Below are 57,671 nucleotides of genomic sequence, written 5' to 3' on the forward strand. Positions count from 1 at the left end.
TATATTCTCCTAAACCTTTAAATATCTTTTTAACCTCTATGCCTTCCTCTTTGAGTCTTAGATACCAAGATTCCTCTTCCTCAGAAAATATATCATTTTTAGCATGGTCTCCTGCTACCAAAAGGAATGGTGTTAAATTTATTTCTTTAACATTATATTTTTTTAAAGTCTTAATTACCCCTTCTATAGATGGATAACCTTCAACAGTTCCTACAAATGCATTATCATAATCTAGTTCTCTAAACCTATTTTGAAGACAACCATAACAGGAGCTTGCTGGATGATTGGTTCCGTGTCCTACTAATAGAACATTCTCTCCCTTTGGCATAACTTTTTTAAGCTCATCAATTAAATCATCGTAATCTAAATTAACTTCTTCTGATTGGAAGTATAACAAAGGTCGTCCTATAATCAAATTCTTAAAGCTCTCTTTATAGCTATTTACAACTCTCTTTATATAGTCATATTCTTCTCCTGGAATTATATGAAGCGGTTGTACAACAACTTCATCATATCCACATAACTTGAGACTCTTTAAGGCTTCTTCTGGTGTCATTACATTCATATCATATTTATCTTTTAAACTTTTTATTATCATATGTGAGGTAAACGCCCTAAAAATATCATATTCATTTCTATATTTTTCCTCTACTTCTTTTTCAATAACCACTATGGTTTTATCTAAGGTATCTAAGTGGGATGTTCCAAAACTTGTAATTAAGATTGCTTTTTTCATTACTTCAACTCCTATAAAAAAACCTCTATCCATTTGGATAGAGGTAAAAGTGCAAGACAAATATAATGGTAATATAATTCCACCTATTCTTATATCACTTTCCTTCCCTCCGAAGGATTAGCTATAAAAAATTAGGCAGGTCTCCTGACTTAGGGTTCATCCTCCTTCTTCCTTCCCAGTAAAACCAGTGGATCATTAGAATTCGTCACCCTTTACAGTAGCGGGGGCTGTAGAGGCTTTTAACCTCTTTCCCTTTTAAATTTATTTCCCAGGAAATAAATACCATAACTTCTCTTGTTATTCTGTTAATGAAATTATATCTCAAAAAGCAAACTTATACAAATACTTTCCTACACTAAAAATTTATTTAACACTTGCTTAAATTCATCTTCACTTTCTGTAATAAAGGCTTCAAATTCTGCTCCATTAAGCTTAACAGCCTTATCTAATTCTAATAAAAATTCCGGTACCTTATCTTGAAGTATGTCACCATAATAGTCACCTATTCTAGTTTTACCTTCACCTAGATCACCTTTAATATGAAGTTCAAAAACATTTTTAGGTCCATCTCCAACTCTTTTCATCTTTCCGCAAAAACCTATATTCCCAACTTCATGAACCCCACAAGAATTAGGGCATCCTGAAATATGTACTCTTGGAAGTAAATCTTCCTTTACACCCTCAGCCCTAAACATCTCTATCATCTCATTTAAAGTTTTTTGTCCATTTAAAACTCCCATTTGGCAGATAGGTGTACCAATGCAAGCAACAGATTGTTCTAATCTTGTTTCTCCACCTAACCCCTCTGTAAGACTAACTATTTTTTCTGCTTCTTCCCCATTTAAGTTTCTTATATATAAACCTTCCTCCATAGTAAGTCTTATTTCAACATCATCCATATTTTCTATTTCATCTATAAGAGTTTTTAACACAGATAATTTTAGTTGTCCTCCTACTGGATGGAAGTATACGCTATATAAGCCTTTTTGTTTTTGAGCTATAATTCTCTTATTATTTATTGTAATTTCCTTACCTTCTTTTGTTAAATCTTTTATCTCCAAGTCTAAAGGCAAGTTCTCAGCTTTCTTAACTTCTTCTAAATGTTTTTTATAACATTTTATAAAATCATCTTTACCCATTCTGTCTAAAATATATCTGACACGGGCTTTTCCATGATTTTTATAATCTCCTTCAGCCATAAATAAATTAGTTATAGCCTCAACATGATATAAAATATCTTTTGGTTCTATTAGTTCTCCAAGTTCTACTCCAAGCTTTGGATTTCTTCCTAATCCTCCACCTATATACACCTTAAAATATTCCTTACCATCTACTTTAACTGCCAAAAACCCTTGATCTGTCACAGTTGCATGTGAGGCATCTTTATCATTGCTTGAAAAAGCAACCTTAAGCTTTCTAGGCAATTTATAGCTAGTAATCTTCTTCATAAAATGTTTATTAACAGCCATAGCATAAGGCGTTACATCAAAAGCCTCGTCTATATCTACCCCAGATAAAGGAGAAATAGCTACATTTCTTGGAAAACTTCCCCCAGCTCCTCTTGTATAAATTCCATTCTTTAAAGCCTCAACCATTACTTCACATATACCATCTATATCAAGTCCATGTAATTGTATAGCTTGCCTAGTTGTAAGGTGAATCCCTTCTAAATCATATTTGTTTGCAAAATCATAAACTAACTTAAGCTGCTCTTTAGAGGCTATCCCCGACATAATTCTAAGCCTAATCATAAATTCCTTTCCACTTCTATGGGCGTAAACCCCCATACCACCTGAAGCCTTTTTAAAATCTGCTTTATTCATTTCTCCATTTAAAAACTTATATCCTAACTCTTTAAAAACCTTAATCTCTTCTAATAAATCACTATTTAAATTATCCATATAATCCACCTCTTAATACTGTTTACAATACAAACAAAGTATACTCTTTACCCTTTTATAAGTAAAATAGGATTTATTAATGATGTGGATAAAAATTTCTAATGCTTATTGTCCTCTTCTATTTTCATCACAATCTTTTCACATATCTCATGAGTTATTAACGAATCTTGTATAGATGGACTCGGGATCTTATTATTTTTCACACAATCTATAAAATGAGCTGCTATTTGATAAAATCCTCTTTTATATAACGTTGGTTCCCAATCACCAAATTTAGATAGGCTTTTATTCTTATCATGTAAATGCCAAGTCTCTACAAAATTATCTACTATATATTTATTCCCAGCAGTCATGTATTCTACTATTTCTTCAGTAATTCCATTGTTTCTATTCATTATTCCGATAGCTGTACATCCATCTCCAATCAATTGAATTACTACATTGTGAAGCATTCCTTCTTTCTTTAAATATCTAACCTCTAGTTCCTTAACTTCTCTATCTAATAAAAACCTTAAGGTATCCACAACGTGAACAAAATCCTCCACAATAAATCTTCTAGTATTATCAGGAAGACAAAACCTATTTTTTTGAATTATTATTATATCTGCTTTGCCGTGTTCCTTTAACTTACTAAACATAGGAGAAAATCTTCTATTAAAGCCTACCATAGCTATAACTCTATTTTTCTCGGCTAACTTAGCTATCTCCTCTGTTTCTTTAAAATTTAAAGAAATAGGTTTATCTATATAAACATTTATTCCATTTTCAATAAGCTTTTTAGCTACTTCAAAATGAGCTTCCGTAGCAGTGCTAACAAAAACAGCTTGAACTTTTTTATTTATAAGTTCATCAACTGTCTGTACATACTCATTTATTCTATATTTAGTTGAAAGATTTTCTAAAGTATCTTTATTTCTAGTACAAAGAACTAGTTCTATATCCTCTTTTTCACTAAGCACTGGTAGATACGCTTTTTTAGCTATATCTCCTAATCCAACAATTCCAATCCTCATAAACTTTCTCTCCTTACAATACAGATTTAGTTTTCTTCATAAACCTAGATATAAATTCACCTGCTAAAATAACCAATAATATATACATCTCGTATCTATATCTAGTTTGAGTTTCTATAAAAATATGCACTGATGTAAATCCAATAAATAAAAGACATATAATATCTATTTCTTTATTATTTCTTTTAAATTTACCTAAAAGAGCTCCAAGTGTACCTATTATCAGAAATAAATATTGTAGATTACCTATTTCTGAAAGCCTAAAGGTATTATCAGTAATTTTTTCTTCAGAGAGAGAAAAAGAATACTGATTGTCCCTCTTTCCTAAGAAGTCATACATTTTAGTTTTTATGAATGGAAAAGTTTCTTTATAATTTGTTATAGAATTTTTTATTACCTTAAGACATTCCTTATTATAAGCATCATAATCAAAATTTAATCTCTCTAAATCAAAGTAAACTTGTGTTTTCCTAGCACTTTCTGTAGGGATTTTATATACACCTTCATCTGTAAGCCCTAATACAAATTTAAAATACTTTGCATTACTTTGACTTATAGCCTTTGGTGCTATCTCTGTCTTAACAAAAGCAAAATCAACTAATTTAACCACCATAGTAAAACAAAGTATATAGATTACCAAAATACCTAGTATTTCTAAATACATAGTTTTACTAAATACTTTGCATACATAGGTAATAGCCACTCCAATGATAATAATTATAGCTATAGGCCTAAATATCTGCATTAATCCTAAAAATACTCCTCCAATTGCTGCTGACTTTTTATCATTTTTTAGAATAAAATATAAAGATGTTACCATTAATGCGCCACTTATATGCTGGTTGTTTATAACCGAAGACCCCATTATATTAGGAAGATATAATGAATATAGTGTAGCCGCTATAGCTCCAATATCTTTTGTATATCTATCTTCGCAAATCTTATAAATCATTATGGAAGTTACTATAAGATATATCCATTCTAATATTTTAAAAAATATAAGTTTGCCTCCAAATATTTTGGTTATTAATGCAAGATAGGAAGTATATCCAATTTGAAAATTATAAAAATAAAAATAATTGGTTTTATCGAAACTTTCCTGTTTAAAAGTTCCATCAATAATCTTATTTGCACCTTCCAAAAGTATTTGATAATCACTAATAGGAGTAGTCTTTGCATAGAAGTTCCAAAGTGCATAAATAATTAATGAAATTACTGACAAACCTATCAAAAAGTATTTTGTGTTTTTTCTATTTACTCTAACAGCTGTTATAACAGAAGCTAAAGTTATAAATAATATAATTACTGTTGTATTAATGCTTAACTTTTCTTTAGTTAATTCGTAATATGCATGTCCTGATATTAGGAGTATTATTATACCCAAAATCGCAAATAAAAAGTTTAATTTACTTACCATAGATTTTATCTTCATCTTAAATCTTCTCCTATAAAAAATTCAGAGTCCAAGGAGATACTTTTTCTATGTTTCTAACTAAATCCTTATGGTCTAATCCATCAAAAATTTTAAATTTAATATTATTCTCTTTAATAGCTTTTTCATTTTTCTCTAGATTTTCTAAAACTCTTGGATTATCATTACTTCCTGAGTAAATAGCCAGAGCTGTTTTTCCCTCATTTGGATCAACCTTAGTCCAACTATTCCAAGCCTTAAGTTGAGCAAGTATTAAATTTATGTCAGTTTTTTTAATCCATTCCCTATCATCTTCTGATAAATCTTCTACCTCATTATTCTCTTTTTTATGGGATAATTCTTTATATTCTATAATCCATTCAGGAACTACCTGTTTAAAAAACTCATCCCCAAATGTAGTCCCTCCACAAATAACCTTTCTTATATTACTATCATATTTCCAAAGTTGTAGTCCTATAGTTGCTCCATAAGAATGTCCAAAATAGTTATATTCACTAAATCCACACTGGCTAACTACAGATTTAATATCATTTAAAATGTTTTTTAAGGAGTAAAACTCTGGTTCATATGATTTATCACTTTCTCCATTACCTCTTAGGTCTATGCAAATAGTAGTAAACTTATCTTGTAAGACATCTACCCATCCATATTCCTTCCACATTTCTTTTTTAGCACCCATTCCATGAGCTAAAACAAGAGCTGGTCCATTTCCATAAATACTATATGCTATTTTAGCTCCATCATTTGAAGTAATATATTTCACTACCTAGTCCCCCTTATCCTAAATTATTGCTGTTATTATGTTAATTTGATATATACATTATATATTAATTTCAATTTAATTCCAATTTATAAAAGAACCCTCTCAATTTATTTTTGAGATGGCTCTATATTAATTATTTTAATTTCTCTGAATTACCTAAGCTCACACTGAAAGTTTCACCATTTTTCATTAATATGTGACCTGAACTGTAAGGTTTATCTTCTATAGTTATATAAACTTTATCTACTCCATAATATGCTCCTAAAGTATTGGTTATCCCTTGAAGTATATTTAGTTCATAACTTGACCCTGCATTCATTTCTTTAACAAGATTTTCTGAAAAATCAACATAAACAACTCCATTATTTAAATATAAGCTCTTTATATTTACATTTGGGCCTAGTAAACTGCCTACGTTATCTTTAGGTACTTCTTTAAACAGTTTTTCTAAAGTTAATCTTGTTATATCATTTGTTTTAAAGCTTAATTGTTTCTCCACATAATAAAGCTTCATTTCATCTCCACTAGGATAATATATTCTAACATTTTGAACTAATGGAGTATCCTTTTTAATCTCATCTAAAGTTGAAGTTACTTCCGAACCTTGCGAAGTATATACAGTTTTAACTAATCCATTTTTAGCTGCATAATAATCTAACTTCTTATAGTTTTTACCTTCAGTTGTTACTTCCAATGCTTTAAATTTACCTACATTAGTTGTTATCTCAACTTCTGTATTAGATATATATCTCTTACTTCCATCTGGTGCTGTCCAAGAGGTCCCTTTAACTAAAGGTTCTTTTAAGAAAATCTCCTCTACTTTGCCTTGTTTTGTTGTAAAGTTTTCTCTAAAATAAGTTTCTTCTCGAGATAATACTGATCTAAGCTCTCCATCTTTATTTTCTAATACAGTTACAAGCTCTGTCCCTCCATTATTTTTTCTGATTTGAGCTCTATTATTGTCTATATAATCTACCCATATTGTATATTTAGCATATTCATTTCCGCTTCCTGCATACTCATATACTACATTATCATTAAAAGGATATATATCCTTTATGCTATAAGCAGTACCCCCATTGTCCTTTGTTTCTTCATTATCGGGATTCTCAGTATCAGGTTTAACAGTGTCATTTTTGCTACTATTATCTTTATCAGCTGAACTTATGTTATTACATCCAAACATAAATAATACAGAAAGAGATAACATAATGGCACAAATAATCTTTTTCATCTTTCATCCCTCTTTTCTTTAATTTATAGTAAATTACTCTATACTATAATATTAATATATAGGGGGATTTTGGTCAAATTTCCTCAGTAATCATTTACACAAAAACAGGCCATAACCATCTAGTTATGACATATCAATACTTCTTTTAAATTCTGTAGTTTTTTTAGATTTTCTATTCTGTATTCAACTTTTTCTATATTCCCAAAACCGTATTCTGCATAAATGAAGGGTATTTTATTCTTTTTAGCAGCCTCATAATCACCTAAGATATCACCTACGTAAACTGGATTTTTTAAGGAGTTTCTTTGTATTACTAATTTTATATTTTCAGCTTTAGATTTACCTGTGGCTCCTGAACACTCAAAATCTAAAAATAAATCTTTTAAGTTATGATACTCAAGAAAGGCTTCTATATATCCAGCCTGGCAGTTGCTAACTATAAATAACTTATACTCATCTTTAAGTTTATTTATAGTTTCTTCTAAATCCTCATATAGAGCCCCACCTTGTTTTGCTATTAATTTTATTTCCTCTTTATAACATAACTCTATGACTTCTTCTCTCTGTTCTTTTGATAAATAAGGAAATAATTTTTCTCCTATTAAATCGTGCTGTAACCCAAATACTCCTCTTAAATCTTCAGCTGTTATTGGCTCTTTAATATACTCAAAAGCATTTAAAGCTTCTTCCCAAGCCACTAAACAAGTTTCTAGTGAATCCCATAAAGTACCATCTAAATCAAAAATAATGCTATCAACCTTTAACAAAAATAATCACCTCCTAATTTTGTATATATTATATTATAAAATATATCTTTAGTGAACTTCTCACATATTAATTTATATATTATCAAATAGTTAGAACCTGCATAATTATTTAAGATAAATTAAAGAGCCGTTAAAAACAGCTCTTTAATTTATCTAGTAAGTTTTTTTACATCTGTCTCTTTATCCTTCTTAAATATATCATTAATTAGTAAGCCCCAGTCTGATACTCCACTAAATAATGCAAAAACTATTATAAATGGAACAGATAAAATCATTAATAACTTAGACCACACACTTCTTTTCATAAAATCTCTCCCTTTTGCATAAATCACACTTCTTTTTACTTATTATACCATCTCATGCAGTATTAAATACTATTATTTGGGAGATTTAATAATATTTTAAGATTATTCTGCACTCTTTAAGGATTCTACCATGTCTATCTTCTTTAGTCTTCTGTACATTACTATGTTTACTAGTCCTGAAAATACTATTGTTAGTATGGCTGAGTAAACAAAATCTATAGCTTTAATTGTACGGACAAACATTACCATATCTATCTCTGCCGTTACTACAACATACCTATGTAGACCTATTCCTAAAAACAATCCTAAGATTGTTCCTATTACAGATAAAACCACATTTTCTCTATAAACGTAAGTAGCTACCTCACTATCATAAAATCCTAAAACCTTTATGGTTGCTAATTCTCTTATTCTTTCGCTTATGTTTATATTAGTTAAATTATACATAACTACAAATGCTAATGCAGCAGCGGATACTATTAAAACCACCACCACTGAATCTATGCTTCCCATAGTCTGCTTAAAATGTTCACTGGTGTTTGTAATGAAATTAACAGAACCTATATCAGTATTCTTCATAAGGTCTTTAGATAAAAAATCTTCTCCATCTTTACTCTTATCTGTAGTGGTTCCTACAAATCCATTATATTTAACTGGGACATCAAATAGCTCCTTATAATATTCTGGAGACATGTATATATAGTTCATTACATAGTGCTCCGTAATCCCACTTATCTTTACTTTAACTTTTTTATTATTTAAATTTATCTCAATATTATCTCCTTTAGACACTTCTAAAAGTTTAGAGAGCTTTTCAGTAATTACTACTCCGTCTGAGGGAAGTTCAATGTCTTCATTATTATGAGCTAACTTAATGAAGTTCTTAATTTCACTCTTATTTTCTGGTATAAATAAATAACTGTCTACTTCCTTATCTTTCTCATTAGTTGTTTCAATATTCTTTTGGAAAATCATCAAAGTATTATCTATGGTTTTATAATCCTTTAAGTCTTCTTTAAAATCAAGAAATTTACTTTCCTCAATCTCCGATTTTAACTGGACAATCATGTCATATTTATATATATCATTAAATTGTTTGTCTGTTATTGACATAATTGAATTTTTAAGTCCAAAACCTGTTACTAATAATGCAGTACATCCTGATATGCCTATTATTGTCATAAAAAATCTTTTCTTATATCTAAGTATATTTCTCGCTGTAACCTTACTGGTGAAAGACATTCTTCCCCATATAAAACCTACTCGCTCTAATAGTATTCTCTTCCCAGCCTTAGGAGTTCTAGGTCTCATAAGTACTGCTGGAACTGCTATTAACTCCTTGGCACAGGCAAAAATAGCCGCAAGTGTAGTACATAAAACTGCAACTATTGTAGAAGTAACAGCTAACTCTACATTAAAAGGTGATATAATGTCAGGAATCTCATACATAATTCTATAAGCATTAAAAATTACATTAGGAAAAAGTCTAAATCCTACTAATACTCCTAAAACACTCCCTCCTATACTTGCTAGAAAAGAATATATGAAGTAATGAAAGATTATAGATCCCTTTCCATAACCTAATGCCTTAAATGTTCCTATTTGGGTTCTTTGCTCCTCAACCATTCTAGTCATACTAGTTAAACAGACAAGGGTTGCAACTAAAAAGAAAATTAATGGGAATACATTACCTATTGCTCCTATTCTTTCTGAATCATCGCTAAACCCTCTTATTCCTATATTGGTATCTCTTCCAAGTACGTGCCAATCCTTATTTATATCCTTAATTTTTTCTTTTACCGGATTAACTATATTATTATATTTATCTGTAAAATAGTTTTCATCTTTAGCATCTTTAACTATTACTGATAATTCATTATATATTTTTTCTACTTCTAATCCATGAATGTTAGGCCTCTTAGGAATAGCTAATTCATAGGCTGACTCTTCACCAATCTGAAAAAAAGCTTTAGTAGTTCCATTTCCTAAAGAATTATTTCCCCTTTGACTCTTATTCATATACAAAGATGAATTAACAGTCCCTACTATTTTAAATTTCTTAACTTCATTTTTTGTTTTAAGTTCTATTGAACTTCCTATTTCTAAACCTTCTTTTTCAAGAAATCTTTTCTCTGTTACTGCTTCCTCATTATTCTCTGGAAGTTTTCCATCTACTAATATAGGATTATTTACAGTTTCCTCTCCTATCTTTAAGGAATGTACTTTTATAGGTATTTCACTTTCCCCATTAACAGCTAAAGCATCAAAAGTATAACCTGCAAAAACCTTCTCAACTCCATCTGTATTTTCTACCTTCTCTATGTCAGACTTCTTGAAACCAGTAGCCGAATAAATATCTAAATCTGATGCATTGCTATCATCTAAATACTTATCTGCAGTAATTTTCATGTCAGGGCTAGTTGCTCTAACCCCTGCAAAAAAGGACACCCCTATAGCTACAATAATGAATATAGATAAAAATCTTGATTTACTCGTAGTTATATCCTTTAATATATTTTTTCTATATGCTCTTTTCATTCCTACCATTCAATCCTTTCTACAGGTATTGGATTGTCATTTGTTGTTACGCTATGAACTTTTCCATTTCTCACCTTTATTACTTTATCAGCCATTGGTGCAATAGCTGAGTTATGAGTAATAACAATAACAGTCATTCCATGATTCCTACAAGTATCTTGAAGAAGTTTTAATATAGATTTTCCAGTATTATAATCTAATGCTCCTGTAGGCTCATCACATAACAAAAGTTTAGGATTTTTAGCTAATGCCCTAGCTATAGCAACTCTTTGCTGCTCTCCACCTGATAATTGAGCCGGAAAATTAAATTTTCTCTCCTTAAGCCCCACTTGATCTAATACTTTTTCTGGATCTAATGGATTTTTACATATTTGAGAAGCTAATTCCACATTTTCAATAGCTGTAAGATTTTGAACTAAGTTATAAAATTGAAACACAAAACCTATATCATGTCTTCTATAGGTAGTTAACTGCCTAGAATTATATCTTTCTATTTCACTACCATCTACAGTTATTTCTCCACTTGTTGGGAAATCCATTCCCCCTAAAATATTAAGTACAGTTGTCTTCCCTGCTCCACTTGGCCCTACAACTATTACAAATTCACCTTTATCTATAGAAAAGTTAACACCGTCAACTGCTTTTATCTCTACTTCTCCCATTTTATAGCTTTTCTTAACATCTTTTAATTCTATATACTTTTCCAATTTTACTCCTCCCATAAGACAGATATTAATAAACACGTAATCACTTTATTCATATTATACTCTTAAGCAAACATATTAGCCGCTAATTTAATACAAATTTAATAAAATAAAGGGGCAGCTATTTAAAGCTAACCCTCATATTAAAACATATACTCTTAATTATTTATTACATCGGTTCTTATGATGTTCCTAACCTATTTCTTTTAATAAATTAGCCATCTCAATTGCTGAAACTGCTGAATCATATCCCTTGTTTCCAGCCTTAGTTCCTGCTCTCTCTATAGCTTGTTCTATACTATCTGTTGTAAGCACTCCAAATATTACAGGAATACCTGAGTTTAAAGAAACATTGGCTATTCCTTTAGAAGTTTCTGCACATACATAATCAAAATGTGGTGTAGCTCCTCTTATTACAGCTCCTAAACATATAACTCCATCATATTTATTTTTTTCAACCATCTTTTTAGCTACTAATGGTATTTCAAAAGCTCCTGGAACCCAAGCTATTTCAATATCTTCCTCTTTTACACCATGTCTTTTAAGTCCATCTATAGCTCCACCTAAAAGTTTAGATACTATAAACTCATTAAATCTTCCTACAACTATACTAAATTTTAATCCCTCTGCTACTAAATTTCCTTCATAATTTATCATTTTTATTCTCTCCTTATATTTAAATATTTAATAAGTGACCCATTTTTTCTTTTTTTGTTTCTAAGTAATATTTATTTTTTTCATTATGGTTCATTTGAATTGGTACTCTCTCAACTACCTCTAAGTCATAGCCGTTAAGTGCTGATATTTTTCTTGGGTTGTTAGTCATTAATCTTAACTTTGTTGCTCCAAGTTCTTTAAGTATTTGAGCTCCTATACCATAGTCCCTCATATCTTCAGGAAATCCTAATGCTAAGTTTGCCTCTACTGTATCTAATCCTTCATCTTGAAGCTTGTACGCTTTTAATTTATTAATAAGTCCTATCCCTCTTCCTTCTTGTCTCATATAAAGAAGAATTCCCTTACCTTCCTCAGATATTTTTTTCATTGCAGCATCATATTGCTCCCCACAGTCACATCTTTTTGAACCTAAGGCATCTCCTGTTAAACACTCAGAATGAACCCTAACCAAAATAGGCTCACCTTCTTTTACGTCTCCCATAACTAGTGCTACATGGTGTTCCCCATTTAACTTATTTATAAATCCTACTATCTTAAAATCTCCATACTTTGTAGGCATTGAAGTTTCCACAACCTTATCTATAAGGTTGTCTCTATGTCTTCTATACTCTACTAAATCAGCAATGGTTATTATCTTTAGATTATGCTTTGAGGAGAACTCCATTAAGTCTGGAACCCTTGCCATGGTTCCGTCATCCTTCATTATTTCACATATAACCCCAGCGCCTTTAAATCCTGCTAACTTTGCTAAATCCACCGCTGCCTCTGTATGTCCTATTCTTTTTAGAACTCCACCTTTTTTTGATATCAATGGAAATATGTGTCCAGGTCTTCTGAAATCCTCTGCCTTTGATTCTTTATTTAATAAATGTTTTATAGTATCTGCTCTTTCAAATGCAGAAATACCAGTTGTTGTATCTTTATGGTCTATTGAAACCGTAAAAGCAGTTTCATGATTATCAGTATTTTTTTCAACCATCTCATTAATATCTAATTTTCTTAATAAAGCTTCTTCTGCTGGCACACATATAAGTCCTTTTCCAAAGGTTGCCATAAAATTAATATGCTCACCTTCTACTTTTTCAGCAGCCATAAGTAAGTCCCCTTCATTTTCTCTATCTTCATCATCAACAACTATTATTATCTTACCCTCTTTAATATCCTGTATTGCTTCTTCAATAGTATTAAATTTGTACATATATAACCCTCCCTTAGAATCCATTATTTATTAGAAAATCCATGGTTATAGATTTCTTTTCATCATTCTTTTTGTTAAATCCAAGTAACTTTTCTACATACTTTCCTATAACATCACACTCAAGATTTACTTCTTCACCTATTTTCTTTTTAAGTAAAGTAGTCTCTTCGCTTGTATGAGGTATTATAGATACCTTAAACTTCTTTTCATCAACATAGGCTACAGTTAAACTTATTCCGTCTATTGCTATCGAACCTTTCTCAACAATATATTTTAAAACTTCTTTCCCCGTATCTATAGTAATCCAAACAGCATTTCCTTCTTTCTCATAGGATGTTATCTTTCCTTTTCCATCTATATGCCCACTTACTATGTGTCCTCCAAACCTGCTATTTGCAGCCATGGCTCTTTCAAGATTAACTTTATCTCCTTTTTTAAGAGTTCCTAAATTACTTCTTCTAACAGTTTCACCCATAACATCTGCATAAAAATGATTTTTTCCTATGCCTGTAACAGTGAGACAAACCCCATTAGTACTTATACTATCGCCTAAATAAGTTTCCTCAAGTACCTTGGATGCTTGTACTTTTATTCTCAAAATATTCTGTGAGGCTTCAAAATCTACAACAGTTCCTATTTCTTCAACTATTCCTGTAAACATACCTTCACCCCCTTAAATATCCCTCAATCAATAAATCTTCGCCTAAAAACTTTGTTGATATATTCTTAATATTAAAAGCTTCACTTAAGGCTCCAATTCCAACCCCTTCAACCGGTGTTTTAGCCTTGTCTCCACCTATTATTTTAGGAGCTATATAAAACTCTACCTTGTCTACTAATCCTGCTTCTAGAAAGGAAAAGTTTAATGTTCCTCCCCCCTCCAACAAAACACCATCTATTTTTAATCTTCCAAGCTCTTCTATAAGTTTCCTTATATCAACTTGCTCATCTTTATCCTGTAATATTAATACCTCTATTCCTCTATCTTTTAATTGTTTTATTTTATCTTTTGGAGCTTTTTCTGTAGTTGCTATCAAACATCTGGATTCATTACTAATATCTAAAACCCTACTATCTAGTGGAATTCTAAGCTTACTATCAACTATTATTCTTATTGGATTTCTACCATTAGGCACTCTACATGTTAGTGAAGGATTATCTTTAATAACTGTATTTACTCCAACCATAATGGCTGAATATTTATTTCTAAGTTTATGCACATTTTCTCTTGCAATTTCTCCAGTTATCCACATAGATTCCCCAGAAGTTGTGGCTATCTTTCCATCTAAACTCATAGCTGCTTTAAGTAGCACATAAGGCTCATTACTTAAAATGTATTTATTAAACACCTCATTAAGTTTTATGCATTCCTCTTGTAAAACCCCAACCTTAACCTCTATTCCAGCTTTCTTAAGCTTTTCTATACTTTTTCCTGCAACTAATGGATTAGGATCCATTTGTCCTATAACAACTTTAGAAAATCCATGTTCTATAATGGAATCAACACATGGAGGTGTCTTGCCGTAGTGATGACAAGGCTCTAATGTTACGTATATAGTTGTACCTTTAAGGGATTCCTTAGAATCTTTTATTGCATTTATCTCTGCGTGATTTCCACCATAAAACTCATGGTATCCTTCTCCAATTACTTTGTTATTCTTTACTATTACTGCACCAACTTGAGGATTAGGATTTACCTTTCCTTCTCCTTCCTTAGCTAACTCTAGTGCTCTTTTCATAAACTTTTCATCCATAACATTCCTCCTAACAAAAATCTCAAGGCAAGTAATGATTCAGACAATAAAAAATACCCCAAGCAAACGCTCAGGGCACAACAAACCAAAAGTAAATAAAGCCTATTACAACAAATAAAAAAGCTCTGAAATCCTAAAATTTCAGAGCTTATAAATGCGAAATAGCCATATTATTAAGTAAGCTTAATAATACCTTTTACTCATCTTCTTCCATCCAGACTTTACTGTCGGCCTCGGAATTTCACCGAATCATGCTAAAAATTAGCTCGTGGGCTTTACCACCGGTAGGGAATTTCACCCTGCCCTGAAGACCTTATATAATTATGAGTAAATTATATAGTTAAAGTTTTATCATGTCAACCTTTTAAAAGTTAGGAGTAAATCCACAATATCCCACTTCATCACACTTTTCCTTCATATTTGTCCATCTTGCTTCATCTTTTATTGCTTCTAAAGCTGATGGATATAATATATAATTTTCTTTAAATATATGATCTCTTAAGTTAAATATAATGTATTTAGCTGTTTCATCTAAATCTGCTTTAAATGCCTCAAAATTAATATACTTTATATTTTCTCCTAAAGATTTTAACCTTCTCTTTTTAGCTCTTAAATCCTCATGTTCCATCTTCATAATTCTAGTAGGTCCAGTTATGCCTTCCTTCTCCATCTCTAAAAACAATACATTTTCTTCTCTTTGATGGTGATTTTCTGCATCTAATATATTATCTGCTAAAGTTATAATTTTTGAGAATTCTTCCTTAGTAGAATCATAGTCCTTAAACCCTTGTATGACTTTATTTAAGTCTTCTAATTCTGTTAAAAATCCTAATATAACATCATGTTCTTCCACCATAGTATTAACTACGTGTCCTGGATATATTTTTGTTTTTAACTTCTCAAGTTCATCCTTTAACACTTCCATGTGAATCTCACATAGTCCTCTTAAATCCTCTGGTTTCATTCCTTCTTCAATTAAGTTTTGTTCTGCTACAGATAATTCCATAGGAGTGATTTCTTTTACTATTTTTAAAGCTTCCCCTCTAACTTCTTCTGTGGCACCTTCTGTATTTAATCGCTTTAATATATGCGATAAGTTTTCTACCCTCTCTTTATTCATCTCAAACCCCTCCTAATTAAATCATTTCAAATAAAACACTGTTTTCTTTGTAGATATGCATAAACAAGTTTTTTTCTAATTCATGTAACTTATGATATGCAAGTTTAAAAGTTGTGCAAGCACCTGCTGGTGGAGTAAAGTCTCTTGTAAGCTCTTCCATTTCCTTAAGAATGTCCCCAGCTCCATCATGTTCTGATTCTGTTTCCTCAATATATTTAATTAATTCTGCTTTTTTAACTTCATCTTTACTGTAAAAATACTCTTCCATAAGTGGAAATAAATTTTCTTCCTCTTTAATTAAATGTTCCTCTAGCTCAGTTTTTAAACTTCCAAATAGTTTGTGAAGTTTTAGAAGTTCTTCTCCATTATGGTTAAAATGTACTTTTAAAATTTTCAATAATAGTCCATCAATTTCTTTTATTTCTCTATAAGTATATTGATGATGTGTATCTACTATATGCTTTATTAAGTCTAATGGCTTTTCTTTTCTCCAATCCTTATACTCTTTATTGCTTTCTAAAAATTTCTCATATTCATCATTTAACTTATCAACAAACAAATCAACATTTAGTCCTTTATCTTTAAGTGCAGCACCTAAACTATCATGTCCTCCGCAGCAATAATCTATCTTTACTTCGTTAAATATCTTACTAGAATCAGGAAATATTGAAACAACCTCTCCAAGTTTTTGATTCGCATTTATAACTCTACTCATTTTTAACACCCTCCAAAAATTCTTGTTTTCTATGAACTAATAATAACTTGTATTAAAATATTAAAATATGATTCAAGTCACACTTTTAAAAAAGCTACAAAATTTAAATTCTTTTGCTCTTTTGCGCAATTGCGCAATTGATGTTTTGATGTTTTGCGCAATTGCGCAATTATACACCTCTGACCTGTAGGAGCTTCTTCCCAAGCTCCATTAAATTCCTTTTAACTTTATTACTGTAGAGACCTCTCCTCAAATCTCACTAAATCCTTTTAACTCCATTGATTAAACTGTGGCTAAAAAACGCGTCTACCGCAACAATGTGCACTTCTATTCTGTAGGAGCGTTCTTCAGCTCCATTAAATTTCTTTTAGCTTTATTCCCTGTAGAAACTCTTCTTCTCAAGAGTTTCATTAGAATCATAAAAAAAATAACCAGCAAATTTTGCTGGTTACTTAAATTTAGAATTTATTTTATTCAATTACTTTATATACACCCGTTGTTTCTTCGATGGTTACTTTACTTTCAGCTATAACTTTATCATTTTTCTTTGCTTTTAAAGTAACTTCAACTAAACTTGATTTTTCTTTTTTTGTATCTAAAGTAGGACTCCATAATACGGGTTCGCCTGTATTAGTTATTTCTTTTTGAGATTCATTTTTTATTGTATTTATAAACCCACCTTCTGTGGTACTCCAGGTGTATTCTATATCTTTAATTTATTTTTTTGCTTCTAGTTCTGGAGTCATTGTAATTCCCTGTACTGAAGATAATTCTAACATGTAGGTTTTTATGTCCGTTTTTATAGATAATTTAGGTTCTTTTGAGCTGCATGAAGTCAAAATTAAAGGTATTATTAAAACAATTAATAAATAAAACCCTCTCTTCACTGTTCTCCTCCTTAATAATTATTCTACGTAATCCCTAAGTCCTTCTTCATCCTTTATAAAGATTATTTTGTTTCCAACCATCTTAATTACTTCTAATTCCTCAAGCTTAGATAGCTTTCTACTTATAGTTTCTCTTGTAAGTCCTGTATAGTTAGCCATCTCTTCTCTATTTATCGGAAGTCTTATTTCTATACCATCTTCTTTTTTTACTCCATAGTCTTTAGAAAATTCCAGAAGCATATGAGCTATTCTTATCTCAGCATCATTTGTAGCTAAGGTTTGAGCTAAATTTTCTGTCTGAGCTAGCTTTTTTGTAACCTCAGTAAGGATTTTTAAAGAAATCTCAGGATTCTTCAGTATAATTTGGTGCATATCTTCTTTAGTTAAGGTACATATTTTCACCTTACTTATAGCAAATGCAGAGAAGTTATGGGTTTCTCCTTCATTAAAAAGGCTTAATTCACCAAAGAAGTCTCCACTAGATAAAATATGTATTATCTGCTCTTTACCATCTTTAGTTATTTTAGAAAGTTTGACTTTTCCGTCATTTATTATAAATAAAGTTTCTGATTTTTCACCTTCATGACAAAGAGCTTCACCATTTTTATATTCTCTATGTCCTGTCAAATTTTTTATGGCAAGTAGTTCCTCATCTGAAAGAAATGAAAATATAGGAACCTTCCTTACGCATAATTCATTTTTACAATTTCCACAATTACATTCTCTCATTGTAGTCACCTCAAATTTTTACTATGATATAATTAGATTATATATTTTATGGGAGGTATTTTCTATGGAAATAAACACGGAAATTTTAAAAGGATTTATAGGAACATATACTAAAGGTGATAGCAAGGGTATTTATAATTTTTCTTTTAATGCAAATTTAGGAGAAGTAAATAATATAAATGTAGCTGGAGAGCTTAGTAATCCAACTTATATAGCTATATCATCAAACAAAAAATATTTATATTCAGTAATGAAAGATGGAGATATGGGTGGAGTTGCTGCTTATTTAATAAATAAAGATGATTTAAGCCTATCTCTTCTAAACTATAAACTTTTCCCTGGATCTTCCCCTTGTCATCTAATTACTAATAAAGATGATTCTTATTTATTTTCTGCTAATTATCACACTGGTGAGATAAACTGCTATCCATTAAATGAGGATGGTTCTTTATGTGATCCTTCATCTAGAGTTTTTCATGAAGGAACTGGTCCAAACAAGGATAGACAAGAGAAAGCTCATGCTCATTTTGTAGGTCTTACTCCTAATGAAGAAAAACTTCTTGCCATAGATTTAGGTATTGATAAAATGGTAGTTTATGATTATAAAGATGGGAATCTTGTTGAGGATTCTTCTCTTACTGTAAAGTTTGAAGGTGGCTCTGGCCCAAGACACATGACCTTCCATCCTAATAAAAACTTTGCTTTTTTACTTAGTGAGCTAACTTCTGAAGTATTTGTACTAAAGTATAATCCTTCTAATAATGTTTTTGAAATTGTTCAAAAGATATCTGCTTTACCTGAAAACTTTAATGGTAAAAGCAAAGCATCTGCTATACATATTTCATCTGACGGAAGATTTTTATATACTTCCAATCGTGGATATGATTCTATAGCTGTATTTGCTGTAGATTCTGAAACTTCTCTTTTATCTTTAGTAGAAATAACAGAAACTAAAGGTAAATACCCTAGAGATTTCGTCATAGATCCTACAGGAAATTATGTTATTGTTCCTCATGAAGGTAGCGATAATATGACTATATTCTCTAGAGACAAAAATACTGGAAAAATGACTAAACTTGATCAAGAATACACTGTTCCAAGTGGTGTTTGCATAAAATTTCTTTAATGGAGGTATCATATGTCAAAATTATTTAACTCAATACAAATAGGTTCTTTAAATTTAAACAGTAGATTAGTTATGCCACCTATGGCAACTGGAAAAGCTCCGGACGGAAATGTTACTGAAGATATATTAAAATACTATGATGATAAATCTCAAGGAGGTTATATAGGCCTAATTGTAATAGAACATAGCTATATTAGCCCTGAAGGAAAAGCTCACAAAAATCAACTTTCGGTAAGTGAAGGCGTTGATATAGATAAACTAAAAGCCTTAGCTGATATCATCCATAAAAATGGTTCAAAGGCTGTTATGCAGATTAACCATGCAGGAATTCAAGCCTCAGAGGAAGTTACTGGCTTCCCTTCAGTAGGGCCTTCTTCTGTTGCTAACTCTAAAGGTGTTGTAGCTAAAGAGCTTTCTGTAGATGAAATAAAAGGTATAGTTAAAGCTTTTGGAGAAGCTGCTTCTAGAGTAAAAGCGGCTGGATTCGATGGGGTAGAAATTCATGCAGCTCATGGATATTTACTACATCAATTCTTTACACCATTAACTAATAAAAGAACTGATTCTTATGGTGGAGATGTAAAAAATAGAATAAGAATTCATCTTGAAGTTATTGAGGCTGTTAGAAAAGCTGTGGGGGAAAACTTCCCTATATTATTAAGATTAGGTGCTTCGGACTATACAGAAGGTGGAGTTACTATTGAAGACAGCTTAGTAGCTGGAGTTGAGTTTGAAAAGGCAGGAATAAACATTCTAGATGTTTCAGGTGGAGTTAGAGGATTTGTTGTTCCTGGAGCTAATGAAGAAGGTTATTTCTGGCCACTTACTGAAGCTCTTAAAGAAGCATTATCTATTCCAGTAGTTCTTACAGGTGGTATAGTTACCCCTGAAGCAGCAGAGAAACTTTTACAAGAAGAGAAAGCTGATCTTATTGGTGTGGGAAGAGCTATATATAAAGACTCTGAATGGGCTAAAAAGGCCGCTGAAAGCTTAAAATAGAAAACTTTGCATTAGTAGTTTAAAGCTGCTGATGCAAAGCTTTTTTTACATACTTTTAAATTAGATAACTTATGACTACAATTAATATTCCTCCAAGTGGAATAGTTAGTCCATTAAAGGTAGTACTAATAATACCCTGCTTAGTAAAGTTCTCATAAAATTTAGTTGTACTTCGTTCTTTTTCTGTAGCTCTTAAGTTCATATAGGATGAGTATTGAGATCCTTGAGATCCTAAGGATGTCATGTCTAATCCTGAGGAGTTACCTCCCATAACTAAGAAAAAGCCTATTACAGTTACTATTAATCCTTCTATTAAAAGAACATCTTGTATCCTATAAGGATATCTTGATGAAATACCCATTGCAACTAATATTCCTACGGTCATTAATATAAAACCTAACCCAAAGGATGCTATTAACTTTCTTATATTAAGTTTTAAATCATGATGTCTGCCTTGAGGATTAATCCTTTTATAAGATTCAGGATGAAGATGAGTACTTATAGCATTTTTTAATATATCAAATATTAGAGCTATATTTATATTTCCTGACTCTTTAATTACGTCCTTAATCTCCTCTCCATACCTCTCTCTCCATTCCTTAGGATAAAGAAGAATTAAGAGGTCTATAAGCCTCATGTTAACCTCAATCTACTTTTTCCAGTAGATATTATCTTATTTATATGCTCTAGCTGAAAGCTTAAAAGCTTCTTTCCTTCTTCGGTTATTGTATAAGGAATTTTCCTATCCTCGGTTATCACAGGCTTTATAAGATTATTTTTTTCTAATCTTGATATAGCTCCATATAATGTCCCTGCCCCTAGCTCGATAGAGAAATTATTTTTTAGATCTTCCATAATGGCATAACCATGCTTATCCTCTTCTGCTAGGCTAATTAGTATTAATAAAGAAATATCCTTGAACTTACCCATTTCTTCTAAATTCATAAATCCACCACCCTATTACGTTATACTTTATATCGTATAACGTAATAGTAACAGTTTATTATTTGTATGTCAATATTATCCACTAAAATTCTATATTTTTCTCTATATCTCTAAAATGATAGCGGTGCATATTTTTTATTGCTAATATGTCTATTAATTTACTCGAATAGAAATCTATCTTATAATTACACACTCCCATTTTTCTTTGGAAATAGTTTGTTGTTTCTGTTATTGATTGAACACTATTCATCTTAATTATTATGGAGGTTTTGCTAAAGGCTCCAAAACTTCCATAAAATATCCTTTCATCATATCCCATTGTGTTGTTTCTATATTCCATATAACAACTAAATATTATTATTGGCATAAACATAAATATAAAAACTGCTTTGTGGAAAATGAAACTTATTACTAGAAAAATCACAATACTAAAGATTACTGGAAATATAAAGAATCTTTTCATCGCATTTTTAGGCGGATATTTTAGCTCAATATTTTTAAAATTAAAATTTGGAATCAAAGTATCTATCAATATGTTTAACTTCCCCTTATCAGTTAGAGGATAAAAAATTGCTTCTTCTTTTTCTTCATCTCCATAACCTGCTGTAACAACTTCAACCTTATATTGCTTAAACCACTGATTTATAAGCGTTTGCTTTAATTTTATAGCTTGTATATTTTTAATAGGTAATGTATATTTTTTTAAACTTATTAAACCATATTGGATGTTTAGTTTATTATCTTGTTCATATATTATAAAATTGTAGTATCTAATAAATGTTACTATAACAGATACTATAAATGAGAGGATATAAATTACTGTAAATAATTGAATTGAAAATACAACTAATTCTCCCATAGACTTTTTAATTACATCTTCTATGTTAAAGTACTTGTCTACATATTTGCTTATATCTAGTTTTAGTGTATCTAATAAATCATCTAAAAAAGTAAAGGAAGATACAATAAGTGTTACTATTAAGCCAAGCTTATTTTTTGTTAAAGCCAATATAAATAGTTCTCTATTAGTGCATTTAAATTCCTTTGATTTCTCTTTGTCTGTTACAGTGTTAGCTTTCTGAATTTTTGAATCTGTAGTTGTTTCTATTACACTTTTTATATAATCTATTCGCTCTTTATTTAATACTATATCTACTTCGGCTTTTCCTAAAGTAGTACTTCCACTATCAACCTTAAGCCTGTAAATACCTATGATTCTCTGAAGAAAACTTTGTCCTATATCTATGGTTGAAATATTGTTTTTAGATAAAGTTAATACTTTTTTACTGATTATTCCGGTTTGATAATATAGCATATTATCTTTTAAATAGAATTTTTTAGTATACCAAACTAATATACTGTATATTGCCATTAGCATACATATGCCTGCTCCAATAGCAATACTAACTAAAATTTCATTATTTAAAACCATGGGTATAAAAATAAAAAAGTTACCTTTTATGTATTTAAAAGTCTGAGATATTATTGTTGATGGGTGATTTCTTTGAGGTTTATCCATTATTATCTACTCCCGTTTCCTGGGGTTCTAATAGAGTCTCTTCATCTAGTACTTGCTCTTGCTCATTTGCTCTATCCTTGAGTTTTTTAATTACCCTATTATTTATGTAATCACAAATTTCATCTGCTGTCTCTTTTGGAAGTCCTACTAATCCAAATACTCCACCTGCTGTTGATATACTTACAGTAGCTATTTTATAAAGCTTATTTATAGGACCTTGATTAACGGTTATGTGTTGAATTCTAAGCATTGGTATAATAGTGTGTTGCACAAAAAATATTCCATGATAAAACTCAATTTTATCTTCTGTAATATTATATTTCCACTGCCTGTACTCTATTTTAGGATATAAAAAAGCATTTAGAGCAAGTAAGAGTAGTATAACCCCTTGAATTATAGTAGCTATTAAAACAAAAGTCTCATCCCAGTTTTTTATAAATATTCTTACCCCTATAAATATTGCTAAAAATATTAGGAATGTTATAACTCTTGCTGTCCTCCAGGACTTTACTGCTTTTTTATCTACATTTTTAAATTCATTAACTTCTTTATCCTTTTCAATATACTCGTATGACTCTCTTTCTTCCATCTTCATCCCCCTAAGAATTATATTTATTTCCTTATATTTCATTATTATAACTTAAAATAGACAATAATTATCCTTAAATAATTATTAAAAAATATATGACAATCAATAATTTTATGATAATATATTAACTAATCTTATCACTAATAAGGAGTTTTATATGAAACAATTAAAAACAAAAGGCTTTTTAGTAGTACTTGGAGCTGTTTTGCTTCAATTGTGTATTGGCTCTATTTATTCATGGAGTCTTTTTAATGAACCTATTGCTACCTATCTTGATATTTCAAAAAGCAAGGTGGTCCTTACTTTTTCTATAACGGTATTTGTATTTGCTTTTGTGACTATATTTTCTGGAAAACTTCAAGACAAAATTGGTCCTAAGCCTGTAGCAATGATTGGTGGAGCTTTTTATTCTATTGGTTTGTTTTTATGTTCAAAATCCACATCTCTTTTAGATTTCTATATATACTACGGCTTTGTTGCTGGTATAGGTATTGGCTTCGTTTATGTATGCCCTTTATCAACTTGCATAAAATGGTTCCCAAATCATAAAGGATTAGTTACTGGAATTTCTGTTGGAGCTTTTGGCCTTGGAAGTTTAGTTTTCAACCCATTAATTCAAGCTTTATTAGCTTCTCTGGGAATCTCTAAAACGTTTTTGTTTTTATCTATAATAAATTTAGTTTTGATTTTTATAGGCTCTAACTTATTATCTTTACCTGATGAGTCATTAGCTATTAAAAACAAGGTTGTAGCCATTAATAAAAACTATACACCTATGGAAATGGTGAAAACTAAGAATTTCCCGCTTCTATGGATAGCTTATTTATTTGGAACTATGAGTGGTCTTTTAGTAATTGGGTTAGCTAGAGACATAGGTATTGAGCTAGCTGGTCTTTCTCCTAAAGCAGCTGCAACTGCTGTATCTGCTGTAGCTATATTTAATGCTACTGGAAGACTTTTTTGGGGAACTCTCTCAGATAAAATAGGAAGAATAAAGGTAGTAACCATGTTATTTGGAATCACTACAGTATGCATGATACTTAAGAGTATTTTAACCCTTAATATAATAAGTTATTTCTTAACTTTGGGAGGAGTAACCTTCTGCTTTGGAGGTTTTTTATCTGTGTATCCTACTATAACAGGGGACTTTTTTGGGCTTAAAAACCTAGGTTCAAACTATGGCTTAATGTATCAAGCTTATGGTATAGCAGCCTTAGTTGGTCCGCTTATATCAGCTGCTGCTGGAAACTTAAAATTAACCTTTATTATCTCAGCTATTTTATCTTTAATAGGTCTAATAATATCTCTTTTTATAAAATCTCCTTTTAGAAAAGCAGATTCCATTTAAAATTTAACTAGAAAAAAGGAGTTGTTGCTATTCTAGAAATCTAGATTTGCAATAACTCCTTTTCATATTTTAAATACTATTCATTCTAATAATGCACTCTCACTAACCAAAATTTTATTTTCTTATCACTCCATCCAAGATCCCATGGTACATTGTTTCTATCTGTATTATGACATGTAACTAAGGAATATCCTTTTGAATCTGCTCCAGTTACTGTTGAAATATGAGTTATATCACCCTTCTTCTCATAAGCTACAAAATCTCCTGGCAGTAATTTATAAGAAGCTTTATAAACCTTCTCATAACTACCTTTAGCTATTATTGAAGCTCTACCGCTATTTATCATATAAGATGTAAATTTATCTGCATTTACCCAAGGACCAGTAGCACTTCCTTTATCATAATTCCAAGTACCATTCTTTTTAAATTTTCCACCTTCACTTAATATCTGAGAAGCAAAATTTGCACAATCTCCGCCCTCAGGATTAAAATCTCTGTATTTCTTATTATACTTAAATCCATATTCAGGAGCTGTAGCTGCACCACAGTATTGCATAGCATAAGCTGCTGCATTTTTTCTTCTCTCATTTATTTCTGACATGTCTCTCGCTGGTTGAGCTGCTATATACTCTTTAATATCTTGAGCTTTTATATTTTCTAAACTTAGTGAATCAGCAAAAGGATCTGTATACCACTCTTTTGTTATTATCCATTGACCATCCCTATTTGTTAATGTCATTGAATGATATGTTCCTATCCTAGAACTATTCACTTCATCAGGTTTATCTTCATACACATATTTATATTCTGTATTACAAAGTATGTTAAAATAACATTTTTCAGTTCCATTTTTTTTAGAACTTCTCACAACTATTTTAGGTATTATATCTACAAATTTTATTCCTTGTTTTTCTGCCCAGTTATTTATATACTTAACCTTTCTCTCCTCGTACTCATATGCCCATTGACCGTATTTTGTATCAGTTGCATATAAGGTATCTATAAGCTCTAAATCTTTTTCTAAAACAGCCTTATTTTTACTTACAAATATGGTTTCCACAAAGTCTAAAACTTCTTGGTCTACACTTTCTGCATTTGCTACCTGTGGAATATTTAATTTAATTAGAGAAAGAAATAATGTGAAAACTATAAACTTATTTACTGCTTTCCTGTATCGTTTTATAGGCAAGCTCATAGATACTTCTCCTTTCTAAACCTGTTTATTTTAAATTATTATTGATAATTTCTATAAATTCCTTAGCGGCTTCATCTTCTGGAGCTCCCTTATGCCAACTTTCCTCTTCTCCACTCCAACTACCAAAATATTTAGCTTTTAATATAATTTCAGGTCTATATTCAAAATGTAAAATATCAAAATGTCCCCATTTTCCTCCCCAAACAAAATTATTTTTTTCAAAAGCTTCAACTAACTCTTTAGGATATTGTAGAAGCCTAGAGTTACCATCTTTTTCTGAACTCCATTTCCAATAATCTCTTTTATCACTTTTTAAATCTATTGCTATTCCATAAGAATGAGGACTTAATCGTCCTGTACCTGATATAACTCTATAGTTAAAGGTTCCACTTGCAGGATATAGTATACTTCCTATATCTCCTCTGCTTTTTGCTAGGGGCATAACTTCTTTTAGCGCTGTTTCTAAAGAAGTTTTTGCACCATTTTTACTATTAAATTGATAATTGGTATACCCATATTGAAGCGCTATTAGATTAGTTTCTATAGCCTTTTTAGAATCTCCATATACTTCATTAAAAATCTCATAAGACCTAGCTCTTCCTGGATCAAAATCCTTTTTCATTATTTCTTTAGGCATTTCTAAAGGATATATTTGTTCCATCATATCTTGTAAATCTGGATCTTGAAGTTTGTCATCATGGTTTTTATTTCTTTTATCATCATATAAGACCTTTTTTCCTGATTTCATAATTAAATAAACTTTATCACCATTTTTTTCTACGGACTTTACATGTTCAGGATATGCAAGCTTTAATGTAAGTAAATCTTGTTTCATTGTTATTAAATAATCTCGATCTTCCGTAGCTGATGTAATTTTAGGAATATTTATAACTATTAAAATTAAAAATAATAACCTACATAAGTTTTTTTTCATTTTTTTCACCTCTTAAATCCATATAAATATATCCTGTCCTGAGTTTTAGCATAGTATGTGTTATAGATTTTTTTAAATTTACAAATTAATTTATCTTATAGTATAATTTACCGAAATAGCGAAATATTTAAGGGGCTGATATTTATGAACGTAATTGATATATGTATGGGTATTCAAGCTGATATAGTTAAATGGAGAAGAGATCTTCATGAAATACCTGAACTAGGAATGGAGTTAGAAAAAACACACAAATATGTAACTGACGAACTTAGCAAAATGAACATTTCCTACAAAACCATAAGTAAAACTGGAATTGTAGCTATAATAGAAGGAATTTCAGATGGACCAACTATAGGAATAAGAGCTGATATGGATGGACTTCCTATTAAAGAAAAAACTAAATTACCTTTTTCATCTAAAAATAATTGTATGCATGCCTGTGGTCATGATGCTCATACTTCCATGCTTTTAGCAACAGCAAAAATTTTATCTGAAAATAAAAATTTATTAAAAGGAAATGTAAAACTTATATTTCAACCAGCTGAAGAAATTTCTTCTGGAGCAGAAGCTATGATAAAGGAAGGAGTATTAGAAAATCCTAAGGTTGATTTTATATTAGGTCTTCATATAGGCGCCTTATTCCCTGAGGTTAAACTTGGTATGATTGGGGTTAAATCTGGTTATATAACTTCAGCTGTAGATAAAATATCTGTAACTGTAAAAGGAAAAGGTGGTCATGGTGCTATGCCTCACCTCTCTGTAGATCCTATCTTAATTGCATCTGAAATAATATCTTCATTACAAAAAATAGTAAGTAGAGAGACAAATCCACATCATCCTGTTGTTGTAACTATAGGCTCAATAAATGGTGGCTCTAGCTGGAACATCATACCTGAAAAAGTAACTTTTGAAGGTACTATAAGAAGCATATATCCTGAAGATAGAGATATGTTAGAAAAAAGAGTAGTGGAGATTTGTGAAGGAGTCGGTAAGGCAAATGGTGCAGAAGTTAACGCCCTATATGAAAGAATCTGTCCATCTGTAAATAATAACCCTTATACTACCGAGGTACTAATTAAATCTTCTGAAAAAATAGTTGGGAAAGATAACTTGATTATATTAGAAAATCCTACAATGGTATCTGAAGATATGGCCTATTACCTTAAAGAAATACCTGGGACCTTCTTTTTCTTAGGTTCAAATAATCCACAAAAGAAAATTATTTATCCACATCATCACCCGAAATTTACTGTGGATGAAGATGTTTTGTGGATAGGTCCAGCTGTATTTATTCAAAGTGTATTTGATTTTTTTGATTTAACTTAAGATATTTATTTTAATAAAAACAGCCCCTATCAATTATAGAGGCTGTTTAACTTATTTATATATAATTTTCTTACTTCTTCTATTTCACCTAATGATTTGTCAATTTTTTCAACTTCAAAACCATTATTAATAAGGAGTTCTTCCCAAGCATCTAAATCCTTAGTTCCATGTTTACCTCTCATTAAAAGCAGTGGTTGTAGGACTAGTTTATTTATATTCCTAGACTTAAGCATATGTATAATGTCTTCTAAGGTAGGAGTACCTTCTAAAGTTCCTATAAGAACTTTTCCATACCCTTTATTAATAAACTCCTGTTGAAGTTTTAAATAGCTGCTATTTCCCTCATGATTGGTTCCATGAGCCATATAGACATAATTAAGTTCCGTTGATGGATCAAGTGAGTTTATTAGATTCATATAATCCTCATCCTCACTTAATAAAGGTGTAGCTACTACTGCTGTAATTCTATTTCTATAGGTTTCTACAACATCTAATAAATCAAGATATTCTTTTCCTGGTATAAGATGAAGCGGAAGTATAAAGACTTCTGTGCATCCCAGTTCAATTAAAGCTTCAAGCTCTTCCTCAAGGTTATTTACCTTTATCCCTGATTGTTTAAAAAGTTTATTAATAATAAATTTCGAAGTAAAAACAAGTCTAACTTCATCCTCTGAAAACTCTTTTTTAATCTCTTTAATCAATGGCTTTAAAGAAGCATTTACTCCATCTAGATTAGCGGTTCCATGAGTTACTACTAATACAGCTTTCATGGTTTTATCCTCTAAAAGATTTAAAGGCTTCAATAAACTTATCTATATGAGCTTCTTCATGTTTTACAGATAAAAATAAAGCTTCAAACTGTGATGGTGGAAGATAGATACCATGTTCTAGCATATGTTTAAAGTATCTTACAAATCTTTCTTTATCACACTTTTTAACATCTTCATAGGTTTCAACTTTTTCTCCTTCTGTAAAGAACAAAGTAAGCATCCCTCCAGCTCTATTTATAACTACTGGAACTCCATTTTCCTTTGAAGCTTCTTTAATTCCTTTTTCCAATCTCTCACCTAAGGCATTTATATGATTATAGTACTCCAGATTGTCATTAAGCTTCTTTAAAGTTGCTAAACCTGCTGCCATAACTATAGGGTTTCCAGACATTGTTCCTGCCTGATATACTGGTCCCATTGGGGAAAGCATCTCCATTATCTCTTTTCTTCCTGTGTAAGCGCCACAAGGAAGTCCTCCACCCATTATCTTTGCATAAGTTACAAGGTCAGGCTTTACCTTAAATAGGCTTTGTGCACCCTTATAAGCTACCCTAAATCCACTCATTACTTCATCAAATATTAATAGAGTTCCGTATTCATCACAAAGACTTCTAAGTTCAACCATAAAATCATCATTAGCCTTTATAACGCCCATATTTCCTGCTACAGGTTCTATAATAACAGCCCCAATATCTTTTCCCTTTTCCTTAAATATAGTTCTTATACTGCCTATATTGTTATATTCAGCTACCAAAGTATTCTCTATATTTTCTCTTGGAATACCTGCACTTCCTGCAATACCAGTTGTAAGTACTCCAGAACCTGCCTCCACTAAAAAGCCTTCAAAATGTCCATGATAACAGCCTGAGAACTTAAGTATCTTATCTCTTTTTGTGTATCCTCTAGCAAGCTTAACAGCGCTCATGGTTGCCTCTGTACCTGAGTTAACCATTCTCACCATTTCTACATTATCTAGGGTTTCACACATAAACTTAGCTAAGTCTAATTCTATTTTTGTAGGTGCACCAAAAGCTATAGCACTTTTCGAAGTGTTATTAATAGCTTCAACTACATCTTCATCGCAATGACCTAAAAACATAGGGCCCCAAGCTAGAACAAAATCTAAATATTCTTTTCCATCTTCATCATATATGTAGACACCTTTTCCCTCTTTTATTATAGGAGGATTCATTCCAACATTATTAAAAGCTCTAACTGGACTGTTAACTCCACCAGGCATATATTCTTTTGAAGTTTCAAATATTTCCTTGTTATTCACAATACCACTCCTTTATTCGCAAGATTACATTTCTTTAAGCCATTTAGCTGCTTCTAGAGAATAATAGGTTATTATTATATCTGCTCCCGCTCTTTTCATTGATAAAAGCATCTCTAAAGCTATCTTCTTTTCATCTATCCATCCCATTTTAGCGCCTGCTTTAACCATAGCATATTCACCACTTACATTATAAGCTGCTATAGGATAGTCAAAATTATCTCTAGCCTTTCTTATAACATCTAAATAAGACAAAGCGGGCTTAACCATTATTATGTCTGCCCCCTCTTCAATATCCTGCTCCATTTCTCTTATAGCTTCTCTTAAATTTGCAGGATCCATTTGATAGGTTTTTCTATCTCCAAATTGAGGCGCAGAATTTGCAGCTTCTCTAAATGGTCCATAAAAAGCTGAACAATATTTAGCTGAGTAAGCCATTATAGGTATATGTTTAAAGTTATTTTTATCTAATACCTCTCTTATCTTACCTATTCTTCCATCCATCATATCAGAAGGTGCAACCATATCAGCACCAGCTTCAACATGGGATAAAGCTATTTTTCCTAAATACTCAATAGTTTCATCATTATCAACATCAGTTTCATGTATTATTCCACAATGCCCATGATCTGTATACTCGCACATACAAACATCTGTTATAACTAATATATCTTTATCTAATTCTTTTATTTTTCTTATAGCTTTTTGAACAATTCCTTCCTCATTATAAGCTTCTGAACCACAAGCATCCTTATGCTCTGGTATTCCAAATAACATCAAGCCCCTTACTTTAGCTTCCTTAACTTCTTTAACTACCTCTTCTAATCTATCTATAGAGTAATGATAATTTCCAGGAAGAGAGCTTATTTCATTTTTTATATTTTCTCCTTCTACTACAAATATAGGATATATAAAATCATCTGAGCTTAAGCTGTTTTCTCTAACTAGTGCTCTAGTAGCTTCATTTACTCTTAATCTTCTTCCTCTCTTTATCACTTTAACTTCCTCCATATTTCTTTTATCTCTTCTATAAGACCTTCATCACTATGTTCCTTGCATACTACAGCATCCATCTTATTTTCAATAAGTGTTTTTAAAGTTATTGGTCCTATAGCTACAACCTTTTTATCTTTTAAAGCCTCTATTCCTACCATTTCTATCATGCTGTTTACTGTACTAGGACTTGTAAATAGTACCATATCAACTTCCTCAAATGCTCTAGGATTTTTAACGTCTCCTTTTATTGTTTCATACATAGAAACTTTATCTACTTCTAATCCAAGCTTTCTTATCTCTTCTGATAAGTAATCCCTAGCTTGAAGAGAACATGGTATTAATACCTTCTCACCTTTATTTAATTTAGGCTCTAAAACCTTAAATAATCCTTCGCCTAGAAATTCTCTAGCCATAAGGTCTGGTATTATTCCCCTATCTGTTAACGCCTTTGAAGTTGCTTTTCCTACAACACTAAAGCTAGCTTTTAGTTTTCTAACATCAAATTTTATATTTCTTAAATAATCAAAAAAGAAGTTTACCCCATTTACAGAAGTAAAAACTATATGATTGTAATCTTCTAATTTATCCATATAAGGATTTAAATTATCTGAAGTATCCTTAAATCTTATGGAGTTTATTTCAGTAACCTCTGCACCTAAATCCTTTAAAGTTTCTCTAAGCTTAGATGCTTGATTTCTAGAACGTGTAACACAAATATTAGCTCCAAATAAAGGTTTATTTCCATACCAGTCTAAACTTTCATTAAGATCTACAACATCCCCTACTACAATTATACATGGGGACTTTAGTCCAGCTTCTACACTTTTAGAGTGTATATCTTCTAAGGTTCCAACTACCTTCCTTTGTTTAGAAGATGTTCCTCTCATAATTATAGCTACTTTAGAGTCCTTGCTTTTTCCATTCTCCAATAATCTTTCAACTATATCTTCTAGATTTTCTAACCCCATTAAAAATACTAAGGTTCCGTTTTCCTTAGCTAAAGCTTCCCAATTAACTTTTAGTGAACTTGCTGACATTCCGGTAACTACATGAAAACTTTGAGACATTGCTCTTTGAGTTATAGGAATCCCCCCATAATTAAGTACAGAAATAGCAGAGGTAACACCAGGAATTACTTCAAAGTCTATATTTTCTTTAACCAACTCTAAAGCTTCCTCTCCACCTCTTCCAAAAACATAAGGGTCTCCCCCTTTAACTCTTCCAACTATATGTCCCTCTTTAGCTAACTTAACTAAAGTTTGATTTATTTCATCTTGAGTTTTATAATGTGAACCTGGCTCTTTGCCACAATAGTAAACTTCACAATCATCATTTATATAATTTAAAACATTATTTCCTACTAATCTATCATAAAGAACAGCTGTACATTCTTTTAACTTTCTTACCGCTTTCACAGTTATAAGTTCCTCATCTCCTGGACCTGCCCCAATTAAATAAACTTTACTCATGTTCTCCTCCTTAAGCTTTTAATATAAGATTAGCCAATCTTTTTCCTAAGTCTATGTTATCTTCTTTATTTCCTAATATATCTTTTTTAATTATCTGTCCATCAATATCATAGGTTCCAATCATATAAAGATCAGCCCCTTTAACTTCGCTGTATACACCTATTAAAGTGTGGCAATCCCCATTTAATGTCCTCATAAAGCTTCTTTCAGCCTCTAAAACACATCTAACTTCCTTATTATCTAAAGCCTCAAACAAGACTCTCTTATCACTATTTTTAAGAACTTCTATTCCTAAAGCACCTTGCCCCACCGCTGGAAGCATCTCTTTAGGGTCAAAATAAGTAGTTATAATATCCTCTAAACCTAATCTCTTTAATCCAGCAGCTGCTAATATTATTCCATCTAAGTTTTGAGTCTTCATTTTCTCTAATCTTGTTTGAACATTCCCTCTAATAGGAACTATATCTAGATCATTACGTAAGTTTTTAAGCTGACCTGCTCTTCTTATACTACTGGTTCCTATTTTAGCTCCTGTTTTAAGCTCTTTAAAATCTATTCCTTCTCTTGATATAAAAACATCTCTTACATCTTCTCTCTCCGGAACAGCTGCAATCATAAAGGCATCATCTAGTGCATAAGGAACATCCTTCATACTATGAACAGCTCCATGAGCTCTCTCTTCTAATAAAGCCAATTCTATATCCTTAACAAAAACTCCTTTTCCACCAATCTTATCTAAAGTTACATCTAGTCTTCTATCTCCTTCTGTAACTATAAGAAGTTTTTCGCTATTAATTCCATGAGTTTTATTCAATAATTCCATAACTAGCTCCGTCTGGGCTTGAGCTAGCTTACTTTTTCTAGTAGCAATAATTAAACTCATAATCTCCTCCACTTAATTAAATAATCTATGTACTAACTCTTCTTTAAAAAATAAAAGTAAACATTCTTTTTCTTTTCTTTTTTCCCACATAAACTTATAATCTTCTGTAGCAATAAAGCTTATTATTTCCTGTTTATATTCATTAAATTCTTTAGCCTTACTCCTAAGTTTATTTATAAATCCTATAAATTCATCATATTCTTTAAGGTTATTTTTTATTTCCTCTTTTATCATAAGAGAAGCTTTAGGATTTCCACCTTTAGTATTTAAGGCAAAATTAATATTTCCCAGGCAATCTTGAATAGCCATGGCAGCATTTCCATGTCTGTAATTGCCTGCATTTATAAATATTTTAGCCTGCTCTTCGCATTGGGAAATTATTTCCTTAACAACCTTCTCATCATCTATAGCTATTACTATTATATGTTTATCTTTAATAAAATCAGATTGATATGAACCTACTATAAGCTCAACTTCATTAAAATTTTCAAAACTATCAACAAAATCTTTTGCTAAAACCTCAACATTACATCCACGTTCTAAAAAACTAGCTGTCTTTATAGCCGCAGCTCTTCCTCCCCCTATAATCCCTACTTTAATTTTTTTAGGAATCAGGGAAAGAAACATAAACTCTAACTCATGAATATCTTCTCTATTATCCTTAGACATTCCTCATCACTTCCCTTTAAACGCTCTTCTTTAAGAACTTCAATAGCTCTATTTACATAGTAATGTGAAGTACTTTTTATAAGATTATCTGCTAACTTTTTAGGATCTTTAGATGAAAGCTTATTATTAAAAGACTCTATTCTCTCTTCAGCTACCTTATTAGCATTTTCCTTCATCTTTTTTATGTAAGGAGTTATTTCCCTAATGTCTTTCCAAGTTTCAAAACTTTCTATATATCTATCTATTATGAATCTATTTTTATTCATCTTTTCTTTTCTAAGTTTTTTATTTTCTTCATCTATAAGAGCTATACTGTCTATGTCATAAACCTCAGCATCATCTCTTAAAGCTATACTCTCTTCAATATCTCTAGGCATGGCAAGGTCAAATATTAAATATCTTTCCCCTTTTGGTAATTCTCTATTTTTTAATACTGTATGGGGAGCAGATGTGCACCCTATTATACACTTAACATCCCTCAACACTTCATTTTTCTCCTCAAAAGTTATAACTTTGACCCTGCTGTCATCTATGTTTTTTACTGAGCTTTTATTTCTGACTACTATATATAAACTATCTATATTATGAGTTAGTATATACTTTACAGCCAAGCTTCCCATGTCTCCATAGCCTATTACCATGAAGTCTCTAATTCCTTCTTTAACAGCCTTATTTACGGCTATAGATGGATAAGATACTGGTATTTCATATAACTTAGCCTCATTTCTAAATTCCTTACCGCAAGTTATTGCCTCTTGAAATAAACGCTGAAGATTTCCATGAAGTCCTTTTACATTTAGAGAATTATCATAGGCTTCTTTAATCTGAGAAAGAATCTGATCTTCCCCTAAAATCTTAGAGTGAAGGCCACATGCAAGCTCCATTATATGCCTAACAACCTTCTCCTCTTTAATATGAAATATGTACTCTCTTAATTCTTTATCCCATTCTAAAACTTCAAATATTTTATATAAAATTTCATTCCCTGAATCATCAGAGTCAAAGTATATTTCTGTTCTATTACATGTATTTATTATCAATACTTCATTACAGAATTCCTTAATATTAATAACTTTATCTAATATATATTTATCTCTAATAACAAACTTTTCCCTTATATCTACACTTGTTCCTTTTAATATTCCGATTAGCTGAATCATTTTTTTCTCTCCTTTTAAGGAAACTCACTATACTCATTTTATACCAACCTCTTCTATATTTAAAGGTTTGTTTTCATAGTTTAAGTATCCCTCTAGGAAATATGGGATTAAAAAAGTCATCCTTCTCAAAATTTTCTTCTCTGAATTAATTAACTTGATCAATTGTGGTTTTGCGCAATTGCGCAATTGCGTAATTGCGCACAAATAATCTGTAGAAACTCTTTGCCTCAAGAGTTTCATCAAATTCTTACTTACCTGCATCGCTGTCAATAAAGGATTAGACTGAAGCTGAGGAACGCTTCTACAAAATAGAGGTGCACAAATAATCTGTAGAAACTCTTTGCCTCAAGAGTTTCATCAAATTCTTACTTACCTGCATCGCTGTCAATAAAGGATTAGATTGAAGCTGAGGAACGCTTCTACAAAATAGAGGTGCACAAATAATCTGTAGAAACTCTTCGCCTCAAGAATTTCATCAAATTCTTACTTACCTGCATCGCTGTCAATAAAGGATTAGATTTAAGCTGAGGAATGCTTCTAGCGAATAGCGGTGCACTTCTATCCTGTGGAGACTTCTCCGCAAGTCTCATTAAATTCCTTGTACGACACAACAACATAATGACAGTTTGACACTTTGACATAGGGTAGTCTACTTTTCCTTCTCACTCATTATTCCTCCTTTATAAAAAACAAAAAGGAGCTGAGCCCTAATTAACTTAAAGCTACAACTCCTTAATATATAAATTATTATTTTTAATTCTTAGAAATAATTAATCAAGCTCTTCTCCATTAGATGAAATCACTTTTTTATACCAATAAAATGAATCTTTACGTAGTCTATTCAATGTTCCTTTTCCCTCATTATCTTTATCTACATAAATAAACCCATATCTTTTTTTCATTTCCCCTGTTGATATACTAACTAAATCAATACATCCCCAAGGAGTAAATCCAACTAATTCCACTCCATCATTGATTGCTTCCTTCATTTGATTTATATGATTACGTAAGTAATCAATTCTGTAACTATCATGAATAGACCCATCTGATTCAACTTTATCGATTGCTCCTAGACCATTTTCTACTACCATAATTGGTATTTGATATCTACCATATAACTCATTTAATAAATATCTTAGTCCTTTAGGATCGATTTGCCATCCCCAATCACTTGATTTTAAATATGGATTTTTAACTCCCATAACAACATTTCCTGAAGTTTTTAATGTGTTTTCATCAACAGTACTACAAGTACTCATATAATAACTAAGACTATAGAAATCTACCTTTCCACTCTTTAGAATATCTCTATCGCCTTCTTCTTCAAGAATTGAAATATCTAAATCCTCAAACATACGTTTTGTAAAATGTGGATATTCTCCTCTTACTTGTACATCTCCACAAAAATAGTTCATCCTCATTTCCTTTTGAGCTAATAATACATCATCAGGATTACAACTATATGGATATATACAACCCCCTGCAATCATACACCCTATTTTAAATTCAGGATTAATTTCATGACCTAACTTTACTGCCTTTGCACTAGCTATAAATTGATGATGCAACGCCTGATATCTTTTTGCAACCTGCTCTTTTGTATCAGGAAGCCCCATTACCTGCGCAGGACCATCTTCACACTTAAACCCACCAGATAATATATCTCCTATACTCATTGTAAGACAATTTATTTCATTAAAAGTAAGCCAATACTTAACCAAATCTTTATACTCTGTAAATAGTGTATTACAATATCTAATATAAAAGTCAATACACTTACGATTTAGCCATCCATCATATTTTTTCATTAAATTATAAGGTAATTCATAATGTGAAATAGTTACTAGTGGTTCAATTCCATACTTTTTGCATTCCTCAAAAACAGATCTATAAAAATCTATCCCTTTTTGATTAGGCACTTCATCATCTCCATTTGGAAATATTCGTGTCCAGTTTATGGACATACGAAACATACGAAATCCCATCTCAGCAAATAATGCTATGTCCTCTTTATATCTATGATAAAAATCTATCGCTTCATGTGATGGATAATGTGTGTCGCTCTTTATTTCATTAGTAAAATAACGATGTTTGTCTACAGTACCACCTGTCATATGATCGCAGACACTATCTCCCTTTCCATCTTCATTCCATCCACCTTCAAATTGGTTAGCAGCTGTAGCTCCACCCCAAAAAAATTCCTTTGGAAAACTCATTTTTCTTTCCTCCATCTATTTAATATATATCTTCACCTTTGTAGATAAATAAGGTTACAATAAATGTTACAACAAATCCAATTAAAACACTTATTCCCATATAAATCACATTCATTTTTGTTGGTCCTATAAAACCTGCAACTCCAAAAATTCCCGCACTTCCTGCAAATGCATATGTGTATACTTTCATTAACCCTGCAAAAGCTGCTCCACAGAAATTTCCTATCATTGCTGCATATAATGGTTTCTTTAATCTCATATTAATACCAAACATTGCAGGCTCTGTTACTCCACCTACAACTGCTGTAATGGCACTAGATGCTGCTGTTGATTTTGTACTTTTATTTTTACACTTTACTGCTACAGCGGCAGCTGCTGCTCCTTGATTAATGTTAGAAAGCACACCTGCAACACAAACAATCGGCTCATACCCAAATGATGCAAATGATTGGAACATATAAGGAACTAACGCTCCATGCATACCTGTTATAACTAAAACTGGATATACAGCTGCTAAAAGCGCAACTCCAAAGAAACCTGTTGTATTATATAACCACATAATTGCTTTTGCTAAGTAAGTTCCTAAAAAAGCACCCGCTGGTCCAATTAGGCATAGTGTTAGTGGTAACATTATTAAAATAGTTCCTAATGGTACTACTATTGCTTTGACTGAATCTGGTGATATTTTTTGAAAGAATTTTTCAACATATGACATTACAAATACAGCCATAATTATAGGGAAAATAGTACTTGCATAGGTTGCTCCATAAACGGGAATACCGAATATAGACATTCCTACTCCACCTGCAACATTAGCTACAATCGTAGGATGTATTAAGATTGCACCTAATAACATTCCTAGACCCATATTAGTTTTAAACTTATTTGCAGCTGTTGCTCCTAAAAATATAGGAAGAAAATAAAATCCTGCATCAGCAGCAAAGGCTAGCACATTATAAGTAGGCATATCTTTAGTTAAAAATCCAGCCATCTCACCTAAAATGATAATAACTTTTAACATACCAGCACCAATTAACGCTGGTATTAATGGCATCAAGCTTCCAGAAATACCATCTATAACTGCTCCGAATCCAAACTTCTTTTTAGTATCTAAATTTTCATCTATAGCTTTTTCAGCTGATATTCCAGCTTTTAAGCAGACTAATTTATAAGCATCTCCAACCGATTGTCCTATAATAATTTGTAATTGATCATTAGACCATTGTGCTCCAATTACCCCGTTTATTTTTTGAATCTCGTTCAAGTCAACAACACTAGTATCTTTTAAACTAAATCTTAAGCGTGTCATACAATGACCCAAATGACTTATATTATCCTTTCCGCCCACTAACTCTAAAACCTTTGTTGCAAGTTCTTCATATCTTTCTCTCTTCGCCATGTTTCTTCTCCTCTTTTTATTTATATTTTACAAACAATAATTATTTTGACGTAAAATAAAAACCGAAATGACACAATTATTTTTCGTGTCAAATTCGGTAATGCCTCCGCTAGAGTTACAATCCTCAAATTATTGTGTTGTTTTTTATAATACGATTAATATGCATCATTAAATACAATGTTTCATCTTCAGTAATTTTTGAATTCAGTCTTTTATCAATAACTGTACTGATCTTAACTGCACATTCATATATCTTAGGGAGTTCTTCTTTCATAGTTCTAAAAAGTACCCCATTATCATCTATAAATTGTTTCTTTTCTTCGATTCGTTTTAAATAATATCTTAAATGTATTACAAATCTATTGTAATTAAACCCTTTCCGATTAATCTTGGTATCAAATTCACCTTCAATAATTTCTGTTATCTGTTCAATTAATTGCTCTGCATCTAAAGTCGCCTTCTCATTAACACTTTCTTCTTCCGCATTTACAAAATGCATTGCTATATTAGTTATTTCACTCTCAGGTAATTTCACTGACAATTTTTCTTGAACTAGTTTAACTGCATATCTTCCTAGAGATGTCTCTAATGGATATAACTTTTCTACATCATAAGAAAATAACATCTTCATCTCTTTAAACTTTTCCATACGCTTTAATGCAAAATTTATGTGATCTGCAAGCCCAGGTAATAGATTAGGATTTAAATTACAATCAAGAGTCATCTGAGCTTTTTTAGCAATTATAGCTGATACTTCAAATATTTCTTCCGGTATTTCTTGTAGTAGCTTATAATAACTTTTATCCATTTTATAAAATGTCATAGAAATAGAGCTGAGATCTGTTATATGATAAGGCATTGAGGGAAATCCTATTCCTTTTCCAAAGGCAATTAGTTCATGACCTTTCTTATCCAAGCAAACAGCTACATTATTATTGATTTTTTTGATAACCTTCATGAATAATCCTCCTATTATTTAAAGTGAATCACCTTGCTCTCTCCAGCTATAACTTGTTTATCCCCTTCTTCAATATCAAAATTGAAATTGTCACTATTTGTTATAATCATAGGTGTAATTAAGTTAATATTATTTTGTTCCATAAACTCTCTATCTATTTCAATAATAGGGGTTCCCTTTTTAACCTTCTTACCAGCTTCTGATATTACTTTAAATCCTTTTCCATTTAACTCCACTGTATCAAGACCAATATGTACTAAAATCTCTGCTCCATTTGTAGTAGTAATTCCAAAAGCATGTAAAGTATTCGCAATCATTGAAATTTCTCCATCACAAGGTGCACACACTATATTTCCATCAAATCTAAATCCTATACCTTCTCCCATAAGCTTACCTGCAAACATTTTATCTGGTACATTTTCTAGTGCAATAGTTTCTCCTGTTACTGGTGCGTATAAATCATTTTCTTTTTTCTTTTTAAATATATCAAACATATTTTTCTCCTTTACAAACAAAAAAACTCTCCTAGGTATTCCAAATAAGACAAAATAATTGTCGTTTTGGTAATGCCTCTAAGAGAGTAACAATCCTGATATTTACTTTAATAATATTACTAAATAGTATTAATAAAACGTTTAAATAAATATTAGCATTCACTAATAAACTTGTCAATACTATTATACTAAATTTATATCATCTCCATTATATTCCTGTTAAATTCCAAGGATGATATTCAACCATTCAACCATTCAACCATTCAACCATTCAACCATTCAACCATTCAACCATTCAACCATTCAACCATTCAATAGGTAGTCTATTTTTTCTTCTCACTCATTATTCTCTTTTCCATATAAAAAGTCAGTCCCTAAAGAGACTGACCTTAAATTAATATCTTATTCCACTCCAGTATATATTCTCTTTCATTACAGCTTTTTCATTAAGCTCTACATCTTTTAGAGCCCACTTCTTGTATTCTTCAAAGCCTGTTCTATCGATAATATATCCTATATGCTCTTTTCCACCTGGAGCATCTTTATCTATATATTCAGTAACATAAGCATAAGTATTTAAAATTATTTTTCTTATGCTATCTTCATCAGCCCATATTATAAAGTCTTCAGCTAATCTAGGATTCTTTTTACCTGTCCTTCCCATGATAGCAAGTCTATAATACTTACTTTCGCTTCTTGTCCATGCTCCTGTTGGGCATTTACCTACACATTCTCCGCAACCAATACATTTTTCATGGTCTCTTACAACCTTGAAGTTTTCAAATTTTAAAGCACCAGTAGCTCTCTTCTTACAATTGGTTACACAAGCTTGGCAGCCTATACATCTATAGGAATCATATTGTGGTTCCGTCATTCCTATTATTCCGAAGTCATGCATTCTAACTTTCATACAATCATTAGGACATCCTGTTAAAGCAACTTTAAAGTGAAGATCATTTGGGAATATATCTTTTTCTATTCTTTTAGCAAATCCTGAAGTATCATAATTAGCAAAAGGGCAAACTCTATTCCCTATACATGCGGATACGTTTCTTGTTCCAGCTGCTGTATATCCCTTTCCTGGTACTTCTTGATTTATTTCTAAACCTTCAATTATTGGTTGAAGAAGTTCATTTACTTCTGGAATATCTTCCATATCTATATCTGGTATTTCGAAACCTTGTCTTGTAGTTAAATGCACAGTTCCGTTACCATATTTATCTGCAATCTCTTGGATTAGGCCTAAGTATTCAGCCTTTAAATGTCCACCTGGAACTCTTACTCTTGAGGCAGTTAATCCTCTTTTTTTAGTAACTCTAAATGCATTCTTTTTTAAAGCTTTTGTATTTATATCTATCATAACTTCCCCTCCTTAATCTATTAAAGATTTACCTTTTGAATAATTAAATACTGGTCCATCAAGGCATATGTAAGTGTCATCAATTTTACAGTGTCCACACTTACCTACTCCACAGCACATTTTTCTTTCTTGAGAAATCCAAATGTTTTCTTCTTTAATTCCAAGTTTTAAAAATTCTGCTACGGTAAACTTCATCATCATAGGAGGTCCTACTACTATAACTTGTACAGAATCTAAATCCTTTATATCAAGTTCAGGTACGTATTTTGTAACTAGTCCTACCTTACCTTCATAACCTTCTTCTGCTCCATCTACAGTAATGATTAAGTTTATATTCTTTTCCCATTCTTTTATATCATCTTTAAATAGTATATCTTTAGGAGACTTAAAACCTGATACTAAGGTAAAGTTCTTAGCTTCACTAGTATTTTTAGAGAAGTAATCCACTATTCCTTTAACAGGGGATAGTCCGGTTCCTCCAGCTACTACTACTATTTCTTTTTGTGCATAGTTTTCTACCTCAAATCCGTTACCATAAGGTCCTCTCATAAATAGATTTTGACCTACATGGTATTTGAAGATTTCGTCTGTAACTACTCCAACTCTTCTTATGGTTAACTCTACATAACCGTCCCCAATTCCTGATACAGATATAGGCGCTTCTCCGTATTTTGGAAGTGATAATTCAAAAAATTGTCCTGGTTTAACATCACCAGTAAAAGATAATCTAAAAGTATATTCTATATCAGTATGTTGTTTTATATCTAATATCTCTGTTTTAAAAGGCATATACACATTGTTTTCCATTTAGCGCACCTCTTCCATAGCTTTTTCTAGTTTGTTTACACAGTTTGAGAAAGAAATGTATTCTGGGCAAATATCATCACATCTTCCACAGCCTACGCACATATGGTATCCCCATCTCTTTTTATAGTCATAGACCTTGTGTAAAACCTTAAATCTCATTCTTTGACCTTTATCTAGTCTAAAGCTATGGCCTCCAGCCATATTTGTAAATCCATCTACATGACAAGAAGCCCAAACTCTTCTTCTTTCCCCTGCCTTTGAATTATCCTTATAAAATATATCTTGTGTCGTGTTACATGTACATGTTGGGCAAACAAAATTACATCTTCCACAAGCTATACATCTAGCTGAATACTCTTTCCATACTGATGAATTCATTACTTTAAGGTCTAAATCATCTGGAATATTCACTTTAGTATCATTTTCTTCTACAAAGTCTGGAGTTACTTCTATTTCTTCTATTTCAAGGTTTTCTAAATACTGTTCTAACTCCCCATCATTTGTATCAAATATAACCATATCTCCATCAAGTTTTATGTAAGCATCTTGTTCATCAGTCTTATTTGTGTTCATACTTACACAAAAGCAGTTGTCAAAACTTTTTTCACATCCTATTAATACGAATTTAGCTTTATCTCTTAATCTCTTATAGTAAGGATCTACTGCTCCATTTCTTAAATATATGTCATCAATTCTTTTTACTGAGTGCATATCACAGCTTCTTAAGAAAATTATTGCTCCTTTTTCCTCTTCTTTTGGTTCTATCCACTGATCTTCAGTGAAGTAGAACATAGTTTGAGTTATAGGTAATAAGGTTTCTTTATAAGAAAAAGCTGATTTTTTTTCGAACTCAACATCTCTTATATCTTTTATTTGGGCATATCTTACTATATCAGTATCTGAAAAAGTCCCTTTCCCTTTAAGTACTGTTGGCGCAAACACATTATACTTTCCTGAAATTTTCTCTAAAAACATATTAAATCCATCAATGTTCATTTTAAATCCCATAAGTTACTCCTCCTAAGGCTTTTATTCTTTTGATATTAGATAATAAGGTATAGCTAGTACCAGCGCACCACCTATCATATTTCCTAAAGTAACAAAAGAAAGATTATATATAAATCCACTTAAACTAACTGCTGTTGTATGTGGAATAAATAGACCTATTGATAAAAGCGTCATATTTGCTACACTATGCTCAAATCCTGTAGTTATAAATGCAAATAAACACCAGAATATCATTATTAATTTTCCTGTCTCTTCTTTCATCTTAAAAGAACACCAAATAGCTAAACAAACTAAGATATTACATAGGATTCCTCTAAAAATTAGTTCATGAATAGGTAAAGCCATCTTTGTTGCTGAAGCACTAAGTATAAATTGTCCTACAGGTCCTCTAGCTAGTCCTGCTGCATAAAAGGCATAAGCACCAATAATTGATCCTAAAAGATTTCCTATAAAACTGAAAATCCAGATTTTAATAGTATCTAATAATGTTACAGTCTTCTTTAAACTTCCAATCATCATAATAAAATTGTTTCCAGTAAATAGTTCTGAACCTGCCATTATTACTAAACTAAGTGCTACTCCAAAACTTAATCCCATAACTATTTTAGTAAATGGTGATTCCGCTGAAGCTAACATTCCTCCAATTGAGAAAATCAGCATTATACCTAGTCCAACGTATAGACCTGCAAGCATTGATGATAATAAATATTTCACCTTTCCACTTTTCAATAAATTACTTTTTACTTTAGCCGCTTGGGCAACTTTGTTAATTTCTTCACTAAACATTTTTCATCTCCCCTTCTTAATTTTAATTTTAAAAGAGAGCACAAAAAAGGACTGTGATTTTTATCACAATCCCTTAAAAAAATATGAAAGTTTATCTTTATCTATTATTACTATTTTTTTATTGATGAATTTTATGAGTTTTAAATCTTCTAATTGACCTAATGCTCTAGATATTGTTTCTCTCTGACTTCCAAATAAATCAGCTAAATATGTTATTGTTATATTAAGATCTATTAAAATTCCATCCTCAGTAGTTACTCCGTAGTCTTTAGCTAACTTCCATAACTTAGCTGCAACTTTTTTTTCTATCTTTAATGGAGTTGTATTCTTAAGCTGTCTATATAGTCTTCTTACCTTTATAGATAATGAATTAACCACTGATATTGTAAGTTCAAAATCTTCTTTCATTAACTCTAAAAAATCCAATCTATTAATTGTTAAAAGCTCTCCCGCTTCAAAAACTTCACAATTAATTGAAGAAGGTAAATCATCTAGGATCACTTCATTTATTATCTTATCTCTACCTAAAATAAATATTACCTTCTTATTTGAGTTCTCTGATAATTTATATAAAGATATTTTTCCCTTTAAAACTATGTATACTGTATTTACTTCCTCTTTATCTCTAAAAATATGTTGCCCTTTTCTAGCAGCTACTTTTATTCCTATAGTGCTAAGCTTTAAAAGAGTTTCTGTCTTAAGATTTTTAAATAGCTCTAATTCTCTAAGTTCTTCCACACTTATCTTATTCACTATAATCATTCCCATCAAATTTAATAAGATTTATTATATCATATTAAATCTTACGGTTGTTACTTTTCTTTTGATACAATGTAATAAGGTACTGCTAAGATTATAGCTCCGCCTATAAAATTTCCCAAGGTTACAAATCCAAGATTATATATAGCTCCACCTAAACTTACTATGTCTCCATGAGGAATAAATAAAGCTATTGAAAATAAGGTCATATTTGCTATACTATGTTCAAATCCTGCTGTTATAAAGGTGAATAGACACCAAAATATCATAATTAATTTTGCAGTTTCTTCTTTTAATTTATATGTAAACCAAGTAGCTAAGCAAACTAATATATTACATAAGACTCCCCTAACAAATAATTCATGCACTGGTAGAGACATCTTAACTTCTGATGTATGTACAATAAACTCTCCTATAGATCCTTTAGCTAGTCCAGCTGAGTAAAAAGCAAAAGCTCCAATTATAGATCCCATAAGATTTCCTAAATAACTAAATAATAATATCTTTAATCCGTCTAAGATGCTTGTACTCTTTTTTAAGTACCCTATCATCATAACAAAGCTGTTTCCTGTAAATAATTCTGACCCAGCCATAATTACTAAACTTAACGCTACGCCAAAACTTACTCCCATAACTATTTTAGTTGCTGGTGAGTTTGCAGCACTTAAATATCCTCCAATAGTATATATAAGCATAATTCCTAATCCAACATATAAGCCTGCAAGCATAGCTAATAGCAGATATCCAAACTTCCCCTTTTTTAAAAACTCAGCTTTTTTTATTGACGTCTCTGCTACCTTGTTGACTTCTTCCCCGTACATATCACTTTACCTCCTAAGTATTAATTCTTATTAATGGGAATTTTTGATAATCATTTTCATTTAAGCATATATATTGTATCATATGTTAGTGAAACATTTAACCTCAATTTATATAAATTTATCTATTAACTTATAGTAAATAAAAACTGCTGATATACTACTATATCAACAGTTCTATATTTTTATTTCTTCTCTGCTTTTATTATAAATGGAACAGTTATAACTGCTATATTTGGTCTCTTAAGAAGAGTTTGCTTTAAAAATACCGCAGTTTGATTATGCAATATTTCTCCCCACCAATTTTGTGAAGTAAATTGAGGAATTACCACTGTTACTATATCCTTATCTGTTGTACAGAATTCATCTGATTCTATAAAGCCAACTAATGGTTCAACAACTTCTCTGTACTCATGTTTTTTAATAACCAAAGGAATATCTTTATAATATTTTTCCCATTTAGTTTTTAATTTTTCTGTTTCTGTATCATCTACAGATATATGAAATGCAGTTATATCACTAGATAAACACTTAGCAAAATTTACAGTCTTTACAACACTTTCATTCAATGCACCTACTGGCACTATAAATCTTTTTGCAACTTTTTCATTAAATTCTGGGAAATAGTTATTATCTAAACTTAACTGCTTAGCAACTTTTTTATAATGCCTCTTTATTCTCTTCATTAAAAGTATAAATGTTGGCACTAATATAAATATAAGCCAAGCTCCATGAACAAATTTATTAACTGAAATTACTACAGCAGTTATAAAAGTTATTGCAGCACCAAATCCATTAATAAAAGCTTTATGCCTCCATCCATTTGATTTAGTTCTAAACCACCTCATAACCATACCACTTTGTGATAAAGTAAATGATACAAATACACCTACCGCATATAATGGCAATAATAAATGGTTCTCTCCTTTAAATATTATAACTAATATTGCAGCAGATACTGCAAGAAGTATTATCCCATTAGAATAACTTAATCTATCCCCTCTTTTAGCAAATTGTCTAGGCGCATACCCATCTCTTGCTATAAAAGAAAGTAGTAATGGAAAATCTGAAAAAGCAGTATTCGCAGCCATTATAAGAATTAAAGTCGTTGTAAATTGCATTACAAAAAATAAAAATGTATTTTGTCCAAAAACTTGAGCTGCTATCTGAGATATTACAGTTCTATCAAAGTTTGGAACCGCATGATATATACTTGATAAATAGGACATTCCACCAAATATAAGTACAACTATTATAAATAATAGATATAATACTTTCTTAGCATTTTTAGTTGCAGGCTCTTTAAAGTTTGGAACTCCATCACTAACGGCCTCTATACCTGTTAAAGCTGTACACCCTGCTGAAAAGGCTTTTAAAAATAATATTAAAGTTAAATCACCCATTTGAGATGCTACAACATCTACATTTCTAGGTTCTATATGTAATACAAAGTATTTGAAAAGTCCTACAGCTATCATAAGAAATGTCATTCCTATAAATAAGTATGCTGGTAGACTAAATATTTTAGCTGATTCTCTTATTCCTCTTAAATTACCTACAGTCATTAATATTATTATAATTATAGTAAGTTCAATTTTAATAGGAAGTAGACTTGGAATTGCTGATGTAATTGCTGCAACACCAGCAGTAGCACTTACTGCAACTGTCAATATATAATCTATTGTTAAAGATGCTCCTGCTATTAAACTTGGAATCTCTCCTAGATTTTCTTTTGAAACAATGTAAGATCCTCCACCTTTAGGATAGCTATCTATAGTCTGTCTATATGAAAAAACTAATATGCTAAGCAAAGCTATTATTGCAAAAGCTACATAAGTTAGATATTGAAAGGATGCTAGTCCTAATACAGGAACCATTACCCACAATATTTCTTCACAGGCATAAGATACAGATGATATTGCGTCAGATGATAATATCGGTAACCCCTTAAAAACTGTGAACTTTTCATGATGGAGCTGCGATGATTTAAGTGGTTCACCGATAAGATATCTTTTTAGTTTGAACATATTAATATAACCCCCGTTAGTAGTTAATATTTAAATTTATGAGATTATCAAATTTTAGCACCTATTGTTTATTCCTTCAAAATCATCTCATTAATCTAAAACGACGAAAATCAATATATCATTGAGCATCTTAACTATAAATGCCTTAGCTCTACCCTATTACCATAAAAAGACTTTAATATCATCATCTATATATCAAATATTTTTAAAAATATTTTTTAACAAAAGTATTTCTAAAATATTGAACTTATAAATTAAAAAATCTGTGAAACAAAGCTAATAAAAGCCTTATTTCACAGATTAAATTACAAAATATTATCTCTTTCCTTTTTCATATGGAACACCACTTGCTTCTGGTGCTCTTGTTTTACCAACAAATCCTGCTAAAGCTATCATTGTTAATACATATGGGAAAGCAGAGTATAGTTCAGTAGGAAGATTTAATCCTAATAGTTGTGATTTTAGTTGTAATGCATTTGCAAAGCTGAATAGTAAACATGCCCATAGAGTTCCAACAGGTTTCCAGTTACCAAAGATTAAAGCTGCTAATGCTATAAACCCTCTTCCTGCAACCATTCCATCTCTATATAAAGGAGTACTTCCTAAGGATAAAGCTGCTCCTCCTAAACCTGCTAACATACCAGATATCATTACACATATATATCTAACTTTAAATACATTTATACCTAAAGTATCAGCTGCTTGTGGATGTTCTCCAACAGATCTTATTCTTAATCCCCATGGAGTTTTATACATTATAAAATGAGTTGCTATAACTGCAATTATAGCTAAATAAACAAACCAGTTTAACTCAGATATAAACTTTCCTATTATAGGTATGTCTCTAACCGTGGAAGAGACTTGGTATATTAGTCCATTAACAGACTCTGTTTGACCACCTTTGCCAAACAACTTAAATATTAAAAATGCTGCTAATGCCTGAGAAAATAAATTTATAGCTGTACCTGAAATAACCTGATCTGCTTTTAAAGTTATACTTAAAAACGCATGAATCAGAGCAACAATGCCACCTGCTATAACAGCAATTACAACACCTACAAGTGCGTTTCCAGTAATATGGGAACCATATACACCAAAAAAAGCTCCTATTATCATCATACCTTCAAGTCCTATGTTAACAACTCCAGATTTTTCTGAAAAAACTCCTCCGAGTCCAGCAAATATAAGTGGAGTTCCTAACGCTAAAGTGGAGGCTAAAAGTTCTAAAACAACATTAACACTAGCCATTTGTCATTGCCTCCTTCTTCTTTTTCTTTTCTGAATAATATTTAACTATATAATCTGTAGCAACAAATATTATTACTATTGCTTGTATTAAATAAACTATTTCTTTTGGAATACCATTTAATTGAAGTGTTTTTGAACTAGCATCAAGAGCTCCAAATAAAACTGCTGCAAATATACAACCTATAGGATTACTCTTTGCAAGTAGTGCTACTGCCATTCCTGTGAATCCATATCCAGGAAGCACACTAAAGTCATCCATATAATACTTTCCACCAGCCAAATGAGTAGCTCCTCCAAGTCCAGCTATAGCTCCTGAAATAACCATAGCTAACACCATGTTCTTAGATATATTTATTCCGCCATATTCAGCGCCTGATGGATTTAAACCAACAGCTCTTAATTCATATCCAGTAGTTGTTTTCCATAAAAACCAAGTTATAAATATAGCCACTACAATACCAATTATTATACCGAAATTAGCTTGATATTTGTCAACAAATCTAGCTATTTTTGCACTATCTTGAATTAGTGGTGATGAGTTTTTTCCTGGAACACCAAAAGGAGTTCTAAGTATAACAAAGTTAACAAGATAAAGGCCTATATAGTTCATCATAATTGAATTAATTACTTCATTAGTTCCAATTTTAGCTTTTAAGAATCCAGGCACAGATCCCCATATGGCTCCACCTAAAATACCAGCTAATATTACTAAAGGTACATGTATGATTGCAGGCAATCCTGGAATTACTCCTACTAAAGCTGCTGCTAGCATCCCTACTAAGAATTGTCCTTCTACCCCTATATTAAATAGTCCTGTTTTAAATGCAACTGCATTTGCTACCCCTGTAAAAACTAAAGGAGTAAGATAAAATATTGTATTTAATGTATTCATCTGACTTCCGAAACTACCTTTCCAAACAGTTCCGAATAAATCAGTAAATGCTTGAAAATAGTTTAATATAGAATATCCCTTTGCCCACATTACAAACAGAGTAGCCACAAACATAGATACTACTATAGCAAAAAGAGGGAAAAGTACAGGTTTTATAAATTGAAATATTTTATTTTGATTATCTGATTTATTACTCAAGAGTTTCCACCTCTTTCTCATTATCCTTTAAACTACCACCTGCCATAAGTACCCCTAGCTTCTGTTCTGTGGCATCTTCTCTATCTAACACATCTACTATATGTCCATCGTACATTACAGCTATTCTATCGGAAAGTGATAATATTTCATCTAATTCTAAAGAAACTAAAAGAACAGCTTTTCCGTTATCTCTTTCTTGAATTATTCTCTTGTGTATGTATTCTATTGCACCAACATCTAGACCTCTTGTAGGCTGACATACAATTAATAGATCTGGTTCTTTAGATATTTCTCTAGCAACTATTAATTTTTGTTGATTTCCACCAGATAATGATGCAGCTGTAACTTCTTCATTAGGTGTTCTAACATCAAATTCCTCAATTAATTTTCTAGAATGTTTTTTAACTTCTGGATAATCCATAACAATACCCTTAGAAAAAGGTGCTTTTGTATGAAGTCCTAATATTGAATTCTCGAATAATGAATATTTTAGTATTAGTCCCCTTTTATGTCTATCTTCTGGAACATGACCTACGCCTGCTTCCATAATTACTTTAGCATTTTTATTAAATATATCTTTTCCATTAACTAAAACGCTACCTGATGTTGCCTTTCTTAACCCTGTAACAGCTTCTATAAATTCAGACTGTCCATTTCCATCAACTCCAGCTACACCAACAACTTCTCCTGCACGTACGCTTAAACTTAAACTTTTAACTGCAGGTACTCCTCTATGATCGTTAACTTTTAAATCTTTTACGTTAAAAATCTCTTTTCCTGCTTCTGCTTTTTTCTTTTCAACTACCAAATTTACTTTTCTTCCAACCATTAATTCTGCAAGTTCATCTATATTAGTTTCTTTTGTATTAACAGTACCAGTAACTTTTCCTCTTCTTATTATAGTTACCCTATCACTCATGCTCATAACTTCTTTAAGTTTATGAGTTATAAGTATTACTGATTTCCCTTGCTTCTTTAAATTATCTATAATAACACCTAACTCCTCTATTTCCTGTGGAGTTAGCACTGCTGTAGGCTCATCTAATATTAGTATTTCAGCTCCTCTATAAAGAGCTTTTATTATTTCAACTTTTTGCTGTTGACCAACAGTTATATCTTCTATAACATCATTAGGATTTATCTTAAATCCATATTTTTTAGAAACTTCCTTAACGTCTTCTATGGCTTTATTCATATCTATTTTCAAGCCTTTTTTAGGTTCAGTTCCTAAAACTATATTTTCTGCAACTGTAAAATTATTAACAAGCATGAAATGCTGATGTACCATACCTATACCTAAGCTTATTGCATCATTAGGGTTGTTTATTTTTACAGCATTCCCATTGACATAAATATCACCTTTTTCTTGTTGATAAAGGCCATATAAAATGTTCATTAAAGTGGTTTTTCCTGCACCATTCTCTCCCAATAACACATGAGTTTCGCCCTTATTTAAATCAAAATTAACACTATCATTTGCAACGGTACCTGGGAATATCTTAGTAATGTTTTTCATCTCTACCACTTTTGCCAATTTAAATCTCTCCCATTCATAAAAACTTTTTGAGGCTCATAAGAGCTAGACAACCGCTTATCTAGCTCTTACAAAATAAACCAATTATTTAACTTCTACTGGTTTGAAACTCTTTAATTCCTCTAATGTAGAAGGAACAGTTATTTTTCCATCTTTTATAGCTGTTTTATATTTTTCAACTAAATCTAAAACATCTTTAGGAGTGTTTTTGCTTGAAGTTTCAGCTATATCAATAGCTCCTTCTTTAATTCCTAAGCTAACACTAGTGCCACCTTTGAAATTACCATCTACAACACTCTTAGTACCTTCATAAGTTGCTGTATCAACTCTCTTAATCATTGAAGAAAGTATTATGTTTGCATACTCTGGAAGAGTCTTAGCTTGATCCATGTCAACTCCGATTCCCCAAACTTCTTTACCTGCATTTTTTGCTTCTTGGATTGCTTGGAACATTCCTACTCCAACACCACCTGCTGCATGATATATAACATCGCAACCTTTGTTCATAAGGTTTTTAGCAGCTTCTTTACCTAACGTAGTATCTCCAAAACTTTCAGCATAAACTACAGTTCCTCTGTTCTTTAATTCAGCAGCAGCAGCTGGATTAACAGATTCAACTCCAGCTGCAAAACCAACTTCGAATCTATTTATAAGAACTTGGTCTTTTCCGCCTATAAATCCTATTTTATTTGTTTTAGTCATCTTTCCTGCGATTACTCCCATTAAGAAAGATCCTTCTTGTTCCTTAAAGTTATAAGAAACAACGTTTTTCTTATCAACAACTGTATCAATTATAGCAAATTTTGTATCTGGATACTTATCTGCAACAGCTGTCATTGCTTGCTCCATTTGATATCCAATTGCAAATACTATGTCTGATCCATCTGCTACTAGAGCATCAAGATTTGATTCATAGTCATCTTTTGTTTTAGCTTCTATTGGTTTATATCCAACCTTAAATTCATCAACAGCTTTCTTTATACCTGTATCAGCTGATTGGTTGAAGGATTTATCGTTTAAACCACCTTCATCTGTTGTTAAACCTACTTTAATAGTTTTAGTGTCTCCACCTTTAGCAGCTCCATTATCTGTTTTAGCGCAGCCTGCAAATAATGTAGTCGCTACAACTAACGCTGAAATGGAAGAAATTAGTTTTTTATTCATATTCCATACCTCCAATGTGTTATCGCTTACGCCTTAAATATATTACAGTAATTGGTTGTAGTCAATGATAATTTATTGTAAATTACCATTAATTTTAATTTTTATTTAAAAAATTTGTACACTTCAATCCTAATGTTCGTATTTTTTAATAAAATACGTAGGTTTTCACATATATTTTCATATGAAAATTAATTAAATCTTAACATAAAGCAATTATTATTAATATAATAGGCTATTTACGTACGTCTTTTTATTATTTTAATAATTCTTTAAAAAACTACATTTTTTTAAAAAAATTTTTAGATTTTTTTATATAAATTTCATTTATCCATTAATATTTATACCCTAAAATTTAATAATTATTTATTCCAAATTTATTAAATTTTTCACAACTATTTTACTTTATAAGTTCATTAAATTTTTCAGAATTTCTTACTGGATTAAAATCATGTTCTGTCTTAGCATATTCTATAACAGCCTTATCTACTTCTATGGCTTTGCTTAGATATAAAACAGTATTTTCTACATCCCCTCTTCTTCCATAAATACTAGCTATCCCGTAGTAAGTCCAAGCCCCTTGTTCAACTTCAAGTGCTTTATCGTACCACACCAATGCTTCTTCAAAACGCTCATACAACTCATAATTTAAAGCCTTATTAAATCTAGCATACCCAAAGTCAGGTTTTATCTCTAAAGCTTTATCTATATCTTTCATACCATCATCAAAGCTTCCATTATAAGCCTTTGTTATCCCTCTTATATTATAGGCAGAATACATCTTTGGATTTTCATTTATAACTTCAGTGGCTATCTCTATAGCATTCTTATAATTTTTAGAAAAAAATTCATCCTTAGCTTTTTGAACTTTTTCTTCTAACTTCTGTTCTTGTTCCTTTTCTTTTGCAAGCTTTTCCTCTTCTTCTTTTTGAATTTTTTCTTGCTTTTCCTTTTCTTCTTTTTCAACCTGTTCTTTGATTTCTTGTTGTTCTTTTATTAACTTTTTATTTTCAATGCTTTGATTCACTAACACTCCTACAGCTATTAGTATTAAAACAAGTAATATTACCATTTTTACCTTTTTATTTCCCGGCAGATTTATTCTAAACATACTTCCTCCAAAATCTATCTATAATTTATTCACATAATTATTTTATCATTTACCTTATAAAAAAAGAAGAGACTCGGTTTCTGCATAACCAAGTCTTTGAGTGTAGTATACTAAATATAGGTTTGGAGGTTTCTTAACTAGCAAGATATACTGTTATCTAAATAATATATTCTTAGTTGCCAATAAAAATATATTACTTAGAATAGAATTCAACTATAAGTTGTTCGTTGATAACTATTGGAAGTTCAGTTCTGCTTGGAAGTCTTAGAAAAACTCCTTTGAAGTTTTCTTCTTCCTTAGAAATGTATGGATATGAATTTAATATATTACTACTAAATATATCTGTGAACATTTCTGTTTTTCTAGATTTTTCTCTTAATACAACTTCATCTCCAGGGCTTAATCTGTAAGATGGTATATCAACTTTGTTTCCATTCACAAGAAAATGACCATGATTAACCATTTGTCTTGCTTGCCTTATGGAGTTCGCAAATCCCATTCTATAAACCATATTATCTAATCTTGATTCAAGAATAAATAAAAGTGTTTCACCTGGAACTCCTTTACTAGAGAATGCTTCATTAACATATCTAGCAAATTGTTTTTCCATTACTCCATAATAGGCTCTTAATCTTTGTTTCTCAAGTAATTGAACCCCATAGTCTGAGAGCTTTTTGTCAGCTCTTCCTGTACCTTTTGTTGCTCGCTTCATTGCTTTAGGATGACCGATTACGTTTAAGCCTAGTCTCCTACAAGTTTTAAAACGAGGTCCCATCATTTTTGCCATAGTTACCTCCAAGAATATATTTGATATGTAGCTATTTTATCACACTAATTTACATATTGATAATGAATATCAATATCTTTTTGCTTCTGTTTGTTAAATTAGCTTTCATTATCCTCAGATTTCTTTATCTTACTCATCCAGGCTACTTTTATTAAAAAAGTACTGATATAAAGTAATTCTAAATTTTATAAATTTAACTACTTTTCTACTTTTCTATTTAAGTACTTAACTTCTTAATAAACATAATAATCCATTAACATGACTTTAATGAAGCTGAGATACGCTTCCACAGTGCTAATGGGCTTAACTTCTTAATAAACATAATTACTAACAAAATGATTTTAATGAGATTTGAGGAGAAGACTTATAAACAACTTATTCAGAAGTTTTTCTCCTAAAAAAAGTTATCGAGAAGCTGATTATTTAAATCTTTTCTCGATAACCTTAATTAATATTTAATCTTCTAATGTAAAACTCTTATCATTAAGTTTAAAATTGCCTTTTAATCCATCTGTTAAGTATACCTTTGAGTCTTTAGTTACGAAAATAGCTTCAGCTCCTTGTGATTTAACAAATTCCTTACCTTTATCTATTCCCATACAGAAGGATTTTGCCAAAGCATCTCCATCTATCGACTTATCTGTAACTATTGTAACGCTAGCTAAATTATTATCTACTGGATATCCTGTTGAAGTATCTAAAATATGATGATATCTTTTTCCATCTTGTTCAAAATATCTTTCATAAATACCAGATGTAACTATTGTTTTGTTAACAACTTCTATAGTTGCTAGGTATTGACCTCTTTCGGTATTAGGATTTTGTATTCCTATCTTCCAGTTATCACCGTTCACCTTTGACCCAAGTGTTAATATGTTTCCACCTAAATCTATTATTGCATGTTCTACTCCATTGGCTCTTAAAGTTTCTGCAACAGCATCTGCAGCATAACCTTTAGCTATTCCTCCAAGATCTAATTCCATTCCAGGATTTTTAAGCATAACTTCTTTTGTATCTTCTTTTAATAATACATTTTCATAATTTACTAGCGGACGCTTACCATCAATCTCTAACTTTGCAGGTACCCTTGCATGATCTGTATTGATTCCCCAAAGCTTTACTAATGGTCCTATGCTTATATCAAATACGCCTTTCGTAAGCTCACCATAAGACTTACCTTTTTGTATTACATAAAAAGTATCATCTGATACCTTAACATACCCTTTTCCTGAATTTCTATTTACCTCAGATATCTCACTTGTTTCGCTACTAGCATTCATCCTGCTATCAACTTCTTTTAATACATCAAAGGCTTTATCTAGTACCGTTTCTGGAACATCATCATATATTGTTACCTTACATGGTGTATCTAGTAATATATCACTTTTAGATATTGGTTGAAAATCTGCTTTTTTATTACCACAAGATATTAAACCCAAGCTCATAATTAAACTTAATCCAAGTATAAAAAAGGACTTTGTTTTTCTATTCTTAATCATTTTATTCCTCCGTATAATAATAACTTTAGTTATTTATCTTTTGTTATTTTAACACAACCAATTCAAATTTAGAATTGGTTATCTATAATTAATATGTTACAATATATTAAATTTGGCATGAGGAGGATTTATTATGCTTCTAACAAAAATTCATCATATTGCTATAATATGTTCAAATTATGAAGTTTCTAAAAAGTTTTATACTGAAATATTAGGACTTAAGGTTATTCGAGAAGTTTATAGGGAAGCTCGTGATTCTTATAAGCTTGATTTGTCAATTGGTGATAGCCAAATAGAACTATTTTCTTTTCAAACCTCTCCTGATAGACCAAGTTATCCTGAAGCCTTGGGTTTAAGACATTTAGCATTTGAAGTAGATAATATTGATGAGGTTGTTTCTGAACTTAAATTCCATAACATAGATGTTGAACCTATACGTATTGATGAGCTTACAGGAAAAAGGTTTACCTTCTTTAGTGATCCAGATAAACTACCTATTGAATTATATGAAAATAAATTGTCTGAATATTCTTGACTTCTTGTTTTATAAACTATACAATAGAATAAATATAAATAATTAAAGACTGTGATGAGGAGGAGTATATATACTCTGGAAATAAAGAAAGGGAATGTTGATGAAAATTTCCCATGAAGGATATATAGAAGGTAGCCTCGGAGTTGTTAATGGAAATGTAAAGAGTAGAGTTAAACGGAGTCCCACTGTTAAAAGGGAAGTAGTATCGGTAATAGATTTATTAACCTGTACTATATTAAGTGTGTATTTTTATATACAAATCAAGGTGGTACCGCGGAGATATAATCCTTCGTCCTTATTATTAAATAATTAGGACAAGGGATTTTTTATTTTATTATAAAGGAGATTTTGATATGAAATTAAATGGGGCACAAATAACTATCAAACTTTTAGAAT

At 31.0% G+C, this 57,671-nt stretch carries 55 protein-coding genes, 2 riboswitches and 1 other annotated feature (2 of these 58 only partly in view); of the genes, 6 read left to right on the forward strand and 49 right to left on the reverse strand.

The genetic code is table 11. The annotated features are described in order from the left end of the window. The 18 genes from P8F83_RS17370 to P8F83_RS17455 form a co-directional block, all read right to left on the reverse strand. Positions 1 to 736, reverse strand: the 5' portion of a protein-coding gene (locus P8F83_RS17370) for a sirohydrochlorin cobaltochelatase (RefSeq protein WP_326512042.1). 95 nt of this gene lie to the left of the window's left edge; the window shows 736 of its 831 coding nt (coding positions 1-736); the start codon lies at positions 734 to 736; its stop codon lies off the left edge, out of view. A gap of 117 nt (positions 737 to 853) precedes the next feature. Beyond that, a riboswitch (cobalamin riboswitch) is annotated at positions 854 to 1,038 on the reverse strand. Between the two features lie 48 nt (positions 1,039 to 1,086). After that, a complete protein-coding gene (locus P8F83_RS17375; RefSeq protein WP_326512043.1) occupies positions 1,087 to 2,637 on the reverse strand; it encodes a nitrite/sulfite reductase in 1,551 nt (516 codons plus the stop codon). Positions 2,638 to 2,735: 98 nt separating this feature from the next. Beyond that, complete coding sequence (locus tag P8F83_RS17380) at positions 2,736 to 3,650, reverse strand: Gfo/Idh/MocA family protein (protein WP_326512044.1); 915 nt, start codon at positions 3,648 to 3,650, stop codon at positions 2,736 to 2,738. 13 nt (positions 3,651 to 3,663) lie between these two features. After that, positions 3,664 to 5,082 (reverse strand): hypothetical protein, encoded by a 1,419-nt coding sequence (locus P8F83_RS17385; RefSeq protein ID WP_326512045.1) that lies wholly within the window; start codon positions 5,080 to 5,082, stop codon positions 3,664 to 3,666. A 13-nt stretch (positions 5,083 to 5,095) separates the two neighbouring features. Continuing rightward, positions 5,096 to 5,845, reverse strand: coding sequence for an alpha/beta hydrolase (locus tag P8F83_RS17390; RefSeq protein WP_326512046.1), 750 nt, complete (start codon positions 5,843 to 5,845; stop codon positions 5,096 to 5,098). A gap of 133 nt (positions 5,846 to 5,978) precedes the next feature. Then, complete coding sequence (locus P8F83_RS17395; protein WP_326512047.1) at positions 5,979 to 7,079, reverse strand: GerMN domain-containing protein; 1,101 nt, start codon at positions 7,077 to 7,079, stop codon at positions 5,979 to 5,981. A gap of 119 nt (positions 7,080 to 7,198) precedes the next feature. Next, the gene (locus P8F83_RS17400; protein ID WP_326512048.1) at positions 7,199 to 7,846 is read right to left on the reverse strand and encodes an HAD family hydrolase; all 648 of its coding nucleotides are present in this window, start codon (positions 7,844 to 7,846) and stop codon (positions 7,199 to 7,201) included. A 149-nt stretch (positions 7,847 to 7,995) separates the two neighbouring features. After that, positions 7,996 to 8,151, reverse strand: a complete 156-nt coding sequence (locus P8F83_RS17405; protein ID WP_326512049.1) for a hypothetical protein — start codon at positions 8,149 to 8,151, stop codon at positions 7,996 to 7,998. A gap of 102 nt (positions 8,152 to 8,253) precedes the next feature. Continuing rightward, a complete protein-coding gene (locus P8F83_RS17410; RefSeq protein WP_326512050.1) occupies positions 8,254 to 10,689 on the reverse strand; it encodes an ABC transporter permease in 2,436 nt (811 codons plus the stop codon). A gap of 2 nt (positions 10,690 to 10,691) precedes the next feature. Then, on the reverse strand, positions 10,692 to 11,396 hold the full coding sequence (locus tag P8F83_RS17415; protein ID WP_326512051.1) for an ABC transporter ATP-binding protein: 705 nt from the start codon (positions 11,394 to 11,396) through the stop codon (positions 10,692 to 10,694). A 189-nt stretch (positions 11,397 to 11,585) separates the two neighbouring features. After that, a complete protein-coding gene (gene ribH, locus P8F83_RS17420; RefSeq protein ID WP_073020135.1) occupies positions 11,586 to 12,050 on the reverse strand; it encodes a 6,7-dimethyl-8-ribityllumazine synthase in 465 nt (154 codons plus the stop codon). A gap of 19 nt (positions 12,051 to 12,069) precedes the next feature. Then, positions 12,070 to 13,269 carry a bifunctional 3,4-dihydroxy-2-butanone-4-phosphate synthase/GTP cyclohydrolase II gene (locus P8F83_RS17425; protein ID WP_326512052.1) on the reverse strand — a complete coding sequence of 400 codons (1,200 nt, stop codon included), beginning with the start codon at positions 13,267 to 13,269 and terminating at the stop codon, positions 12,070 to 12,072. Between the two features lie 13 nt (positions 13,270 to 13,282). Beyond that, a complete protein-coding gene (gene ribE / locus P8F83_RS17430; protein WP_326512053.1) occupies positions 13,283 to 13,930 on the reverse strand; it encodes a riboflavin synthase in 648 nt (215 codons plus the stop codon). A gap of 4 nt (positions 13,931 to 13,934) precedes the next feature. Then, the gene (gene ribD, locus P8F83_RS17435) at positions 13,935 to 15,023 is read right to left on the reverse strand and encodes a bifunctional diaminohydroxyphosphoribosylaminopyrimidine deaminase/5-amino-6-(5-phosphoribosylamino)uracil reductase RibD (protein ID WP_326512054.1); all 1,089 of its coding nucleotides are present in this window, start codon (positions 15,021 to 15,023) and stop codon (positions 13,935 to 13,937) included. A 198-nt stretch (positions 15,024 to 15,221) separates the two neighbouring features. After that, a riboswitch (FMN riboswitch) is annotated at positions 15,222 to 15,339 on the reverse strand. Positions 15,340 to 15,387: 48 nt separating this feature from the next. Continuing rightward, positions 15,388 to 16,143, reverse strand: a complete 756-nt coding sequence (locus P8F83_RS17440; protein WP_326512055.1) for a DUF438 domain-containing protein — start codon at positions 16,141 to 16,143, stop codon at positions 15,388 to 15,390. A gap of 16 nt (positions 16,144 to 16,159) precedes the next feature. Further along, positions 16,160 to 16,858 carry an iron-sulfur cluster repair di-iron protein gene (gene ric, locus P8F83_RS17445; RefSeq protein WP_181601814.1) on the reverse strand — a complete coding sequence of 233 codons (699 nt, stop codon included), beginning with the start codon at positions 16,856 to 16,858 and terminating at the stop codon, positions 16,160 to 16,162. Positions 16,859 to 17,574: 716 nt separating this feature from the next. Beyond that, positions 17,575 to 17,745 carry a hypothetical protein gene (locus tag P8F83_RS17450; protein ID WP_326512056.1) on the reverse strand — a complete coding sequence of 57 codons (171 nt, stop codon included), beginning with the start codon at positions 17,743 to 17,745 and terminating at the stop codon, positions 17,575 to 17,577. An 18-nt stretch (positions 17,746 to 17,763) separates the two neighbouring features. Then, entirely contained in the window at positions 17,764 to 18,474 is a 711-nt protein-coding gene (locus P8F83_RS17455; RefSeq protein WP_326512057.1) for a Crp/Fnr family transcriptional regulator, read from the reverse strand. 64 nt (positions 18,475 to 18,538) lie between these two features. On the opposite strand from P8F83_RS17455, the gene P8F83_RS17460 reads away from it, so the two are divergent. Both P8F83_RS17460 and P8F83_RS17465 read left to right on the forward strand, forming a co-directional pair. Continuing rightward, on the forward strand, positions 18,539 to 19,600 hold the full coding sequence (locus tag P8F83_RS17460) for a lactonase family protein (RefSeq protein ID WP_326512058.1): 1,062 nt from the start codon (positions 18,539 to 18,541) through the stop codon (positions 19,598 to 19,600). 12 nt (positions 19,601 to 19,612) lie between these two features. Next, on the forward strand, positions 19,613 to 20,599 hold the full coding sequence (locus tag P8F83_RS17465) for an NADH:flavin oxidoreductase (RefSeq protein WP_326512059.1): 987 nt from the start codon (positions 19,613 to 19,615) through the stop codon (positions 20,597 to 20,599). 55 nt (positions 20,600 to 20,654) lie between these two features. Here P8F83_RS17465 and P8F83_RS17470 read toward each other — a convergent pair whose 3' ends face one another. From P8F83_RS17470 to P8F83_RS17485, 4 genes are all read right to left on the reverse strand, one after another. Beyond that, a complete protein-coding gene (locus P8F83_RS17470; protein ID WP_238905336.1) occupies positions 20,655 to 21,236 on the reverse strand; it encodes a hypothetical protein in 582 nt (193 codons plus the stop codon). Next, entirely contained in the window at positions 21,233 to 21,544 is a 312-nt protein-coding gene (locus P8F83_RS17475) for a PadR family transcriptional regulator (RefSeq protein ID WP_326512060.1), read from the reverse strand. The genes P8F83_RS17470 and P8F83_RS17475 overlap by 4 nt, the downstream gene beginning before the upstream one ends. A gap of 82 nt (positions 21,545 to 21,626) precedes the next feature. After that, the gene (locus P8F83_RS17480) at positions 21,627 to 23,063 is read right to left on the reverse strand and encodes a PH domain-containing protein (protein WP_326512061.1); all 1,437 of its coding nucleotides are present in this window, start codon (positions 23,061 to 23,063) and stop codon (positions 21,627 to 21,629) included. Further along, positions 23,056 to 23,652, reverse strand: a complete 597-nt coding sequence (locus P8F83_RS17485) for a PH domain-containing protein (protein WP_326512062.1) — start codon at positions 23,650 to 23,652, stop codon at positions 23,056 to 23,058. Before P8F83_RS17485 ends, P8F83_RS17480 begins: the two co-directional genes overlap by 8 nt. A gap of 157 nt (positions 23,653 to 23,809) precedes the next feature. Here P8F83_RS17485 and P8F83_RS17490 point away from each other — a divergent pair, with 157 nt between their 5' ends. After that, positions 23,810 to 25,000, forward strand: a complete 1,191-nt coding sequence (locus tag P8F83_RS17490; RefSeq protein ID WP_326512063.1) for an L-lactate MFS transporter — start codon at positions 23,810 to 23,812, stop codon at positions 24,998 to 25,000. Positions 25,001 to 25,085: 85 nt separating this feature from the next. Here the strand turns inward: P8F83_RS17490 and P8F83_RS17495 are convergent, their stop codons facing one another. Together P8F83_RS17495 and P8F83_RS17500 are read right to left on the reverse strand one after the other, a co-directional pair. Continuing rightward, entirely contained in the window at positions 25,086 to 26,195 is a 1,110-nt protein-coding gene (locus tag P8F83_RS17495) for an amidase domain-containing protein (protein WP_315111789.1), read from the reverse strand. Positions 26,196 to 26,220: 25 nt separating this feature from the next. Further along, positions 26,221 to 27,129, reverse strand: a complete 909-nt coding sequence (locus tag P8F83_RS17500) for a M15 family metallopeptidase (protein WP_326512064.1) — start codon at positions 27,127 to 27,129, stop codon at positions 26,221 to 26,223. Positions 27,130 to 27,273: 144 nt separating this feature from the next. On the opposite strand from P8F83_RS17500, the gene P8F83_RS17505 reads away from it, so the two are divergent. Further along, a complete protein-coding gene (locus P8F83_RS17505; RefSeq protein WP_326512065.1) occupies positions 27,274 to 28,455 on the forward strand; it encodes a M20 metallopeptidase family protein in 1,182 nt (393 codons plus the stop codon). 29 nt (positions 28,456 to 28,484) lie between these two features. On the opposite strand, the gene P8F83_RS17510 is transcribed toward P8F83_RS17505, so the two are convergent. From P8F83_RS17510 to P8F83_RS17630, 25 genes are all read right to left on the reverse strand, one after another. Continuing rightward, on the reverse strand, positions 28,485 to 29,225 hold the full coding sequence (locus P8F83_RS17510; RefSeq protein WP_326512066.1) for a sirohydrochlorin cobaltochelatase: 741 nt from the start codon (positions 29,223 to 29,225) through the stop codon (positions 28,485 to 28,487). Positions 29,226 to 29,229: 4 nt separating this feature from the next. Beyond that, positions 29,230 to 30,504 carry a glutamate-1-semialdehyde 2,1-aminomutase gene (hemL, locus tag P8F83_RS17515; RefSeq protein WP_326512067.1) on the reverse strand — a complete coding sequence of 425 codons (1,275 nt, stop codon included), beginning with the start codon at positions 30,502 to 30,504 and terminating at the stop codon, positions 29,230 to 29,232. A 24-nt stretch (positions 30,505 to 30,528) separates the two neighbouring features. Then, a complete protein-coding gene (gene hemB, locus P8F83_RS17520) occupies positions 30,529 to 31,497 on the reverse strand; it encodes a porphobilinogen synthase (RefSeq protein ID WP_326512068.1) in 969 nt (322 codons plus the stop codon). Next, on the reverse strand, positions 31,494 to 32,966 hold the full coding sequence (gene cobA, locus P8F83_RS17525) for a uroporphyrinogen-III C-methyltransferase (RefSeq protein WP_326512069.1): 1,473 nt from the start codon (positions 32,964 to 32,966) through the stop codon (positions 31,494 to 31,496). Before cobA ends, hemB begins: the two co-directional genes overlap by 4 nt. A 10-nt stretch (positions 32,967 to 32,976) precedes the next feature. After that, on the reverse strand, positions 32,977 to 33,849 hold the full coding sequence (hemC, locus tag P8F83_RS17530; RefSeq protein ID WP_326512070.1) for a hydroxymethylbilane synthase: 873 nt from the start codon (positions 33,847 to 33,849) through the stop codon (positions 32,977 to 32,979). Between the two features lie 12 nt (positions 33,850 to 33,861). After that, positions 33,862 to 34,518, reverse strand: coding sequence for an NAD(P)-dependent oxidoreductase (locus P8F83_RS17535; RefSeq protein ID WP_326512071.1), 657 nt, complete (start codon positions 34,516 to 34,518; stop codon positions 33,862 to 33,864). Beyond that, the gene (gene hemA, locus P8F83_RS17540; protein ID WP_326512072.1) at positions 34,482 to 35,678 is read right to left on the reverse strand and encodes a glutamyl-tRNA reductase; all 1,197 of its coding nucleotides are present in this window, start codon (positions 35,676 to 35,678) and stop codon (positions 34,482 to 34,484) included. The genes P8F83_RS17535 and hemA overlap by 37 nt, the downstream gene beginning before the upstream one ends. 770 nt (positions 35,679 to 36,448) lie before the next feature. After that, on the reverse strand, positions 36,449 to 37,894 hold the full coding sequence (locus tag P8F83_RS17545; RefSeq protein WP_238905305.1) for a glycoside hydrolase family 1 protein: 1,446 nt from the start codon (positions 37,892 to 37,894) through the stop codon (positions 36,449 to 36,451). A 19-nt stretch (positions 37,895 to 37,913) separates the two neighbouring features. Further along, positions 37,914 to 39,293, reverse strand: a complete 1,380-nt coding sequence (locus P8F83_RS17550; RefSeq protein ID WP_238905302.1) for a PTS transporter subunit EIIC — start codon at positions 39,291 to 39,293, stop codon at positions 37,914 to 37,916. 124 nt (positions 39,294 to 39,417) lie between these two features. Then, positions 39,418 to 40,251, reverse strand: coding sequence for a PRD domain-containing protein (locus P8F83_RS17555; protein ID WP_238905300.1), 834 nt, complete (start codon positions 40,249 to 40,251; stop codon positions 39,418 to 39,420). 14 nt (positions 40,252 to 40,265) lie between these two features. Further along, a complete protein-coding gene (locus P8F83_RS17560; protein ID WP_326512073.1) occupies positions 40,266 to 40,745 on the reverse strand; it encodes a PTS sugar transporter subunit IIA in 480 nt (159 codons plus the stop codon). 394 nt (positions 40,746 to 41,139) lie between these two features. Continuing rightward, a complete protein-coding gene (gene asrC, locus P8F83_RS17565; protein WP_326514857.1) occupies positions 41,140 to 42,102 on the reverse strand; it encodes a sulfite reductase subunit C in 963 nt (320 codons plus the stop codon). Positions 42,103 to 42,117: 15 nt separating this feature from the next. After that, positions 42,118 to 42,912 carry an anaerobic sulfite reductase subunit AsrB gene (gene asrB / locus P8F83_RS17570; RefSeq protein WP_326512074.1) on the reverse strand — a complete coding sequence of 265 codons (795 nt, stop codon included), beginning with the start codon at positions 42,910 to 42,912 and terminating at the stop codon, positions 42,118 to 42,120. Then, positions 42,913 to 43,920 (reverse strand): anaerobic sulfite reductase subunit AsrA, encoded by a 1,008-nt coding sequence (asrA, locus tag P8F83_RS17575; RefSeq protein ID WP_326512075.1) that lies wholly within the window; start codon positions 43,918 to 43,920, stop codon positions 42,913 to 42,915. It abuts the gene before it with no gap. A gap of 21 nt (positions 43,921 to 43,941) precedes the next feature. Next, positions 43,942 to 44,706, reverse strand: a complete 765-nt coding sequence (locus tag P8F83_RS17580; RefSeq protein ID WP_326512076.1) for a formate/nitrite transporter family protein — start codon at positions 44,704 to 44,706, stop codon at positions 43,942 to 43,944. 63 nt (positions 44,707 to 44,769) lie between these two features. After that, positions 44,770 to 45,459 carry a Crp/Fnr family transcriptional regulator gene (locus P8F83_RS17585; RefSeq protein WP_420022623.1) on the reverse strand — a complete coding sequence of 230 codons (690 nt, stop codon included), beginning with the start codon at positions 45,457 to 45,459 and terminating at the stop codon, positions 44,770 to 44,772. A gap of 59 nt (positions 45,460 to 45,518) precedes the next feature. After that, a complete protein-coding gene (locus P8F83_RS17590; RefSeq protein WP_315111820.1) occupies positions 45,519 to 46,286 on the reverse strand; it encodes a formate/nitrite transporter family protein in 768 nt (255 codons plus the stop codon). Positions 46,287 to 46,468: 182 nt separating this feature from the next. Then, complete coding sequence (locus P8F83_RS17595; RefSeq protein ID WP_326512078.1) at positions 46,469 to 48,310, reverse strand: APC family permease; 1,842 nt, start codon at positions 48,308 to 48,310, stop codon at positions 46,469 to 46,471. A gap of 315 nt (positions 48,311 to 48,625) precedes the next feature. Further along, complete coding sequence (locus P8F83_RS17600) at positions 48,626 to 49,558, reverse strand: ABC transporter permease (RefSeq protein ID WP_326512079.1); 933 nt, start codon at positions 49,556 to 49,558, stop codon at positions 48,626 to 48,628. Beyond that, positions 49,551 to 50,648, reverse strand: coding sequence for an ABC transporter permease (locus P8F83_RS17605; RefSeq protein ID WP_315111831.1), 1,098 nt, complete (start codon positions 50,646 to 50,648; stop codon positions 49,551 to 49,553). The genes P8F83_RS17600 and P8F83_RS17605 overlap by 8 nt, the downstream gene beginning before the upstream one ends. Next, on the reverse strand, positions 50,641 to 52,182 hold the full coding sequence (locus tag P8F83_RS17610; protein WP_326512081.1) for an ABC transporter ATP-binding protein: 1,542 nt from the start codon (positions 52,180 to 52,182) through the stop codon (positions 50,641 to 50,643). The genes P8F83_RS17605 and P8F83_RS17610 overlap by 8 nt, the downstream gene beginning before the upstream one ends. 84 nt (positions 52,183 to 52,266) lie before the next feature. After that, on the reverse strand, positions 52,267 to 53,346 hold the full coding sequence (locus P8F83_RS17615) for a BMP family lipoprotein (protein ID WP_326512082.1): 1,080 nt from the start codon (positions 53,344 to 53,346) through the stop codon (positions 52,267 to 52,269). A 397-nt stretch (positions 53,347 to 53,743) separates the two neighbouring features. Beyond that, on the reverse strand, positions 53,744 to 54,454 hold the full coding sequence (locus P8F83_RS17620) for a tetratricopeptide repeat protein (RefSeq protein WP_326512083.1): 711 nt from the start codon (positions 54,452 to 54,454) through the stop codon (positions 53,744 to 53,746). Between the two features lie 193 nt (positions 54,455 to 54,647). Continuing rightward, the gene (gene rpsD, locus P8F83_RS17625; protein WP_326512084.1) at positions 54,648 to 55,241 is read right to left on the reverse strand and encodes a 30S ribosomal protein S4; all 594 of its coding nucleotides are present in this window, start codon (positions 55,239 to 55,241) and stop codon (positions 54,648 to 54,650) included. A gap of 455 nt (positions 55,242 to 55,696) precedes the next feature. Then, the gene (locus P8F83_RS17630; RefSeq protein ID WP_326512085.1) at positions 55,697 to 56,740 is read right to left on the reverse strand and encodes an FAD:protein FMN transferase; all 1,044 of its coding nucleotides are present in this window, start codon (positions 56,738 to 56,740) and stop codon (positions 55,697 to 55,699) included. A 133-nt stretch (positions 56,741 to 56,873) separates the two neighbouring features. On the opposite strand from P8F83_RS17630, the gene gloA2 reads away from it, so the two are divergent. Further along, positions 56,874 to 57,275: an SMU1112c/YaeR family gloxylase I-like metalloprotein gene (gene gloA2, locus P8F83_RS17635; protein ID WP_326512086.1), complete on the forward strand. Its 402-nt coding sequence runs from the start codon at positions 56,874 to 56,876 to the stop codon at positions 57,273 to 57,275. Between the two features lie 42 nt (positions 57,276 to 57,317). After that, positions 57,318 to 57,575, forward strand: a binding site (T-box leader). 53 nt (positions 57,576 to 57,628) lie between these two features. Further along, positions 57,629 to 57,671, forward strand: partial view of a biosynthetic-type acetolactate synthase large subunit gene (gene ilvB / locus P8F83_RS17640; RefSeq protein WP_326512087.1) — the start only. 1,634 nt of this gene lie beyond the right edge of the window; only the first 43 of its 1,677 coding nucleotides appear in the window; its start codon is at positions 57,629 to 57,631; the stop codon falls past the right edge of the window.

Source organism: Clostridium intestinale, assembly GCF_035905475.1.
In the GTDB taxonomy this organism is placed as follows: domain Bacteria; phylum Bacillota; class Clostridia; order Clostridiales; family Clostridiaceae; genus Clostridium_T; species Clostridium_T intestinale.

Coding starts and splice junctions, on each gene's coding strand:
- P8F83_RS17395 (WP_326512047.1), bottom strand. CDS start 7,079: ATGAAAAAGATTATTTGTGCCATTATGTTATCTCTTTCTGTATTATTT.
- P8F83_RS17550 (WP_238905302.1), bottom strand. CDS start 39,293: ATGGCGAAGAGAGAAAGATATGAAGAACTTGCAACAAAGGTTTTAGAG.
- P8F83_RS17380 (WP_326512044.1), bottom strand. CDS start 3,650: ATGAGGATTGGAATTGTTGGATTAGGAGATATAGCTAAAAAAGCGTAT.
- ribH (WP_073020135.1), bottom strand. CDS start 12,050: ATGATAAATTATGAAGGAAATTTAGTAGCAGAGGGATTAAAATTTAGT.
- P8F83_RS17620 (WP_326512083.1), bottom strand. CDS start 54,454: ATGTTTAGAATAAATCTGCCGGGAAATAAAAAGGTAAAAATGGTAATA.
- P8F83_RS17425 (WP_326512052.1), bottom strand. CDS start 13,269: ATGTACAAATTTAATACTATTGAAGAAGCAATACAGGATATTAAAGAG.
- P8F83_RS17465 (WP_326512059.1), top strand. CDS start 19,613: ATGTCAAAATTATTTAACTCAATACAAATAGGTTCTTTAAATTTAAAC.
- P8F83_RS17590 (WP_315111820.1), bottom strand. CDS start 46,286: ATGTACGGGGAAGAAGTCAACAAGGTAGCAGAGACGTCAATAAAAAAA.
- P8F83_RS17580 (WP_326512076.1), bottom strand. CDS start 44,706: ATGTTTAGTGAAGAAATTAACAAAGTTGCCCAAGCGGCTAAAGTAAAA.
- P8F83_RS17455 (WP_326512057.1), bottom strand. CDS start 18,474: ATGAGAGAATGTAATTGTGGAAATTGTAAAAATGAATTATGCGTAAGG.
- P8F83_RS17545 (WP_238905305.1), bottom strand. CDS start 37,894: ATGAGTTTTCCAAAGGAATTTTTTTGGGGTGGAGCTACAGCTGCTAAC.
- P8F83_RS17475 (WP_326512060.1), bottom strand. CDS start 21,544: ATGAATTTAGAAGAAATGGGTAAGTTCAAGGATATTTCTTTATTAATA.
- P8F83_RS17600 (WP_326512079.1), bottom strand. CDS start 49,558: ATGGCTAGTGTTAATGTTGTTTTAGAACTTTTAGCCTCCACTTTAGCG.
- P8F83_RS17460 (WP_326512058.1), top strand. CDS start 18,539: ATGGAAATAAACACGGAAATTTTAAAAGGATTTATAGGAACATATACT.
- asrA (WP_326512075.1), bottom strand. CDS start 43,920: ATGGGATTTAAAATGAACATTGATGGATTTAATATGTTTTTAGAGAAA.
- ric (WP_181601814.1), bottom strand. CDS start 16,858: ATGAGTAGAGTTATAAATGCGAATCAAAAACTTGGAGAGGTTGTTTCA.
- P8F83_RS17560 (WP_326512073.1), bottom strand. CDS start 40,745: ATGTTTGATATATTTAAAAAGAAAAAAGAAAATGATTTATACGCACCA.
- hemA (WP_326512072.1), bottom strand. CDS start 35,678: ATGATTCAGCTAATCGGAATATTAAAAGGAACAAGTGTAGATATAAGG.
- P8F83_RS17385 (WP_326512045.1), bottom strand. CDS start 5,082: ATGAAGATAAAATCTATGGTAAGTAAATTAAACTTTTTATTTGCGATT.
- P8F83_RS17500 (WP_326512064.1), bottom strand. CDS start 27,129: ATGAAAAAAAACTTATGTAGGTTATTATTTTTAATTTTAATAGTTATA.
- P8F83_RS17535 (WP_326512071.1), bottom strand. CDS start 34,518: ATGTCTAAGGATAATAGAGAAGATATTCATGAGTTAGAGTTTATGTTT.
- P8F83_RS17440 (WP_326512055.1), bottom strand. CDS start 16,143: ATGAATAAAGAGAGGGTAGAAAACTTATCGCATATATTAAAGCGATTA.
- hemC (WP_326512070.1), bottom strand. CDS start 33,849: ATGAGTTTAATTATTGCTACTAGAAAAAGTAAGCTAGCTCAAGCCCAG.
- P8F83_RS17615 (WP_326512082.1), bottom strand. CDS start 53,346: ATGAATAAAAAACTAATTTCTTCCATTTCAGCGTTAGTTGTAGCGACT.
- P8F83_RS17595 (WP_326512078.1), bottom strand. CDS start 48,310: ATGTTCAAACTAAAAAGATATCTTATCGGTGAACCACTTAAATCATCG.
- gloA2 (WP_326512086.1), top strand. CDS start 56,874: ATGCTTCTAACAAAAATTCATCATATTGCTATAATATGTTCAAATTAT.
- rpsD (WP_326512084.1), bottom strand. CDS start 55,241: ATGGCAAAAATGATGGGACCTCGTTTTAAAACTTGTAGGAGACTAGGC.
- cobA (WP_326512069.1), bottom strand. CDS start 32,966: ATGAGTAAAGTTTATTTAATTGGGGCAGGTCCAGGAGATGAGGAACTT.
- P8F83_RS17505 (WP_326512065.1), top strand. CDS start 27,274: ATGAACGTAATTGATATATGTATGGGTATTCAAGCTGATATAGTTAAA.
- P8F83_RS17485 (WP_326512062.1), bottom strand. CDS start 23,652: ATGGAAGAAAGAGAGTCATACGAGTATATTGAAAAGGATAAAGAAGTT.
- ribD (WP_326512054.1), bottom strand. CDS start 15,023: ATGGATGAAAAGTTTATGAAAAGAGCACTAGAGTTAGCTAAGGAAGGA.
- P8F83_RS17375 (WP_326512043.1), bottom strand. CDS start 2,637: ATGGATAATTTAAATAGTGATTTATTAGAAGAGATTAAGGTTTTTAAA.
- P8F83_RS17630 (WP_326512085.1), bottom strand. CDS start 56,740: ATGATTAAGAATAGAAAAACAAAGTCCTTTTTTATACTTGGATTAAGT.
- P8F83_RS17495 (WP_315111789.1), bottom strand. CDS start 26,195: ATGAGCTTGCCTATAAAACGATACAGGAAAGCAGTAAATAAGTTTATA.
- P8F83_RS17555 (WP_238905300.1), bottom strand. CDS start 40,251: ATGAAGGTTATCAAAAAAATCAATAATAATGTAGCTGTTTGCTTGGAT.
- asrB (WP_326512074.1), bottom strand. CDS start 42,912: ATGGAAAACAATGTGTATATGCCTTTTAAAACAGAGATATTAGATATA.
- P8F83_RS17490 (WP_326512063.1), top strand. CDS start 23,810: ATGAAACAATTAAAAACAAAAGGCTTTTTAGTAGTACTTGGAGCTGTT.
- ribE (WP_326512053.1), bottom strand. CDS start 13,930: ATGTTTACAGGAATAGTTGAAGAAATAGGAACTGTTGTAGATTTTGAA.
- P8F83_RS17470 (WP_238905336.1), bottom strand. CDS start 21,236: ATGAGGCTTATAGACCTCTTAATTCTTCTTTATCCTAAGGAATGGAGA.
- P8F83_RS17510 (WP_326512066.1), bottom strand. CDS start 29,225: ATGAAAGCTGTATTAGTAGTAACTCATGGAACCGCTAATCTAGATGGA.
- P8F83_RS17480 (WP_326512061.1), bottom strand. CDS start 23,063: ATGGATAAACCTCAAAGAAATCACCCATCAACAATAATATCTCAGACT.
- P8F83_RS17410 (WP_326512050.1), bottom strand. CDS start 10,689: ATGAAAAGAGCATATAGAAAAAATATATTAAAGGATATAACTACGAGT.
- P8F83_RS17405 (WP_326512049.1), bottom strand. CDS start 8,151: ATGAAAAGAAGTGTGTGGTCTAAGTTATTAATGATTTTATCTGTTCCA.